The organism is Vagococcus lutrae (assembly GCF_023299185.1).
In the GTDB taxonomy this organism is placed as follows: Bacteria; Bacillota; Bacilli; order Lactobacillales; family Vagococcaceae; genus Vagococcus_A; species Vagococcus_A lutrae.
This window is the reverse complement of the sequence record NZ_CP097017.1, coordinates 230,686-288,356: the sequence shown is the minus strand read 5'-3', so window position 1 is coordinate 288,356 and position 57,671 is coordinate 230,686. Positions and strand designations below refer to the sequence as shown.

Annotated in this window: 47 protein-coding genes, 2 pseudogenes and 2 riboswitches (2 of these 51 only partly in view); of the genes and pseudogenes, 10 read left to right on the top strand and 39 right to left on the bottom strand. The window is 37.2% G+C overall.

Annotated elements, in window-relative coordinates; genetic code table 11:
• From ribF to mgtA, 18 genes and pseudogenes are all read right to left on the bottom strand, one after another.
• On the bottom strand, nucleotides 1–58 hold the 5' portion of the coding sequence (ribF, locus tag M2919_RS01380) for a riboflavin biosynthesis protein RibF (protein WP_248848997.1). The gene continues 890 nt to the left of window position 1, outside the view; only the first 58 of its 948 coding nucleotides appear in the window; its start codon is at nucleotides 56–58; its stop codon lies off the left edge, out of view.
• A 12-nt stretch (nucleotides 59–70) separates the two neighbouring features.
• The gene (gene truB / locus M2919_RS01375) at nucleotides 71–988 is read right to left on the bottom strand and encodes a tRNA pseudouridine(55) synthase TruB (RefSeq protein WP_248848996.1); all 918 of its coding nucleotides are present in this window, start codon (nucleotides 986–988) and stop codon (nucleotides 71–73) included.
• A gap of 127 nt (nucleotides 989–1,115) precedes the next feature.
• Nucleotides 1,116–1,949: a class C sortase gene (locus M2919_RS01370; RefSeq protein WP_248848995.1), complete on the bottom strand. Its 834-nt coding sequence runs from the start codon at nucleotides 1,947–1,949 to the stop codon at nucleotides 1,116–1,118.
• Between the two features lie 62 nt (nucleotides 1,950–2,011).
• Entirely contained in the window at nucleotides 2,012–3,586 is a 1,575-nt protein-coding gene (locus M2919_RS01365) for a SpaH/EbpB family LPXTG-anchored major pilin (RefSeq protein WP_248848994.1), read from the bottom strand.
• A 35-nt stretch (nucleotides 3,587–3,621) separates the two neighbouring features.
• Nucleotides 3,622–6,402: a SpaA isopeptide-forming pilin-related protein gene (locus tag M2919_RS01360; RefSeq protein ID WP_248848993.1), complete on the bottom strand. Its 2,781-nt coding sequence runs from the start codon at nucleotides 6,400–6,402 to the stop codon at nucleotides 3,622–3,624.
• Between the two features lie 244 nt (nucleotides 6,403–6,646).
• Nucleotides 6,647–6,997 (bottom strand): 30S ribosome-binding factor RbfA, encoded by a 351-nt coding sequence (rbfA, locus tag M2919_RS01355; protein ID WP_248848992.1) that lies wholly within the window; start codon nucleotides 6,995–6,997, stop codon nucleotides 6,647–6,649.
• Between the two features lie 27 nt (nucleotides 6,998–7,024).
• Nucleotides 7,025–8,881, bottom strand: a pseudogene (gene infB, locus M2919_RS01350) (translation initiation factor IF-2); the annotation flags it as partial.
• Nucleotides 8,882–9,228: 347 nt separating this feature from the next.
• Nucleotides 9,229–9,340, bottom strand: a pseudogene (locus M2919_RS10085) (translation initiation factor IF-2 N-terminal domain-containing protein); the annotation flags it as partial.
• Between the two features lie 12 nt (nucleotides 9,341–9,352).
• Complete coding sequence (locus M2919_RS01345) at nucleotides 9,353–9,655, bottom strand: YlxQ-related RNA-binding protein (protein ID WP_222319186.1); 303 nt, start codon at nucleotides 9,653–9,655, stop codon at nucleotides 9,353–9,355.
• Nucleotides 9,655–9,948: an RNase P modulator RnpM gene (rnpM, locus tag M2919_RS01340; protein WP_023606161.1), complete on the bottom strand. Its 294-nt coding sequence runs from the start codon at nucleotides 9,946–9,948 to the stop codon at nucleotides 9,655–9,657. Before rnpM ends, M2919_RS01345 begins: the two co-directional genes overlap by 1 nt.
• 17 nt (nucleotides 9,949–9,965) lie before the next feature.
• A complete protein-coding gene (gene nusA / locus M2919_RS01335) occupies nucleotides 9,966–11,153 on the bottom strand; it encodes a transcription termination factor NusA (RefSeq protein WP_248848991.1) in 1,188 nt (395 codons plus the stop codon).
• A 24-nt stretch (nucleotides 11,154–11,177) separates the two neighbouring features.
• Nucleotides 11,178–11,651 carry a ribosome maturation factor RimP gene (gene rimP / locus M2919_RS01330; protein WP_126761697.1) on the bottom strand — a complete coding sequence of 158 codons (474 nt, stop codon included), beginning with the start codon at nucleotides 11,649–11,651 and terminating at the stop codon, nucleotides 11,178–11,180.
• Between the two features lie 147 nt (nucleotides 11,652–11,798).
• On the bottom strand, nucleotides 11,799–12,791 hold the full coding sequence (locus tag M2919_RS01325; protein WP_248848990.1) for a nucleoid-associated protein: 993 nt from the start codon (nucleotides 12,789–12,791) through the stop codon (nucleotides 11,799–11,801).
• Nucleotides 12,792–12,904: 113 nt separating this feature from the next.
• Nucleotides 12,905–13,825: a cysteine synthase A gene (gene cysK / locus M2919_RS01320; protein ID WP_248848989.1), complete on the bottom strand. Its 921-nt coding sequence runs from the start codon at nucleotides 13,823–13,825 to the stop codon at nucleotides 12,905–12,907.
• Nucleotides 13,826–13,905: 80 nt separating this feature from the next.
• Complete coding sequence (locus M2919_RS01315) at nucleotides 13,906–14,547, bottom strand: L-fuculose-phosphate aldolase (protein WP_248848988.1); 642 nt, start codon at nucleotides 14,545–14,547, stop codon at nucleotides 13,906–13,908.
• Between the two features lie 15 nt (nucleotides 14,548–14,562).
• Nucleotides 14,563–15,615, bottom strand: coding sequence for a s-methyl-5-thioribose-1-phosphate isomerase (locus M2919_RS01310; protein WP_248848987.1), 1,053 nt, complete (start codon nucleotides 15,613–15,615; stop codon nucleotides 14,563–14,565).
• Nucleotides 15,596–16,801 carry an S-methyl-5-thioribose kinase gene (gene mtnK / locus M2919_RS01305; RefSeq protein ID WP_248848986.1) on the bottom strand — a complete coding sequence of 402 codons (1,206 nt, stop codon included), beginning with the start codon at nucleotides 16,799–16,801 and terminating at the stop codon, nucleotides 15,596–15,598. Before mtnK ends, M2919_RS01310 begins: the two co-directional genes overlap by 20 nt.
• A 131-nt stretch (nucleotides 16,802–16,932) precedes the next feature.
• A complete protein-coding gene (mgtA, locus tag M2919_RS01300; RefSeq protein ID WP_248848985.1) occupies nucleotides 16,933–19,623 on the bottom strand; it encodes a magnesium-translocating P-type ATPase in 2,691 nt (896 codons plus the stop codon).
• Nucleotides 19,624–19,739: 116 nt separating this feature from the next.
• Nucleotides 19,740–19,917, bottom strand: a riboswitch (M-box (ykoK) riboswitch).
• A 164-nt stretch (nucleotides 19,918–20,081) separates the two neighbouring features.
• Nucleotides 20,082–20,254: riboswitch (M-box (ykoK) riboswitch) on the bottom strand.
• A 136-nt stretch (nucleotides 20,255–20,390) separates the two neighbouring features.
• Between mgtA and M2919_RS01295 the strand changes: the two genes are divergently transcribed.
• From M2919_RS01295 to M2919_RS01260, 8 genes are all read left to right on the top strand, one after another.
• On the top strand, nucleotides 20,391–20,564 hold the full coding sequence (locus M2919_RS01295; RefSeq protein WP_023606153.1) for a hypothetical protein: 174 nt from the start codon (nucleotides 20,391–20,393) through the stop codon (nucleotides 20,562–20,564).
• Nucleotides 20,565–20,882: 318 nt separating this feature from the next.
• Nucleotides 20,883–21,161 carry an amphi-Trp domain-containing protein gene (locus tag M2919_RS01290; protein ID WP_126761682.1) on the top strand — a complete coding sequence of 93 codons (279 nt, stop codon included), beginning with the start codon at nucleotides 20,883–20,885 and terminating at the stop codon, nucleotides 21,159–21,161.
• 172 nt (nucleotides 21,162–21,333) lie between these two features.
• Nucleotides 21,334–22,602, top strand: coding sequence for a YeeE/YedE family protein (locus M2919_RS01285; RefSeq protein ID WP_248848984.1), 1,269 nt, complete (start codon nucleotides 21,334–21,336; stop codon nucleotides 22,600–22,602).
• A 305-nt stretch (nucleotides 22,603–22,907) separates the two neighbouring features.
• A complete protein-coding gene (locus M2919_RS01280; RefSeq protein WP_248848983.1) occupies nucleotides 22,908–24,071 on the top strand; it encodes an SAP domain-containing protein in 1,164 nt (387 codons plus the stop codon).
• A gap of 146 nt (nucleotides 24,072–24,217) precedes the next feature.
• Nucleotides 24,218–24,469 carry a hypothetical protein gene (locus M2919_RS01275; RefSeq protein WP_248848982.1) on the top strand — a complete coding sequence of 84 codons (252 nt, stop codon included), beginning with the start codon at nucleotides 24,218–24,220 and terminating at the stop codon, nucleotides 24,467–24,469.
• Nucleotides 24,438–25,211 carry a hypothetical protein gene (locus M2919_RS01270; protein WP_248848981.1) on the top strand — a complete coding sequence of 258 codons (774 nt, stop codon included), beginning with the start codon at nucleotides 24,438–24,440 and terminating at the stop codon, nucleotides 25,209–25,211. The genes M2919_RS01275 and M2919_RS01270 overlap by 32 nt, the downstream gene beginning before the upstream one ends.
• A gap of 75 nt (nucleotides 25,212–25,286) precedes the next feature.
• Entirely contained in the window at nucleotides 25,287–26,405 is a 1,119-nt protein-coding gene (locus M2919_RS01265) for a hypothetical protein (RefSeq protein WP_248848980.1), read from the top strand.
• A gap of 339 nt (nucleotides 26,406–26,744) precedes the next feature.
• Nucleotides 26,745–27,887: a tyrosine-type recombinase/integrase gene (locus tag M2919_RS01260; RefSeq protein WP_248848979.1), complete on the top strand. Its 1,143-nt coding sequence runs from the start codon at nucleotides 26,745–26,747 to the stop codon at nucleotides 27,885–27,887.
• A 102-nt stretch (nucleotides 27,888–27,989) separates the two neighbouring features.
• On the opposite strand, the gene lepA is transcribed toward M2919_RS01260, so the two are convergent.
• The gene (gene lepA, locus M2919_RS01255; protein WP_126761656.1) at nucleotides 27,990–29,816 is read right to left on the bottom strand and encodes a translation elongation factor 4; all 1,827 of its coding nucleotides are present in this window, start codon (nucleotides 29,814–29,816) and stop codon (nucleotides 27,990–27,992) included.
• 177 nt (nucleotides 29,817–29,993) lie between these two features.
• On the opposite strand from lepA, the gene M2919_RS01250 reads away from it, so the two are divergent.
• Nucleotides 29,994–31,214: a GNAT family N-acetyltransferase gene (locus M2919_RS01250; RefSeq protein ID WP_126761654.1), complete on the top strand. Its 1,221-nt coding sequence runs from the start codon at nucleotides 29,994–29,996 to the stop codon at nucleotides 31,212–31,214.
• 41 nt (nucleotides 31,215–31,255) lie between these two features.
• On the opposite strand, the gene clpB is transcribed toward M2919_RS01250, so the two are convergent.
• From clpB to rlmN, 19 genes are all read right to left on the bottom strand, one after another.
• Nucleotides 31,256–33,847, bottom strand: a complete 2,592-nt coding sequence (gene clpB / locus M2919_RS01245) for an ATP-dependent chaperone ClpB (protein ID WP_248848978.1) — start codon at nucleotides 33,845–33,847, stop codon at nucleotides 31,256–31,258.
• Between the two features lie 115 nt (nucleotides 33,848–33,962).
• Nucleotides 33,963–34,427, bottom strand: coding sequence for a hypothetical protein (locus M2919_RS01240; RefSeq protein ID WP_168413522.1), 465 nt, complete (start codon nucleotides 34,425–34,427; stop codon nucleotides 33,963–33,965).
• Between the two features lie 19 nt (nucleotides 34,428–34,446).
• A complete protein-coding gene (locus M2919_RS01235) occupies nucleotides 34,447–34,728 on the bottom strand; it encodes a DUF1294 domain-containing protein (RefSeq protein ID WP_023606146.1) in 282 nt (93 codons plus the stop codon).
• Nucleotides 34,728–35,966: a peptidase T gene (pepT, locus tag M2919_RS01230; RefSeq protein ID WP_222317971.1), complete on the bottom strand. Its 1,239-nt coding sequence runs from the start codon at nucleotides 35,964–35,966 to the stop codon at nucleotides 34,728–34,730. Before pepT ends, M2919_RS01235 begins: the two co-directional genes overlap by 1 nt.
• A 13-nt stretch (nucleotides 35,967–35,979) precedes the next feature.
• Nucleotides 35,980–36,783, bottom strand: coding sequence for a Nif3-like dinuclear metal center hexameric protein (locus M2919_RS01225; RefSeq protein ID WP_248848977.1), 804 nt, complete (start codon nucleotides 36,781–36,783; stop codon nucleotides 35,980–35,982).
• Nucleotides 36,773–37,489, bottom strand: coding sequence for a tRNA (adenine(22)-N(1))-methyltransferase (locus tag M2919_RS01220; RefSeq protein ID WP_168413526.1), 717 nt, complete (start codon nucleotides 37,487–37,489; stop codon nucleotides 36,773–36,775). The genes M2919_RS01225 and M2919_RS01220 overlap by 11 nt, the downstream gene beginning before the upstream one ends.
• Nucleotides 37,490–37,519: 30 nt before the next feature.
• The gene (locus M2919_RS01215) at nucleotides 37,520–37,945 is read right to left on the bottom strand and encodes a hypothetical protein (RefSeq protein WP_248848976.1); all 426 of its coding nucleotides are present in this window, start codon (nucleotides 37,943–37,945) and stop codon (nucleotides 37,520–37,522) included.
• A 122-nt stretch (nucleotides 37,946–38,067) separates the two neighbouring features.
• Nucleotides 38,068–41,355: a Cna B-type domain-containing protein gene (locus M2919_RS01210; RefSeq protein ID WP_248848975.1), complete on the bottom strand. Its 3,288-nt coding sequence runs from the start codon at nucleotides 41,353–41,355 to the stop codon at nucleotides 38,068–38,070.
• Nucleotides 41,356–41,804: 449 nt separating this feature from the next.
• Nucleotides 41,805–42,917 carry an RNA polymerase sigma factor RpoD gene (gene rpoD / locus M2919_RS01205; RefSeq protein WP_023605817.1) on the bottom strand — a complete coding sequence of 371 codons (1,113 nt, stop codon included), beginning with the start codon at nucleotides 42,915–42,917 and terminating at the stop codon, nucleotides 41,805–41,807.
• A gap of 20 nt (nucleotides 42,918–42,937) precedes the next feature.
• A complete protein-coding gene (gene dnaG / locus M2919_RS01200; RefSeq protein ID WP_248848974.1) occupies nucleotides 42,938–44,794 on the bottom strand; it encodes a DNA primase in 1,857 nt (618 codons plus the stop codon).
• Nucleotides 44,795–44,905: 111 nt separating this feature from the next.
• On the bottom strand, nucleotides 44,906–46,990 hold the full coding sequence (gene glyS / locus M2919_RS01195) for a glycine--tRNA ligase subunit beta (RefSeq protein WP_248848973.1): 2,085 nt from the start codon (nucleotides 46,988–46,990) through the stop codon (nucleotides 44,906–44,908).
• The gene (gene glyQ / locus M2919_RS01190; RefSeq protein WP_126761633.1) at nucleotides 46,990–47,892 is read right to left on the bottom strand and encodes a glycine--tRNA ligase subunit alpha; all 903 of its coding nucleotides are present in this window, start codon (nucleotides 47,890–47,892) and stop codon (nucleotides 46,990–46,992) included. The genes glyS and glyQ overlap by 1 nt, the downstream gene beginning before the upstream one ends.
• 273 nt (nucleotides 47,893–48,165) lie before the next feature.
• Nucleotides 48,166–48,954 (bottom strand): DNA repair protein RecO, encoded by a 789-nt coding sequence (gene recO / locus M2919_RS01185; protein WP_222317985.1) that lies wholly within the window; start codon nucleotides 48,952–48,954, stop codon nucleotides 48,166–48,168.
• A gap of 40 nt (nucleotides 48,955–48,994) precedes the next feature.
• Nucleotides 48,995–49,897: a GTPase Era gene (era, locus tag M2919_RS01180; protein WP_248848972.1), complete on the bottom strand. Its 903-nt coding sequence runs from the start codon at nucleotides 49,895–49,897 to the stop codon at nucleotides 48,995–48,997.
• Between the two features lie 21 nt (nucleotides 49,898–49,918).
• Entirely contained in the window at nucleotides 49,919–50,314 is a 396-nt protein-coding gene (locus M2919_RS01175) for a diacylglycerol kinase (RefSeq protein ID WP_248848971.1), read from the bottom strand.
• On the bottom strand, nucleotides 50,295–50,762 hold the full coding sequence (gene ybeY / locus M2919_RS01170) for an rRNA maturation RNase YbeY (RefSeq protein WP_126761627.1): 468 nt from the start codon (nucleotides 50,760–50,762) through the stop codon (nucleotides 50,295–50,297). Before ybeY ends, M2919_RS01175 begins: the two co-directional genes overlap by 20 nt.
• Nucleotides 50,762–52,936 carry an HD family phosphohydrolase gene (locus M2919_RS01165; protein WP_023605809.1) on the bottom strand — a complete coding sequence of 725 codons (2,175 nt, stop codon included), beginning with the start codon at nucleotides 52,934–52,936 and terminating at the stop codon, nucleotides 50,762–50,764. The genes ybeY and M2919_RS01165 overlap by 1 nt, the downstream gene beginning before the upstream one ends.
• 5 nt (nucleotides 52,937–52,941) lie before the next feature.
• Entirely contained in the window at nucleotides 52,942–53,910 is a 969-nt protein-coding gene (locus M2919_RS01160; RefSeq protein WP_023605808.1) for a PhoH family protein, read from the bottom strand.
• Between the two features lie 69 nt (nucleotides 53,911–53,979).
• Nucleotides 53,980–55,053: a dual-specificity RNA methyltransferase RlmN gene (rlmN, locus tag M2919_RS01155; RefSeq protein WP_248848970.1), complete on the bottom strand. Its 1,074-nt coding sequence runs from the start codon at nucleotides 55,051–55,053 to the stop codon at nucleotides 53,980–53,982.
• A 121-nt stretch (nucleotides 55,054–55,174) separates the two neighbouring features.
• Here rlmN and M2919_RS01150 point away from each other — a divergent pair, with 121 nt between their 5' ends.
• A complete protein-coding gene (locus M2919_RS01150; RefSeq protein ID WP_248848969.1) occupies nucleotides 55,175–57,268 on the top strand; it encodes a cation:proton antiporter in 2,094 nt (697 codons plus the stop codon).
• Between the two features lie 59 nt (nucleotides 57,269–57,327).
• Here M2919_RS01150 and M2919_RS01145 read toward each other — a convergent pair whose 3' ends face one another.
• On the bottom strand, nucleotides 57,328–57,671 hold the 3' portion of the coding sequence (locus M2919_RS01145; RefSeq protein ID WP_023605805.1) for a P-II family nitrogen regulator. It continues 313 nt past the right edge of the window; the window shows 344 of its 657 coding nt (coding positions 314–657); the start codon falls outside the window, past its right edge; it ends in the stop codon at nucleotides 57,328–57,330.

The window sequence follows — 57,671 nt, the reverse complement described above, 5'->3', positions numbered from 1 at the left end:
CCGGTTCTTCAGGTATTTGCCTTTTCTCATATGGATGATGTAATTCTATAACTTTCATAATAAGACTCCCTTATTCATTGATTCTTAACACTTTCACCGGCTTAAGCCAAGCAGGTTTAGTTGGATGTTGTTGATAAATAGCTACTATTCGTTCATGATAATAACAAGCCACCACTGCGTCTAACGAGATAGAGGGGTATTCTGAGACTGCTAGAAAACGACCGTTGCGAACATCTTCATAGCGCTCACTTGTTAAGTCAAGACGTTGAAATTGCTCAAAGGCCAATTCTATTGGTAGTAAAAAAGTGCTGTCATTTTGCTCCATCATCGCTTGAATATCTTGTAAACGATAACTTTTATCAGCTGTCAAGCCACCACTTGCCAATCGGGTTAAATCTGACATATGAGCAGCTACTCCTAACGCTTTTCCCGTATCAACGGCGAGCGTGCGCACATACGTCCCTTTACTACACGTGACGTTAAAGCGCCAAGAAACTGTTTGTTTTTCTTCATTATAAGAAAGTGGTGTAATTCGCTCAAAACAAGAAATCGTCGTTTGACGTTGGGGTCGTTCGACTGATAAACCCTCACGAGCATACTCGTAAAGACGTTTACCGTTCACACGTACTGCCGAATACATCGGTGGAACTTGCGTAATCGTTCCAATAAATGACGCCATAACACTATCGACTTCTTCTTCCGAAATAGGTGCTAAAATCGGTGTGATATCAACTACATCTCCGCTGATATCTTCTGTCGTTGTACTATATCCTAATGTTATTTCACCTGTATATTGTTTATCATGTGTTTGCAAATATTCAATAGTTTTCGTGCCTTTCCCAACCGCAATCGGTAAAACACCGTCAACATCTGGGTCTAACGTCCCGCCATGTCCGATTTTTTTTGTCTGCAAAATTTTTCTTAATTTGAAGACGCAATCATGACTCGTCATGCCGCGTTCTTTCCATAACGCTATAATTCCATCCATTTTCGCACCTCTTTATCTGAAATAACTAGTTTAGTATAGCATAAATCTCAAATGTTCGTTAACCTTTACGCCAAAAAACTGCTCCCGATTCATCAGGAGCAGTCTCTCTGGCTGGTGCATACTACCATTATTTTTTTGCTCGTTGCTTATGTAACCTGATAGCGACTACGAGGATCACAAGTAATACGACGATACTCGTCACTAACATTGCTGTAAACAGCCTTTTATCGGCCGAACTAATCGCTTTCACTGGTTGAATCTTTTGAATATCTTGTTCCTTATAAGGTGTCCGAACGCCTCTTACCAATAAACGATGCGAATTGACACCAAATGGCGTACAAGTTAATAACGTCACCATATCAAGCTGATCAAACAGTTTAATCTTTTCTAATTCATTTGGTAACACGACCGAAATTTGGTCCACCTGATAGGCTAATTTTTGATCCAGTACGGAAATAATAAAGAGATCCCCTTTAACCAGTTCTGTGAGATTGGTAAACATTTCTGAATGAGCTAAACCAGTATGTCCCGTAATGACACTGTGAGAGTTTTTCCCTCCGATAGGAAGAGAGGTTCCTTCCATATGACCGATACCTTTTTGTAAAACAGACTCACTTGTACCATGATATATAGGTAAAGCTAGAGAGAGCTTAGGTATCTCGACTGTAGCCATCACATGATCAGGAAAATTCAGTACGGCTTCGTAATTATCAGGAAGAGCACGACCACTCCCTTCAACAAAGGGGTCATGAACAGGATTCCCTTGCAGGGTTTCATTATACGTGATTGCTTTTTTCCATTCTGCCTTTATACTTTTTTTTGCTAAAGTCGATACTGTTTTTTCATGGTTCTGAATTTGACTTTCCATCTTATTATTATAGAGATTCTGGCTAATTTTAGGATAGATAAGCATCACGCAACCAATCAAGATGATCAATCCACTCAAAAAATGACGTTTCACAACATGACCTCCTCTCAATGGCACTGACGCCAACTAATACATGAGACAATGAACGTGGTCTGTTAGTCACTCTCTACTTTTTTATTATTGACCATCAAATGAATGACGCCCCCACCAATGATCATAATACCCACAATTGAAAGTAATAAACTCGTCACACTGCCTGTTTTTGGTAGTAACCCTTTTTTGCTATTTTTTATGGTTATTTCAAGTATGTTATCAATTACGTCCTTATCAAACGTTACTTGTACCGGAGCATCTAAAAGATGGTACCCTTCAGGAGCTTCGACCTCCACTAACCAATAAGACAAGTATGTTTTGTCACTCTCTACACCATTCGTAACAGTTGCCGTATATTCTTTTAATCCTTTGAATGTTGCCACTCCGTTTGCTTCATTCGTTGTTTCTTTCCAAACAGACGCAGTGTCATAGCCTGTTTCATCAGCATCAATAATTTCTCCATCTTTTCCTTTTTTCAAAAAGTGTCCATTTTTCGCATTTTCTTCAGAAGAGGCAATCTGGAACACTGCTCCGTTCAAAGCTGAGCTATCACGTGCACTTATTTTGTTTATCTTAATATTTCCAGTATGAACAATTACTGGTTCCGTTTCTTTCTCTAACTCTTGACCGTTTTTATTCGTAAACTCGACATTCGCTTTATTTCCAACTTGCGTGATCTCTTTATTTAATAAGTTCTCATTCACAACCGCATCAAAGGTAATCACTATGAATTTTTTCTCAGAGATTTTCCGACGCCCTTCAGCTGTAAAAATCACCTTAAAATCTGGGTTCCTCTCTACTGTATAATCAGTGTTTTCAACCAAAGCTTCTAAAGTGGTCACATCTCCATTTTTTGTATCGGTACGATAGACTTTAAGTGTCTCTTCATTAAATGTTAACGCAGCATCTAATTCATCGACAATCGCATAACTAATTTTTTTGTTAATATCGGTATCTTCGTTATAAACACCAGCTGGCACCTTATTATTAATTCGGTAAGAGACAGTATCTCCGATGTTGACCGATAATTCAGACTCTGTAATTTTTTCTAATACTAAACCTTCATTTTTAGGATAAACATGAACATCAGTTAACCAACCATTTCCATCAGGATTTGTCATAGGAACATGTACGATAAAAGGTTTATGGGGATCAACATCTATCTCCTCACCTTCAACGTTAATAGGCTCACTAGGCATTTCTTTCACAACATAAACACCTTGTTCTAAATTTTTTGCTGAAGCTATACCATCCTCATTGGTAGTAACACTTGAAGTATTTGCTACTGCAATTTTATATTCTACACCTTCATCTGTTAAAGTCTTGTTAGCAGAATCAACCGTCATATTGATTCCTTCTGGGTAGCGACCTTTATTGGGCTCAACTTTAAATAATTTAAATTCAATTCCAGGTAGTGCTTTCGCACCCTCCGGAAGGTCGTTTTCCTCGATAACATTACCGTCATTCGGATCACCTGCCAACTCTAAATCTTCTAAGTAATATTTATGAATATACAAATTCCCTTGTTTTGGTGGTACTGATGCCACTGTTTCTTTCGCTTGAACTGGCTGACATCCGCTACTTATTAACAAACTACCGAAAACGACTCCCATAAGTGTACATAATAGTTTTTTCATTGTCTTAGCTCCTTTTCATTATTTTTATTTTAAAGTTATTTAGCTTGTTCAGTTCCTTTGCTAAATAGACTCCAAATTCTTAACATGATACCCGTACCGATCAAACAAATCCCCAATGTAATCTGTATCAGTAGCCGATTAGAACCGGCTGCTGGTAAAACAGGGATGACATAATTAGGCAAGCGTAGTAGCTCATCCTCATCGCCTGCTTTAAACGCTGGTGGCAACACGGCACCATAACCTGTTATACTCATTTCTTCCATTTTATTATCTGCCGCAGGCGTCAAATCAATTTCCCAAAAACCAACCGGTAGGAGATACCCAGTTTTTGTTTTTCTTTCTACTAAATAATACGTTCCTTTCGTGACAGCTTCAAAACGTACCTCACCTTGCTCTTGACTTGTAGCATGCCTAATCAACTGCCAACAATCCAACACAGCTTCTTTTTCAAACTCGGCATGTTGATGATCCGACTCACTGTTAGAGCAGCCATATAAGTCAAATTCAACACCTTCTAATGATTCATCTCGCTCGTTCACTTTAATGAATATAAGCTCGCTCTTTAAGCGTTCATTTTTCAGGCTATACTCGATAAGATTGTTTGTTTCATCTTCCTTTAACTCTATTTCTAATGGTTGATCATCAAGAGTAACGTCGCCATTAGATTTAATCGTTAGTGTCAGCGGTTTTGACAATTTAGTATACCCATTAGGTGCTTCAACTTCTTCTAGTTGATAACTTCCTGGTAATAAATTTTTAAAATAAAAGGTTGCTGTTGGAGAGTCTTTATCTGACGGTATCAACTGCTCAGCACCACTCTCATCATTTTTCAACCGAAATTGTGCGCCTTTTAACGCTGCTCCGTTTTCATCTTGTTTGTTTAGCTTAAAATCAAACATTTTCAATTGATTTTTTATACTATCTGGAAACTTAAACGTATTAAGGTCTTCTTCTTCGTTTAAAGTACCTTCAAATTTTTCCTCATTAATGGTAATACTGCCATTTTCTAGTATCTTAATTTTATATGGCTCTTTCAATTTTTGATAGCCTGTTGGTGCGCTCTTTTCAATTAACTCATACTCTCCTGGAGGCACTGATGGAAATTCAAAACACGCTAGGGCTTCTTCTGGATGATTTTTAGGTAAAGTTACGTTATAGTCGCCTTCTGAGCTATCCTTTTTTTTCAGTTGAAACACCGCACCTTTTAACGCGTTTCCTTCTGAATCTTCTTTACAAAACGTCAGCGTATAAGGTTTCAGATGATTGTCAATAGAGGCCTGAATCTTATTCACTTCATTCTTTTCACCCAATTCCACCGTAAACTCTTTCACACCCATCTCTACTGTACCATCGGGATGAATCGTCATATTAATGGGGATATCATTCTTCTCATACCCTTTAGGTGCTTTGAGTTCTTCTAATAAATATGTTCCAATCTTTAACTCTTCAAACGTAAAAATAGCCGTTTCTTCCTCTGGATTCTCTGGTAATTCTTTTTCATACGTTCCATCTTCAGAAGTCAATTTAAATTGTGCACCGGCTAAAGCCTCTCCTTCTGCTGTTTCTTTCTTTAAAATCAATTCATATGGACTTAATTCGTTAACAATTTCGAGGACACAGACACCATTAGCTAACATGATCTCTTCATCATCTATTTTACAATTTCCGCCTTCATCTACTTCTAGCTTCCATTTTTTATCAGACAATTTGTAGCCATCTGGCGGTCTCGTCTCAATCAATGTGTATCTTCCAATTGGCAAATCAACGGTTATTTCGCCATTAGCATCTGTAGTTAGGCCTTCGTGTATCACATTTTGGTCATTATCTTTAATATCAAAGATCGCACCGGGCAATGCAATACCCGCACTGTTTACTTTTTTAATCTGAAACTGACGATCACCAAAAAAAACATCTTCAAAAACTACTCCCTGAGACACTCCACCAAATGCTGAAGTAGGAGAGGTACTCGCTGTCAGCCCCCAATAAACATTTTGACAATCTTCTAGATCTATTCGTATATTGTGATTGATTTCAACAGGCGCTTCATTATCAAGTTTAAAGGTAATCACGCCACTCCCGTTATTTCCTTTGGGATCCCAGCAATAGAATATTTTACGCCATGTACCATTCGCAATAGGATTATTAGCTGCCCCCTCTTTTAAGACTACGTGTTTGCTCAATCTACAGTCTGTACCACTGGTTCTAAACGCAATGTGTCCCACATGATTTTTGTTATCTTGTGTTCGAAAATTTGTAAGATCAGCATCGTGATCCCCTACACCACTGTGATGATTACCAATTGTATTATAATATGTATCAAACTCTAGAGTATGGGCCTTCCCTAAACGATCTGTCTGCCACGTTCCTTGTTTGCCACCATCACCGTACACACCCATACCTGCTCCCCGATAGCCTGCATGTCTCTCCCCACCATTTCTAAAGGTAAGAGCTAAGCCATCAGCAACTGTACCCGGTTTCTTTGTATCACCAAAGTAACCATAAAACTCTAGAATGAACGGTTCACTCAAATCAATCTGTGTCTTACTCCACACCTGACAAGAGAATCGTCCATCAGGGAAACCCTCCTCTTCTGGTCCCGTTAAATCGATCAAATAATTTAATCCATCTATGTTGGTATGATAAATACTATTTGGACAAAAATTGAAAAGATGTCCAATATCTAACGGTTTTAAATTTTCTGGGTAGCGAGGATACTGACTGGTATCCACAGACTGGATAACTAACGGTTGAAAAATAAACATAAAAACCATAGAAACTATCAAAATAAGCACTTGTTTTAGACTATTTTTTTCCATCGGCTTCCTCCTTGTCTTCGTTATTTAAACCGCTTACAACAACTGTTATGAACGTTTCTTATAAAATAATTATAACGAAAAATATCCGAAACGATTATGATGTTTTGTCCTGAAATGGACAAAACATCATAATGACTTTTAATCAAATATCACCTAAAAACCTGCTAACCTGAAACATAAAAAGCCCCCAATTTTCGTCTCAAACGAAAATTGGGGGCTTAACAGATTATTAAAAAGTCTTTATCTAGCGTTTGTTTTTCATTTCACGCAAAAGTTCATCAATACGATTACCATACGCTACTGATTCGTCACGTTGAAAGAATAGTTCTGGTGTTTTATAAATACTTAAACGATGACCTAATTCTTTTCTAATTAAACCACTAGCTTTTTCAAATCCTTTTTGGACTTCATCAAATGTTTCAGGATTGTCAGCCAGTGTGCTGTAATAAATCGTAGCTTGTTGTAAATCACCCGTAACGTCGACTTCAGTAATAGTCGCCCCTTCAACACGGGGATCTCGCACTTTTTTGTGCAAGATATCATTCACTTCTTTTAATATTTCTTGAGCGACTCGACGGTCTCGATATTTTACCATAACTCTGTCACGCTCCTTAGTTTAACTTTATTTTACTTTGATTTCTTCCATAACAAATCCTTCAATGACATCGTCCACACGCAAGTCATTGTAGTTTTCAATCATGGCACCACATTCATAACCTAGTTTGACTTCTTTTACGTCATCTTTAAAACGTTTCAAGCTAGCTAGATTTCCTTCAAATATAACGATGTTATCACGAATCACACGTACGCCACTATCACGTTTGATAGAGCCTTCTGTTACGTAACAACCTGCAATCGTTCCCACTTTTGAAACTTTATATGTTTCACGTACGACCATTTGACCTGTGATTTTTTCTTCGAATTCAGGGTCAAGCATCCCTTTCATCGCTGTTTCAATCTCTTCTAATGCTTTATAAATAACACGATGTAAACGAATGTCTACTTTTTCTGTATCTGCTTGTGCTTTAGCTTGAGGTGTCGCACGAACGTTAAAGCCGATAATAATCGCATTACTTGCGGCTGCTAGCGTAATATCACTTTCATTAATCGCGCCAACTGCTGAGTGAACGATTTTCACGCGTACGCCTTCTACATCAATTTTGTTTAAACTTGCTGCTAGAGCTTCTGCTGAACCTTGTACGTCCGCTTTAATAATAACATTTACTTCTTTTAACTGACCTTCTTTTAAGCTTTCAAAAAGGTTATCCAATGTTACCAAGCTCGTCGCTGCACGTTGTTCCAATTGAGCTCTTTTCGCTCTTTCTTCACCTGCTTGACGTGCTGTTTTTTCATCAGCAAATGTCACAAAACGGTCTCCCGCTTGAGGAACTTCATTTAATCCGGTAATCTCAACCGGTGTTGCTGGTCCAACTTCCTTCTCACGTCGACCAATGTCATTTGTCATAACACGAACACGACCAAAAGTATTTCCTACCACAATTGGGTCTCCTACATGAAGTGTTCCTTGTTGGACAAGTAATGTCGCCACTACCCCTTTACCTTTATCTAAACGTGCTTCAATCACACTACCAATAGCTTGTTGTGTTGGGTCAGCTTTAAGCTCTTGAACCTCTGCTACAAGTAGAACCATTTCTAATAAATCTTCAATGTTTTCTCCAAACTTAGCAGAAATAGGTACAAAGATTGTATCGCCGCCCCAGTCTTCAGGAATTAAGCCATGTTCACTTAGTTCTTGCATGACACGGTCAGGGTTAGCTGTTGGTTTATCAATCTTGTTTACCGCTACAATAATCGGCACATCCGCTGCTTTCGCATGGTTAATAGCTTCAATTGTTTGTGGCATCACACCGTCATCCGCTGCAACAACTAAAATAGTAATATCTGTAATACTTGCTCCACGCGCACGCATAGACGTAAACGCCGCATGCCCTGGTGTATCTAAGAAAGTAATAGGCTTGCCGTCAACATCGATTTGATACGCACCGATATGCTGCGTAATCCCACCTGCTTCACCTAAAGAGACTTTCGTATGACGTAAAGTATCTAGTAACGTTGTTTTACCGTGGTCAACGTGCCCCATAATCGTTACAACTGGAGGACGTGTCACTAATTTATCTTCGTTCAATGCTTCTGGTTCGAAGAATTTATCAATATCAGCTACGTCTACTTCTACTTTTTCTTCAGCATCCATACCATAGTCCGCTGCAAGTAACTCAATCGTATCTTTATCTAAAGCTTGGTTTTGATTTGCCATAACTCCTAGCATTAACAGCTTTTTAATAATCTCAGCTGCATCACGATGAATCTTTTTAGAAATATCGGCAACCGACATTCCTTCCGTGTAAACTAACACTTCAGGTAACTCTCTAAATTTACGTGGTGGAACAGCTGGCTTGTTAGATGTTTGTTGACGTTTGCCTTTTTTCCCACGCTTGTTAAATTTATTGCGGTTTTGGTTACCACCAAAGTTGTTTTGACGTTGACGATTTCCTTGTTGTGGTCCTTTTGAGCCTTTAAATCCTTGAGAGGAATTATCTGCTTTCTTCGTATCGTTTTGTTTAGTCATATGATTCCCCTGTGCTGGTTTATTTTTTGCTTTATTTTGATTGGTCGTTTGTTTTCCTTGACTTTGATTTTGACGTGCTGCTTGTGAAGGATGATTTCCTTTTTTCGAAGCATCCCCTTTTTGTGATGCTGGTCGCGAATTCTGCTGGGCCTGTTTTTTGGGTTGGGGTGATCCTGATTGCTTATCGTTTTTCTTAGTTGAAAAAGCTGCTTTAATCTTATTCGCTTGATCATGATCGACAGAGCCCATATGATTTTTAACCTCGATACCAAGTGATTTAGCTTTTTCTACAACCGCCTTACTTGATTGTTCGATTTCTTTGGCTATTTCATAAATTCTCTTTTTACCCATACAATCACCTTCCTAACTTTGTATTAACTCCTGTAATTTTGTCGCAAAGCCAGCATCTTGTATGGCACAACTTTTACGGTCCTTTCCAATCGCATGACTGAGTTCACCGTGCGTAAATTGTGTGATACAAGGTACTTGATAATATGCACACTTATCAAGGAGTTTTTTGCGTGTATTGTCACTCGCGTCAGTTGAGATAATCACGAGTTTGGCTTTTTTTGAACGCACACTTTGTAAAACGAGTTCCTCGCCAGAAATCATTTTACCTGCCCGCGTTGCCAAGCCTAATAAATTTAATGCTTTTTCATTGTTCATCATTTGCCGAAAAGTTCCTGTCTTGCTTTTTGATGCTTGACATAATCTAATAACTCTTGATAAAAATCATCCGTCAAACTCACTTTTAACGTTTTAGACAACGTGTCTTGCTCCCATCCTTTTTCAACAACAGCTGGGTCAATCGAGACATAGGCGCCACGACCGGGCTTTTTGCCTGAAGGGTCAATTGAGACTTCCCCTTCTTTAGAACGAACTACGCGAATCATCTCTTTTTTTGGTTTCATTTCGTTTGATACGACACATCTTCTTAGAGGTATTTTACGTGTTTTCATAACGTTGGCCTCCTTAATTATTCTTCGACATCTTCTGCAGCAACTTCTAAACTTTCATCCACTGTCAAAATATCAGACGTTTGGTCGATTTCAGGCACTTCTAATTCTGCTGGCACATCTGTGTCTTCGAGAATTTCAACTGTCTCTTCTTGTGCCTGTTGTTCTAGAAGTTCAGCCATATCGCTTTCTGATTTGATATCAATCTTATAATTCGTTAGTTTAGCCGCTAGACGTGCATTTTGACCACGTTTACCAATCGCTAATGACAATTGATAATCTGGTACAACTACCGTACATGAGCGATCATTTTCTGAGAAAATAACATCAATAACTTGAGCAGGATTTAAGGCGTTAGCAATAAATACAGCGGGATCTTCATTCCACTCCACAATATCCATATTTTCGCCTTTCAACTCATTTACAATCGCTTGTACACGTTGGCCTTTAGGTCCTACACACGTGCCAACTGGGTCAATGTTACTATCTTGAGAACGTACGGCAACTTTTGAACGGTCACCTGCTTCACGAGAAATGCTGACAATCTCTACTACTCCATCATACACTTCTGGTATCTCTTGTTCAAATAGTCGCTTTAATAAGTCTGGATGACTACGACTAACAAAGACTTGAGGTCCTTTTGATGTATTTTCAACTTTTGACACATACACTTTAATACGGTCATGCGGTTGATACACTTCATTTGGTATTTGGTCTTGTCGTGATAATACTGCTTCGATTTTCCCAAGATTTACATAAATATAACGATGATCTTGTCGCTCGACAATTCCTTGCATAATCTCATTTTCATAGGCGCTGAACTCTTCATAAATAATCGTTCTTTCCGCTTCTCTTACACGCTGTAAGATGACTTGTTTAGCTGTCTGAGCAGCAATACGACCGAAATCTTTTGGTGTGACTTCAAAACGTATTGTGTCTCCTAACTCGTAAGCAGGATTAATTGCTAGCGCATCCGTCAAAGCAACTTCTAATTGTGAGTCCATGACTTCTTCTGTTACTTCTTTTACAGAATAAACATGGATGTTCCCTTTTTTGTTATCAAATTCTACTTCCACATTTTGAGCTTGACCATAGTGACGCTTATAAGCAGAAACAAGTGCTGCTTCTAACGCATCAATGACAATTTCTTTAGAAATGCCTTTTTCCATTTCAAGCGCTTCTAATGCATTTAACATGTCTTTACTCATGATTCTTTTTCCTCCGTCATTGTCTTAAAACTCGATCGCTAATCGTGCTTTGGCAATATTTTTTCGTAAAAATGTCATTTCTTTTCTTCTTGTTTTAATCTTGACTGTTAAAACAAGCTCATCGTCTGTTAAGGATGTTAAGTATCCCTCATATTGTTTATTGCCCTCAACCATTGAATACAATGATAGGTGAATATATTGATTCATTGCCGCTTCATAGTCTGCTTCTTTTTTCAATGGACGTTCTGCTCCGGGAGATGATACCTCTAGGAAGTATGCTTGCGGGATTGGATCTGGATCTAACGCATCCATTGCCTCGCTTAACTGCTCACTGACAAGGGCACATTCTTCAATATCAATCCCATTTTCTTTATCAATAAACACTCTAAGAAACCAATTCTTACCCTCTTTTACAAACTCAATATCGACGAGTTCAAAGCCTTCACGATCTAATATCGGTGTTACCACACCAGTGACGGTATCTACTACTGCACTCACTGTCAAACCTCCTTCATATCAGTAATTTAGCCATTAAAAAGAGTGAGCGTTCGGCACGCTCACTCTTTCTTCCGGTATCATTCTTCTACTATAATAGCACGTTTTCATTTCCTTTTCAACCAAAAGGCGATTTTACACTGTTTTTGATTATGAAAACTTGTTTTTTATTTCATCAATATTTTTTATCATAACAGAAATCGTGCCGTCTGGATTATTAATAAATTCAACAAACTCTTTATTTTGATAAACATCCATTGGAATAGCTAGTTCAATCCCATTCGCTAACTTGAACTTTTGCATGCGATATTTTTTCTCATATTTTGGTACATTCACTGGAATATCCTCTGTAAAAGCCGTGCGTGTGACTTGTTCTAGATACTCTTCTTTGGCACTAAAGTTATCTTTAAAAACATGTTCGGCTATACGTTGGTTATCAATTTTCCCTTCTTCTTCGATACTTTCATAAATAGCTTGCTGAACATTCGCAAAACTTTCATGCAACTCTTCGTTGTACCGCGTAGAAACATCTTTAACAGCTTTTTTTACAATTTTTATATTATCGGCCATCGACGGCGTTGGCTCAATTTGAAAAAGAATCTGACTCATATACGCAGTTTTTTTACCGTCAAATTTATAAGACTTACCAACCATTGAAAGGGTTTGATTAGTCAAATTCATCACGATTCCCTCATCTACCTTGCTCGTACTACTTGGTAAGACAGCACGGTTAAGAATGATGTTATTTACCATCTCATTTTCAATATAATCAATATAATGCGTATGTACCTTTTTAAAATTCAATTTAAAAGCCCCTACTAAATGGTCTTCCTCATCATTCATCGCTTCAAATATGAGTAAATCACCACTTGGCACATCCTCACCTTTCACTAAACAATCATAAAACCCTTGAGCAATCGCATGACTTCCTTCGATAAAGTTATCAGATAGCGAGCTAAACGGTAAATCTGTCGTTGTCTCTTCTAGCTTACCGGTCTGATAATCATTTTCAAAAAACTTTTTTAATAATGATTCTGAATAATCACGAACGGTTAACTCACTAAGATCCATAGGTTTCTCTGATAAGATAAGTTGCGGTGATTCTAAATCAATCACATGCAAAATAGCTTGCGTTACTTTCATCTAAACACTTCCTTTAAATTCATCTTAATCAGTATATCGAAAGTTAGCACAGATGACCATAGAAAAAGGCCTCCATTCTTTTTTCAAGAAAGGAAGCCGATTGCTATCATCTTTTATGCATCAAAAATACCCGTTGAAAGATAACGTTCCCCGTTATCAGGTGCTAAAACGACTACTTGATGACCTTTGCCTAATTCTTTCGCAACGTCTAATGCCGCTGCAATGGCTGCGCCAGAAGAGATTCCAAGTAGCAATCCTTCTTTTCTCGCAACTTGTTTTGTCATTTCTATAGCGCGTTCACTTGAAATAGGTAACACTTTGTCATAAGAATCTGTATCTAATACTTTTGGTACAAAGCCAGCTCCAATCCCTTGTATCTTATGCGGTTGGTGAGCACCACCCCTTAAAATTTCGGACTCTGCTGGTTCTACAGCATACACTGCCATCTCACTATTTTCTTGTTTTAGGATATGACTAACTCCTGTTATCGTGCCACCCGTTCCAACACCGGCAACAAAGGCATCAATCTCTTTTGCAGGCATCGCTTCTAAAATTTCATGCGCCGTCGTGCGTTCGTGAATGGACGGATTCGCTAAATTATCAAACTGTAATGGCATGAAATGATTTTCTTGAGCGGCAATTTCTTCCGCCTTAGCAATCGAACCTTTCATCCCTTCAGCTCCAGGTGTTAAAATTAACTCTGCACCGTATGCTTTCATTAATTGTTGACGTTCTTTACTCATTGTATCAGGCATCACGATAACAATTTTATAGCCTTTTGCTGCCGCGACCATTGATAAACCAATCCCCGTATTTCCACTTGTTGGTTCTACAATCGTATAGCCCGGCTTTAATAAACCTCTACGTTCTGCTTCTTCAACCATCGCCAAAGCAATTCGATCTTTGACACTACCGCCCGGGTTAAAAAACTCTAATTTAACAAAAACATCAGCCGAATCATCACCAACCACACGATTCAACTTCACTATCGGTGTATGACCAATTAACTCTGTTACAGATGTTACTTTTTTCATAGGTTACTCTCTCCTTTGACGACCTTTTATGCTTACTATACTATAGTAACTCTTTTTTCAAAAAATAACTAGCAATACGATTATCCCTGTCCGTACGTGCCAAATTTTTTCATCGTTTCTTCGATTTCTGTGGTAGAAAGCATGACTGGCTTTCCAATCGCGCGTGCTCGATAGTAAAGTTTAGCTACAAACTCTATGTCTTTTGCGACTGAAAAGGCTTCTGATAGTGATTCGCCAACAGTTAAAACACCATGATTGGCTAGTAAAATCCCCGTATCCTTTTGCATCGTGCGATAAGCCTCTTTAGCTAACGCTTCCGTGCCGTATGTTTCATAGCCACTACAACGAATTTCTTCTCCTACTGAAGCGATAATGTAATGAAGCGGTTGAATCGATTCTCGCAGACAAGCAAAGGTCGTCGCATATTCGGAATGGGTGTGCACGACCGCTCGAACTGCTGGGTTATTTTGATAAAAAATTTGATGCATGGCGATCTCACTTGACGGTTTGCGCTTTCCGTCGATGACTTTTCCTTCTAAATCAACAACCACTATATCCTCTAATTCCGTTTCATGATAAGGAACACCGCTTGGACTGATTAAAAAACACTCATCCTCTGGAATAAATAAACTTAGATTTCCACCCGTCCCAGTTGTCAAACGCTCTTCCATCATTTTCTTCCCAAATGTCACCATTTCTTGTCGTTCGTCTCTATACTTCATCTTTTCTCTCACTTTCTAATAAAACTGTTGCACCGCAGTATCAAAATAAGTCGCTACCTCAGTGGCTTGATAAATGCCTTTATCCGTGACAATCCCCGCAATTAAATTGGGAGAAGTGATATCAAATGACGGATATAAAGCTTTAGCTCCATTAAGGGTATGCGGTATCCCTTGAAACGTTAATACCTGTTGGGGGTCACGCATTTCAATGACAATGTCGTGATGGCTTTTTTTATGCTCATCAGGTATGCCCGTGACATAATATGGCACGTCATAATGTTGCGCTAATAATGCGATTTGTTTTGTTCCAATCTTATTCGCTATATAGCCGTCCAATGCAATCGTATCGGCGGCTGAAGTAAACAAATCAATTCCTTCATACTCCATTACATAACCGACCATATTATCAGTAATCACCGTAGTATCAAACCCCATGTCAACACCACAACTAGCCGTTAAACGAGCTCCCTGTAAATAAGGTCGCGTTTCAGCAGTATAAAGTTTAAACACTTTTTGCTGCTCAATCGCTCCGCGAAGCATCATGCCCACGATTGTCTCGCCAAAACACTGGGTCAATACATGGTCATTTGCATTTATCTTTGTTAACAAATAATCCCCCACACGTGACATTGTCGCATAGCGACGATTAAGTGATTTAAGTGTTTCGTTAAAAATTGCTTCTTCAGCTGATGCGCCACGTTCAAAGGCCAACTCAGCGGCTTGCAAAGCATGATGAGTGATTTGTAACATGCGATTAGCCGTTGTCGGTCTAGCATGACCAATCGTAGCGGCTGCCTCTTTTAAGAAAATACGTTGTTTTACTACACTTTCATCTCTTACTTGATACGCAGCTAGAGCCATACCCATCCCTGCTGCTGTATAAGGTCCGGCACTTTGTGTCACCATATCTGTAATCGCTTGGGCCACTTCTTGATAAGTCGTACAAGTGACAAAGCGAACTTCTGTAGGATAAATACGACGATCTAAAATACGGACTTTCCCATCTTCATACCAAGCAACATTCTCATAACGCAGCATAAAAGGTAGGTTATAATCTTCTCGTTTCATACTTATCTATCTCCTTTTGTAAATGCTGATTTAACCAATCTGATGTCATCGTGTGACGGTCTAAAATCAGCTTTTCCGATAACGTTATAACCGCACGCTCAAAATCTAGACGTCGTTCCCTGTCTTCAATCGTAGTGACTTCAGCTACTTTTGTATCTCCAACCACTCTTCTTATCATTTCCGTTCCCGTATAGCCATAAGTGTTGCAAATAATCCCTTTTAGCCACTCTTGCTTAAAGCGAGAGGTTCGATAGAGAGACAAGGTCACTTCTTTTTCATAATAGTCACTCATCTTATTCTCTGTTTCAACCAAAATACAGATGATCGTTTCCCGTAACCAACATAAATAAGTTAACGAAACTGAGTCTTGTGCTAATTGATGATAGAACGCCAGTAGTAAATGCGCCACCACATTTCCAATGTCATAGCCTGCTGGTCCATAAAATGCAAACTCTGGGTCAATAACCTTTAAACCATTTTGAGATACAAAAATGGAGCCAGAATGTAAATCACCATGTAACAGTGCCTGTCCGTGATTCATAAAATGATAACGAAGTGAGGCAACTTCCATGATTAATGCCTCATGCTCATACAAATGCTTTTGGACAAAGGCTTCATTTCCAGGAAAAATTTGATTACGTTGTTTTTGATTATTATACGGTTCAGTAAACACTAAATCTTCACTAATTTCACGCATCTCCACATTTGAATAAAAAGCTTGTTCTAGCTGTTTTCGGGATGCCTCCATCACTAAATCTGTCGAACTTACTAACGACACGGCTAAAAACTCACTCAAATCATTAGCTAACTGTGGGAGTTGCTGGCACTCACTCAAGACATGACGCAAGTTACGATACTCTGAAATATCTTCCATAATAATAATCGCCATTTCTTCATCTACAGCATAAATCTTAGGCGTATAATTAGGGACAACCTCATTTAACCGTTCTAAAGCACGCCCTTCTCGTACGGCTCGTTTAATATCTAATGGACGACCCGACGACCGTAGTAATTTGTCAGCTTGTTTGACAATTAGCCGCCGTTGATTATTTTTATCAGTCACTCGAAAAACATAGTTGATATTTCCGTCACCAATCTCTTCAACCGTGCAATTATCATTCGCAAAATCAGGAAGTGTCTTACTTAAATAAGGCAGAATTGTTTTATCTGTCAATAATTCATGCATGCTATCTCTCCTTCCATACATCTTTACTTAGTTTACCTTGTTCACGGATTAAAAGACAATCCTAAAACAAAAAAAGTTATGCCTTTGCCAATGAATATAGCACATTAGCAAAAGACATAACTTCAATAAAATTAAAGTAATTCTTGATAACGACGAATATAAAGATTTTTCACAACGGTTACCAGCGCGATATACGCGACAATTGTTAACAACAACCAGAAGAAATAACTCGCATTTAATGGCACTAAACCAACCGATTGCCCTATAGAAGTAAAAGGTAGTACCGTACCAATTAAAATACCTAGTGTTGTAATCGTCATGACGATAAAGGAAGCTCGACTTTGTAAGAATGGTATCTTAGGTGTTCGCAATGCATGAATTACTAATGTTTGTGACCACAATGATTCAACGAACAAGCCTGCATGGAAGAAAGCAACGAATAAGCCTGCATGGAAGAAAGCAACGAATAAGACCTGCTTTTCAGGTGATAGACTATGATAACTTCCCCCGAATACTTGTGGTCCGATTAGATAGAATAATAAGAAATAGGTCGTAATATCAAAAATCGAGCTAGTCGGTCCGAGCCATTTCATAAACGAACCAATTGATTTAGCATCCCAATGACGCGGTGATTTTAAATATTCATCATCCATATTATCCCAAGGAATTGAGATGCATGAGATGTCGTAAATCAAGTTAAGAACGAGTAGTTGCAGAGCTGTCATTGGCAGGAATGGTAAGAATATGCTAGCGACTAACACTGAAAAAACATTCCCAAAATTTGAACTGACCGTCATTTTAATATACTTAATAATATTTCCAAAAACCGCACGACCAGATAAAATTCCTTTTTCTAAAATCATTAAATCCTTTTCAAGTAAAATAATGTCTGCCGACTCTTTCGCAATATCAACTGCCGTATCTACTGAAATGCCAACATCCGATGCTTTCATCGCCGGCGCATCATTTATCCCGTCACCTAAAAATCCTACCGTATGTCCATTCTCTTTTAATCCTTTGACGATATCTGTTTTTTGGGCTGGTGAAAGTTTCACAAAAACCGAATGATTCTCTATCGTTTCAAGAAATTTATCAGCAGACATCTCTTGTAAATCACGTCCACTAATAATCGTTTCATTTTCCAATCCTACTTGTTGACAGACTGCTCGTGTCACTCGCTCATTATCACCCGTTAAAACTTTAACGCCGACTTGATGCTCTTTTAATGCCATTAACGCCTGTTTCGTCGTTTCCTTTGGTGGATCTAGGAAAGCAAGATAGCCAATTAACACCATTTCTGATTCATCTGCTATCGAAAACTCTCCGATTGGACGCGGATTAGTCTTTTGTGCCACAGCCACCACACGCAAGCCATCTTCGTTTAATGTATCGACTGTTCGTAAAACTTCTTCTTTAATCGCTGATGAAAGTGGTTTAACTTCACCATTGACTTCAACAAAAGATGAAATCTCTAACATCTCCTCTACCGCGCCTTTAGTAATCATTTGAACTTTATTCTGATTATCTTTCACAACGACACTCATACGTCGACGCTCAAAGTCAAATGGAATCTCATCTACCTTTTCATGATTTAAAGACGAAATGTTTAATTCTTTCGATGCGGCATCGATAATCGCAATATCCATTAAATTCTTTAATCCTGTTTGATGATAACTGTTTAGGTATGCATGTCGCAAAACACGGGCGTCTTCTTGTCCATTAATATCTAAGTGATATTCTAATACAATTTTATCTTGTGTTAACGTCCCAGTTTTGTCCGTACAAAGGACATCCATAGCACCGAAGTTTTGAATGGCATTTAAATCTTTAATAACTGTTCCTTCTTTCGCCATACTTGTAGCACCTTTGACTAAACTTGTCGTCACAATCATTGGTAACATCTCTGGTGTCAATCCGACAGCAATAGACAATCCGAAAAAGAGCGCCTCTACCCAATCCCCTTTTGTTAGACCGTTAATTAAAATAACTGTCGGAGCCATTATTAACATAAAACGAATTAAAAGCCAGGAAACTTCACTAATGCCAACATCAAAACTTGTCAATTCATCTGTTTTAGCAACATCCCGAGCAATTCCACCAAAAATAGTATCATCGCCAACAGCAACCACAATACCTGTCGCCGTACCACTGACAACGTTACTGCCCATATACACCATATTTTGATAATCAGTTTGACTCTCTCTCGCTGAAATATCTACAGGAGCTGTCTTTTCTACCGGATGACTTTCTCCCGTCATAGCCGACTGACTAACAAACAAATCTTTTGCCGCTATAATCCGTATATCCGCTGGAATCATATCTCCCGCAGACAAGTGAACGCGGTCACCTACAACAATTTCTTCAGTAGGGACTTCTATTCTCTCTTGTCCTTTACGTGTGACCGTCGCCGTAACTCTAACTAACGATAAAAGACTCTCCGCTGCTTTTGATGATCTAACTGACTGAAACAATGTCAAACTACCGCTGATTGTTACCATCGTACTGATAATAATAACAGCCGTTAGATCTTTTTCAGCCCCACTTGCCAACCAATAATCAGTCACAAACGAGATAATCGCAAGCACCATTAATATAATCGTAAACGGGGTAAAAAAAGCTTTTCTCACTTTTGTTCCCCAAGATTCTTTTTCGTATTCGGACAAAATATTCGCCCCATATTTACGACGACTATTTTCCACCTCATCTTGTGCCAATCCATTTTGACCGCCTCCTAATTTTCTAGTAAGGCGCGCTACTTCACTTCTTGCTGCAAACTCATAACGCTTATCCATAACTGACAGCGTATTGTTTAATTCTTTCATTCTCATTTTTTTCCCTCGCTCTCCATAAATATAACCGGTCGCACTTTTCTCCATTCATGAACAAAAGGACGCCGAACATTTTGAAGGCGCTAGAAATTATCATCTAATTACCATTTAACTCATCTAACTCGTTGAGTTTTAGCACTATATAACGTAAAAGAATAGCTATTTCTATTCTTTAGCTACTTTGGGAAAAGCCTTACTCGACCATTCCTGTCCTACCCATTGGCGTCTCTGGACGTTTTTGAGCAGTAGCCTGTGTTTATATAGGAGCCTCACCTAACGAAAAGTCCTAGACTTTCTATCGGGTGCTGGATCATCAGTGTCCATTCCTAAACACCTACACGAACAATCTGAATTTTCCATAACATCACCCCTTGTATGCTTTATTTAAAATAAAGACAAAAAAATCTCTTACGTCAAAACCAACGTAAGAGATAAATAGGCATGTTAAAAAAACACGGATCACTTCGTTGAGTTTTGACACTATACAACGTAAAAGAATGTCCATTCTTTAGCTACCTTGGGAAAAGCCTTAAGTCGACTAGTCCTGTCCTACTCATTGGCGTCTCTGGACGTTTTTGAGCAGCAGCCTGTGTTTGTATAGGAGCCTCACCTAACAAATCTTTATTTTATTAACTATAAGCCTACCATTGATGTGATATTTCGTCAACTCTTCATTTTTTTACCACATTTTCAAAGTCTTTTTAATTACAATCTTTAATAATTGAGTGTATAATAAACATATCATACAGGAGGTGTTCAGAATGAAAACAGAAAAAGAAATTAACATGCTGATTGTCGAAGCAAAAAAAGAAGTTGACCGTCTTGAAGAACAACGTCACAAAGATTTAGGTAACTCGATGAACTTCATTCACAATGAAATAGAACTCCAACGCACACTCGCTCAAATCGAAGCTTACGAAGAAACACTTAACTAAACGCTTAGATTATGATTCGAAACAAAACTATGATATACTGTGTAAGATATGAAAAATGTTTAAATACATTATTTTAATTTGTTTTGAAGAAATTTATTCGCACTGGCGTAGTTAAAGAGCTACAAGGATGTCATAGAGGTTAGGGATGACATTGTTTAAACGAGAAAAAGTCAAAATATTGTAACAGTTATTTTAAATATTGATTAGTGAGATAGCCCGCTTCTAAGTGAAGTGGGCTATCGTTCATTTTATCATATTTCTTTAAAAACACCCCTTACTTCCTTTATAATAAAGATAAAGAATAAAGGAGGGATTTTTATGGAAAATAATAAGAAGCCCGTCACTCAAGTCATTATTGATCGTGAAGAGCATCAGCGTTTACATGAGTTTGCAACGACACTTGAAACGATTGCTAAGAAACTTAAAGAAGAAGGGACATTTCACTTTACTGAAGGAAACCACACAACCCCCATTACCCCGTCAGACAATTTAAAAGTGGAATACTCCTATGAAATCAAAGGAGACAAACATTCTTTTGAAATTGAATTTGATTGGTATACAGGTCAAAAAGAACAAGCTGCATTTAAAATTGAATAAGAAAAAAAGAGATGAAATAGTCTTCCCTTATTATTTCATCTCTTTTTCTGTTCTTTAACCCGCGTTAATCAGTAAACTTTCATAAAAATTGTGAAATCCCCTTAAAAAATAACACTTTATGGTATATAATAAGGTTGTTCGTGAAAACACAAACTTAAAAAGGAGAATGATGATGAACAAGAAAGAAAATGTTGTTGGCTTTATATTATTAATTGTCTTATTAATTGCTGGTAAAACAATGCTGGCATCCAATGTATTATTTATTCGTTTGTTATTCGGTTTAGGTCTAGGATATACGTTATCTCGTGCCTATACTGGTTTTGCAGGGAGTGTGAACCGTGCTTATAACACAGGATCAACTAAACTCATGCGAACTCTAATGCTATTATTCTTTTTAACGGCTCTTGCTTCTACAGGTTACTTTTTCTTAGCCGATGCTTCACAATTTGACTTATGGGTCAATCCTATCAACACTGGTCTTATTTTAGGTGGTATTTTATTTGGATTTGGGATGGCTTTCTCTTCTTGTTGTGCATCAGGCGTGTTAACAGACTTAGTAACGGCACTACCTCGAGCAGGCGTCACTTTTATTTTCTTTTGTATGGGCGTCTTTTTAGGATACCCCGTACAAAATTCACAGAGTTGGATTATTAACTCATGGTTTACATCTGAAACTGGAAAAGCACTCGGTACTAACGGTGTCTTCTTACCAGATTTATTTAAAAATGATGGAACAAACGGTTATCTCGGCGCACTTATCCTAACAGGGATTTTTGCCTTAATCGTTGTTGCCCTTTCATTTCTATATGAAAAGAAACGTCGCAACGCCAACACTTACTACGGTGTCTTATCCGAAAGAATGCAAGACGAAGCTCCAAAACTTGATGTTAAAAACTTCAATGTTGCTAATCAAGACACTTACTATCAATTATTCGTTGCACCTTGGTCACTTAAACAAGGCGCTGTCATCCTAACCTTGATTTTCACCGTCATGATGGGCGTGACAAAAACTGGTTGGGGCGCTTCTACTCCTTATGGAATGTGGTTCGGTAAATTCTTAATGTTATTCGGCGTTTCTGCTGACTCATTAGCAGAATTCACCAAAATGGCACCTGAATTTTACTCCAATCCCCTATTGGAAAATGGTGTTAGCGTGCAAAACTTCGGTATTCTTTTTGGTACAATTATCTTTTTATTAACCTCTGGACAATTCAAACGCACATTCATGTCTGAAATGAACCTGACAGGTAAAGAAGCATTATTATATGCTTTAGGTGGTATTTGTATGGGATTCGGAACACGTCTATCTAATGGTTGTAACGTAGGTGCTTTATATACACCTATCGCTAACTTCTCATTATCTGGTTGGATTTTCCTTATTCCGCTTGTTATAGGAGCAATATTAGGAAACAAATTCTCAGACAAATGGTATGGAAAATAATTAACTAATTAAATAGCTATTCTCATCTTTTTCACGAACAATCCCCCCTACGTTGGACATAATGCCCATCGTAGGGGGGATTTTGATATGTGAGATGAAACGAAACTAGCCCCCGATATTCTTATTACTTTTTTGTTTTTATTTGGTATAATTAGTTATATATATTATGCAAAAAATATTTACACATGAACTTAAAATGATAATTTTTTTCTTTGAATAACAAAATGGTAAATATTAAGGAGCTTTATTTTTATAAAGCAATCAATCATCAAAAGGCATAATTTTTCGATTGGGGGAATCACTTCATGAAGTGGATTGTATTGTTATTTTTATTAGCATTTGTTTTACACTACCCATTGCAAACACTAACTATTGTTGCTTTCATTGTTTCTATAAACTTATTCCTACATAAACGAGAAGAAAAAAACTCTTTAAAAACTGAGATAAATGAAACTCATACAAATACAGATAATTCAAATACAAATGATTTAATGATTTACAATTCAGCCCAAAATGAAACTGTTAATTATCATGGTTCCAAATCAATTAATAGTTTTGATGGATTAGAAATAGGAGAAATCATATTAATGGATTGGTTAGAAAACAAAAAACAAACCGATCTTCCTCCTGATTACTTTTCTATTTTTTACGAAATTAATTATAATATGAGTATTAATAAACTTGCTTCAAACAACTATATAAGAACATCAACCCCATCTGAAAGTCTGTATTCTCTTAAAATCAAAGATTTAAAAGAAATATTAAAAAATAACTCTTTAAAAGTATCTGGAAAAAAAGCCGAGCTAATAAAAAGAATTCAAGATAATGTTGAAGAATATTTATATGCAAATACAGTACCTAAATGTTGGTCTTTAACAAATCAGGGGGAAAAAATAATAGAAAAATATCATTTATTAATTTGGGCTCATAAAAATAGATCCCATGATACTTGTGTCACTCCTTATTCAGTCGTTCCTTACTTAGATTCCAATCTAGGTCCTGAAGAAATTGCTTACAATATCTCTAAAAAATCATTTATCAAAAACTTAAAAGATTTTAAATATGGTATGGCAACAAATGATTTAATGTACCAACATAGACTATTACTCAGTGAAAGTAAATTAGAGGAAGCTCTTTATTGTGTTATGTTTGCCCTTATTCTTCAATTAACGGGAATAGGTAACTCAGATAAAGATTATATCTATGTTCATAAATATAATGTTTATACATCACATTTAAAAGCTGAGATAATTAAACTACAATCTATGTTAAGTTTATCAAATAGCGAACTAGAAGAATATCTGATGCAGGCTTATAAAAAAATAGAACAAGATCTTTCTTCAATTAGGCTTTTTCACAACGAGGAAGAGTTATTAACCTGTTTTCGTACGCTCATGTACCTTTCCAAAGAAGAGTATTACTCGATAATAGAATCTTGGATTCAAAGAATGCCTGATAAATATCGATAGTAATTTATTATGAAAGTTATTTTACTATGATATCTAAATCTAAGATTGAAAACCACCAATAAAGTGTGTTGAAGGAACCAAAATGTTAATTACAGATTAATTACTGAATTTCATAGACAAGAAAAGAAAGATATATTGCTTCTATTATGACATTTAGTTTAAATGGTTTAATCACACTTTCAGAAAATAGTCTTGTTTATGAGTGGAAATGTGCTGAATTTTTGGAAGTAACGTTATCAGCTTTTCAGGAAGCGATTAAATTATACCAAGAGAAGCTTGGAATGACTTTTGACTATAAGGACTATCACTTCTCTTTTGAAACTGCTGGAACGTTGGATATAAAAAAGAATAATTTGGAGGAAGAAAATGAAGAAGATGGCGTTAGTTGTTCTTGCTAGTCTCAGCTTATTTCTTGTTGGATGCAGTAAAGAAAATGTAAAAGCTGACTATTCAACCGAAAAAGCTGAGGAACTTTTGAATAAAGGAGAAGATTTAGAAGGGAAAACAGTAGAGTTTAAAGTTGACAAATTAGCTCCTGCCAGTGCTTTTGGTTATAATCTACAAACAGGAGAACATTTAAACTTTGTATCTGCTGAAAATCCGAAAGTAAAAGAAGGTCAAACTGTAATCGCTAAAATAAAAAGCGTTAAAAGTGTTATGGGTTCATTTATTATTGAATATGATTTGGTTAAGAATTGTAAAAAAACAAGTGATTCTACTAAAACTGAAACTAGCATTACTAAAGAAGCTACTATTGAAGATTTGTTTGATAGCTATGTATCAACAATTGATAAGATAAATGTCGATAATTACAACGAAGATGAGTATGGATATTATAAATATAGCGATTTATTAAGATATACAGAAGGAAATCTTGGGCTTAAAGTTAAAATAATTAACTTTGAAGTTATACAGGTTATCGAAAATGATAAATATACACAATTGTTAGGTTCAATGCCTAATGGTGATATTTACATGGGGTTAATAGAAACTGAACGTTTAGAGACAAAAATACTAGCTGATGATGTTTTATTTTTTAATAGTCAATACTTAAATAACTATAAATATATAAATAATGCAGATGTTGAAAAAGAAGTTCCTTTACTTTATATAAATGGATATAACTTAACTACAAAATAAGCCTTTCGAGGCCCTCCCCTTCGCTGGGGATGCGGGTAATATATAATGATAAAAAACACATTTGGAGGTGCATTTATGAGTGAATTTGTTTCAAAATACCCGATTTTAGAGATCCCTACAGATACTAATTATTGGTTTGTTAGGGCTCAAAGTGGATTGTATTATGATGATTTTTTAGAAAATGAGTTTATCGCAATAGGTGATAATGACATCAACATTGATTTTTTAAAACAATATTCTAAAGCTTCACCAGTTGAATCGCTGTTCTCCTTAGAGGATACAAAACTAATATATAAGCAACACTATCCTAATTATAATTCTCAACAAAATACATTATATTCAAAACGATTATTTAATTTTTTCTATGAAATGAAGTTAAATGATATTGTACTTGTACCATCAAAAACATCTAAAAGGTTTTTGATAGGTGTTATTACATCTGAAGCGTATGATTACGATCTAGAAAAAAATCATATGAAAGAAAATTATTTTAACCGAAGAGTTTGCCCCTTTAAAAAGAGAAGAAATGTAACTTGGATTAAAGAAATAAATAGAAAAGACTTGCCTGATTCTATGTATTGGCTTCTATCTGCACATCAAACTTTTTTCAACTTAAAAAAAGAGGAGTCTAAAATCGATCAATTAATTAGTCCAATCTATAAAAAAGGCGACAGGTTGTATTCAACATTCCATGTAGCATCAGAAGATTCCTTGTCATTTGACAATTGGCTTGCTTTACAAAATTTATTATCAAAATCATCTAAGGATAAATCAAGTTATTTTGTCTTAAAGGCTGATATTAATTCACCTGGTGAATTCAAAATTTCAACTGGAATAGAACATCTAGATACGTTTCTATATGTGTGTAGCAATATATTATATTTCGCAAAAGAGAATCCTATACTATTTACATCGATTACTTCTACTGTATTTCTTTCTATTTTTGGTGGCCCAAACGTAAATGGCAAACAATTTTTCGGTATAATCCCCTACTTCTTTGGAGAAGGTAAAATTTCAAGAGAGAAATCTCGTTTAGAAAATAAAGGTATCGATTTAGATAATCAAATAAAAAGAGAAGTTTTGATTGCTAAGCAAATTAAGAATAAAAAAGACATCAAAGACATGGAAATTAGCGCTTACGACCCGGGTAAAGTAATTCCAATGAAAAATAAAAAGGACCCTTTTGAGAAATAGGTTTTATTTTAAGAAATAAAAATATAATTGTTATAGAAATTAGAGAACGGAATAATTCATTTAAATTTAAGAAATAAAAAAACATAGAAATTAAAATGAATATTATAGAAAATACTGAAATGTAACCATATATAACTTGAAAATTTCCTTTCATCGCTCTCACTCTCCTGCTTAATATTATATCAACAATAAAGATTTAAGCCTAGATGGCTTTTCTTTATCATATCAAAAGAACTGGTGTTCGTAAATAAGATAATTAAATACAATAAATTAACTTATTTATTTACTAATGCTATGTTTTGTCACTAGATTTCGAATAATAAAGGAGGAAATACGATAATGAGAGGATATTTAAGGAAGCGAGGAAACAACTGGTATTATACGATAGATTTAGCAAAAGTTAACGGAAAGCGAAACAAAGTAGAAAGATACGCAGGTAAAACTAAAACTGAAGCGCAAGAAACTTTAAACAAAGTTATTAACGAATACCAAACTACAGGTACTATTCCAATAAATAGCAGCATTTCAACACACGATTACCTTGAGCATTGGTTTGAAAATTATGTGATGGTTGAATTAAAATTAAACACTCAAAAAAATTATAGAGGGATGTTAGATAAGCACATTCACCCAGCAATTGGAAATTATCATTTGAAAGATATCAAACCAGCCACTCTTCAAGAGCTATTAAATCAAAAAAAAGAAGATGGCTACGCTAAACAAACCTTAGCCATTATGAAAGGTATCTTTAATAAAGCTTTTTCAATGGCTGTATATCCCTATGAGTTTCTTAAGACTGATCCATCACAGTTTGTTAAAGTACCTAAATATGACCAAAAAGAGTGGAAAGATAAAGGGGATTTAAAAATTATTAGCTTAGATGACTTTAAAAAGCTTCAAGATACAGTTCCTAGCCATTCACCTTACTACATGGCAATGATGATTAGTTTTCAAACTGGATTAAGACGTGCTGAAGTATGCGGCCTACAGTGGAAAGATATCAACTTTGAAGAGGAAACTCTAACCGTCGTACAAATAATGATACAAGATGGTAAAAAATGGTTCCTTGGCACACCAAAAACGCAATCATCCTATAGAACAATTCACATTGGTCCTTCTCTTCTGTCGTTACTAAAAAAAGCTCAAATAAGGCAAAAAGAAAACAAATTGTTTTATGGCGATTACTATAACGAAACAGAGTTTGTTTGTACCAAAGAAAACGGTAAGCCCGTTACTTTAAACTCAATTAAGTGGTATACAGAAAAATATCGGAAAGAAAGTGGTGTAGACTATAACTTTCATTCTTTTAGACACACTCACGCTACGATGCTGCTTGAGAATGGAGCAAAACCAAAAGACATACAAGTAAGACTTGGCCACGCTCGTCTATCAACGACTATGGATACATACGCTCACGTGACTAAAAAGATGAAAAAGGAAACGGTTGATATATTTGAATCTATTCTGACTAAGGAAGCATAAAAATATCCGACATTCTACTAACATTTGAAAAAAATGTCGGAAGAATGTCGGAAAATACTATTATTCAATTGAATTCAAAGTGTGTAAACCTTGCTATATCAACTATTCATCCTCGTCCATTCTCAAGACGGCCATGAACGCTTCTTGCGGTACTTCTACGGATCCTATTGACTTCATCCGCTTTTTACCTTCTTTTTGTTTTTCAAGAAGTTTACGTTTACGGGAAACGTCACCACCATAACACTTGGCTAAAACGTTTTTCCTTAAGGCTTTGATATTAGAACGTGACACAATTTTTTGTCCGATCGCAGCTTGAACGGGCACTTCAAATTGTTGACGCGGAATAAGTTTTTTCAACTTCTCAACAATCGCGCGACCACGTTCGTAAGAGAAATCGCGATGAACGATGAAGCTTAGTGCATCGACTTTTTCATTATTTAATAAAATATCCATCTTAACAAGACGAGATTCTTTATAACCTATAATCTCGTAATCTAAAGAAGCATACCCTTTTGTATGTGATTTCAGTGTATCAAAGAAATCAAATACAATTTCAGATAGTGGCAATTCATAGACAACATTGACGCGATAGTCATCTAAGTAGTCCATTGTGACAAAGTCGCCACGTTTGCGTTGTGACAGCTCCATAACAGCACCAACATAGTCATTCGGAACCATGATACTAGCTTTTACATAGGGTTCTTCTACTGACTCAATCACACCCGGTTCAGGAAACTCAGCTGGGTTATCCACGATTACCTGTGTGCCATCCGTTTTATTGACATGATAAATAACAGATGGTGCAGTCGTAATAAGTTCTAAATTAAACTCACGTTCTAAACGTTCTTGAATCACATCCATATGGAGCAATCCTAAGAAGCCACAACGGAAACCGAAACCAAGAGCTTGTGAAGTTTCTGCTTCATAATCTAAGGCCGAGTCATTTAATTGTAATTTTTCAAGTGCTTCACGTAAATCATTGTATCGAGAATTATCAATTGGATACAAGCCACAGTACACCATCGGGTTCATTTTACGATAACCAGATAACGCTTCTGTTGCTGGATTATCTGCTAAGGTAACAGTATCCCCTACCTGTGTATCCTGTACGGTTTTAATACTTGCAGTAATGTAACCAACATCTCCCACTGATAAAACATCGCGAGCAATAGCTTTCGGTGAAAAGACGCCGACTTCCGTCACTTCAAACTTCTTACCGTTTTGCATTAGCATAATTTCATCACCAGGCTTGACCATACCGTCTACGATACGCACACTCAGTACAACACCACGGTAGCTATCATAAACCGAGTCAAAGATTAACGCTTTTAGCGGTGCTTCAATATCGCCATCCGGAGCTGGAACATTTTCAACAATTTGTTCTAAAATATCTTCAATTCCAATGCCTGATTTAGCACTTGCTAAAACAGCTTCTGATGCGTCAATTCCTACAACATTTTCTATTTCTGCACGGACTTTTTCAGGGTCAGCTGCAGGCAAGTCGATTTTATTGATGACTGGTAAAATTTCCAAGTCGTTATCAACTGCTAAATAAACGTTAGCTAAGGTTTGAGCTTCAATTCCCTGTGCTGCGTCAACAACTAATAATGCCCCTTCACAAGCCGCTAAGCTTCGTGACACTTCATACGTAAAGTCGACGTGACCTGGTGTGTCTATCAAATGAAAAATATATTCTTCGCCGTCTTTAGCTGTATACGTTAATTCGACAGCATTTAGTTTGATAGTAATCCCACGTTCACGTTCTAAATCCATTGAATCTAATAATTGATTTTGCATTTCACGTTCGGACACCGTTTCTGTTTGTTGTAAGATACGGTCAGCCAAGGTAGATTTACCATGGTCTATATGGGCAATAATCGAAAAATTCCTGATTTTCTCTTGTCTTTTTCTCATTTCTTCTAAATTCATTATCTATTCCTACTTTCTACTCAATCACCCTATGATTATAGCAATCTTAAGGCCGATTGTAAAAGTCTTTTGCTATCCCCCTTAAATTTTATCATGTTTTTTAGACAGATGGCATTTATTTCCCTATCTTTTTATTAATTTGGTATACTAAGGCTACCAACAAAGTGAGGGAATAACATGAATCGAGAGCAGATTAAACAAAAATTACAATTAAAAACCGTTGATATATCTCATTTAAGCCAATTTAACGAGTTACTTCGCTACGTTTTTCAAGTGACAGATGCTGATATTGAAGAAGGAGGTTACGAAGACGAGCAAGAAATTGCCCGTGCAAAACGTCCTGTTTTAGCAACGTCGGATGTGATTGGCTGGTTTGATGGAGATGATTTAATTTCACAAATCGCCGTCTATCCGTGTGAAGTTAATATCCACGGTACCCCATTTAACATGGGGGGTGTCACGGGGGTGGGAACTTACCCCGAGTATTCTAATTTAGGCTTGATGAAAGAGCTTATTGAAGTCGCTCTGACTAATATGCGCGAGCGTAATCAATGGATTTCGTACCTATATCCTTATAATATTCCCTATTACAGACGCAAAGGATGGGAAATCATCTCTGATAAAATGACGTTTTCAATAAAGGACTCTCAGCTACCCGCAGTTGTTCCTGTTCCCGGCTATATCGAACGGCTCGACCACGACCATCCTGACGTAAAAAAAGCGTATGATTCCTTTGCAAAACAAACACATGGTGCGATGATTCGCTCAGAACTCAATTGGGATGAATATTGGCGTTGGGAGAACGAAGAAGAACGCATTGCAGCTGTCTATTATGATAGTGAAGACAATCCTACTGGCTTTTGTTTTTATTGGTTAGCTGAAGATACGTTTCATATTAAGGAAATGATTTATTTAAACCAAGAAGCCCGTACTGGTCTTTGGAATTTTATTACCGCTCATTTCTCTATGATTGACCAAGTCGTCGGTAATACATATAAAAATGAGCCGATAGCCTTCACGCTTGATGATAGTGATATCACTGAAACCATTCAGCCATTCTTTATGGCACGAATTGTAGATGTCGAACAGTTTCTCGCTCACTATCCGTTTGAAAATGAAGCAGAGCCGTTTCATTTTGAGATCTTCGACCCCATTGCAAAGTGGAATAACGGGATTTTTTCGGTTAGCTGGACTGAAGAAGGTAATATTCAAGTGACGAATGAACCGATTGGAACCAAAGTCAGTCTTGATATCCAGACGCTCACGACAATGCTGATGAGCTATAAACGTCCACGCTATCTGTATCATTTAGGTCGTATTCAAACAGAAGCAATCGTGATTAAACAACTAGAAAAAATCATTCCAAATCAAACGGCATACTTTAGTGATTATTTTTAAGCAAAAACACCGTGCACCTCTAATGGGTACACGGTGTTTTTCTATTTTTCTGTTGATTCAAAGCGCAATTCATTATTTTCCACGGTAATAGTCACGACCGTATTCGGCATTAAATGACCGGCGATAATCTCTTTTGCTAAAGGTGTTTCGACGTGACGTGTTAAGAAACGTTTAATAGGTCTTGCTCCGTAGATTGGATCATAAGCATTTTCAGCAATCCAGTCTTGAGCAGCTTCAGAAATTTCTAATGTAATTTCTTGTTTTTCTAAACGTTCAGCCAATTGTCGTGTCATTTTCACGATAATGCCTTTAATATCGTTCATACTTAGTGGTGTAAATAGAATCGTGTCATCTACTCGATTTAAAAATTCTGGTCTAAAGTGACTTTGCAGCAATTGCATGACACTCTCTTGAGTACTTTCCGTGATTTTACCGTTTTCGACCCCTTCTAATAGAAGTTGTGAACCAATGTTACTTGTCATAATTAAGACGGTATTTTTAAAATCGACCACGCGTCCTTTAGAATCTGTTAAACGACCGTCATCCAATACTTGTAGTAGTATATTAAAGACATCCGGATGCGCTTTTTCAATCTCATCAAAAAGAATAACGGAATACGGTTGACGACGTATCGTTTCAGTTAACTGACCGCCTTCTTCATGTCCTACATAGCCTGGAGGAGCACCGATTAAACGAGAAACACTGTGTTTTTCCATGTACTCACTCATATCAATGCGCATCATATGTTCTTCTGAATCAAATAGATTCTCTGCTAACGCTTTGGCTAATTCTGTTTTACCTACCCCCGTTGGTCCTAAGAAGATAAATGAGCCTAATGGTCGGTTCGGATCATGCAAGCCTGCTCTTGAACGTATGACAGCATCTGCCACGGCGTCTACTGCTTCGTCCTGACCGATAACACGTTGATGTAACGTTTCATTTAAGCGCAGTAATTTATCACGTTCACCTTCGACTAAGCGTGACACTGGGATACCAGTTAATCGTTCTACTACAACGGATATTTCTTCGTCTGTTACTGATTCTTGTACGAGGCGACTATCATTTGCAGCATTTTTTTCTTCTAGTTCTTTTAACTCTTTTTCAAGTTGTGGAATCGTGCCATGACGTAAAACAGCGGCTTTTTCTAAGTCATAGTCATTTTCGGCATCTTCCAACTGACGTCGAGCTTGTTCGAGTTCACCACGTTTTTGGCTAACTTTATTGACTTCTTCTTTCTCTGTTTCCCATTTCATCTTGAGATTATTCGTTTCTTCTCTCAATTCTGCCAGTTCTTCTTGTAAAATAGCTAGGCGTTTCTTACTTGCATCATCATGTTCTTTTTTCAAAGCTGCTTCTTCAATTTCAAGCTGCATTAGACGACGTGTTACTTGGTCTAACTCAGTTGGCATAGAGTTCATTTCCACGCGAATGGTCGCACATGCTTCGTCGACTAAATCAATCGCTTTATCTGGTAAAAAGCGGTCGGTTAAATAGCGGTTGGATAAGGTTGCCGCAGCAACTAACGCATTATCATTAATATTGACACCATGATGCACTTCAAAACGCTCTTTTAATCCTCTCAGAATACTAATCGTATCCTCAACAGTTGGCTCGGGTACTAATACACGTTGGAAACGTCGTTCTAACGCTTTGTCTTTTTCCATATATTCACGATACTCGTCAAGCGTTGTCGCTCCAATACAATGTAGCTCTCCACGTGCTAACATCGGTTTTAATAAGTTACCAGCGTCCATACTGCCTTCTGTTTTACCAGCTCCGACAATATTATGTATCTCATCAATAAAGAGAATAATCTGCCCGTCACTCTTTTTGACTTCTTTAAGAACTGCTTTTAATCGTTCTTCAAACTCACCGCGGTACTTAGCTCCCGCGATTAATGCACCCATATCGAGCGAGAAGATTGTTTTATCTTTTAAATTTTCAGGGACATCTTTGCGCACGATTCGCTGTGCTAATCCTTCTACAATAGCGGTTTTACCAACACCTGGCTCCCCTAGTAATACAGGATTATTTTTTGTCTTTCGTGACAAGATACGAATCACATCACGGATTTCATCATCACGTCCGATAATTGGGTCTTGTTTTCCTTCACGTACTTGTTTAACTAAATCAATACCATACTTGTCTAAAGCATCGTACTGGTCTTCTTGGTTAGCGGAAGTGACACGTTCACCATTTCTCATCTCATCAATCCTTTCTTTTATTTTTCTATCATCGACATTATAAGTGTTTAAAAATTGACTTAGTGGATAGTGCTTCATCTTGGCTAAAGCCAAAAGTAAAACATCCGTTGAAAGATAATCATCGTTAAACGAAGCTTTTATCTCATTAGCGGATTGAAATAGATGACCAAGGTTTTGACTAAATGATTGGCCATACTGCACATTTTGACCTTCGATTACGGGTAATTCATCTAAGACAGTTTCAATCTTTTGTTGAAACTCTTCCATCGGAACACCTAAATCTTGATAAAAGTTATAAGAAAATTCACCCGGTTGTACGAATGATTTCCATAAGTGGGCCACATCGATTTCTTGATGATGTCGCATCATCGCTATTTGCTGAGCTTGTCCAAGTGCTTCTTGAACAGCCGTTGTCATTTGTTCTGCCATAGGGTTCCCTCCTTTAATCTTTTACAATTATTATTATATCTCTTTGGTCAATAAAGGTCAAAGAAAAACCATTAAAAAAAACTTACTTGAGAACACTTGCTCCCAAGTAAGTTTCTTATTGATAAAAGTGAAAACCTTCTTCTTTTAAATAACTCTCTGCTGCCTCTTTTGTTTTAAAGACCGCTTCGACACTTCCTGATGTCATAATCACAACCCATGCAAGGTTTTGATGTTGTAACTTCAATTCATCCGCGCGATCATCTCGCCACACTTCTGTGTAGCCCTCTTCAAAACCATTCGGTAATTTTTGTAAATAATCCATTGCCTCATTTACCAATAATCGAATCGTTTTTTCATCTTCATCAATCGCACTGATATAACCACTTTGCGTCTCAGATGCTGGTAAATACCCTGCATAAATCATCACATTATGACTTTTAGGATGAAGATTTTTCACGACCACCGTTTTGGCTACTTGACTATCTTCATAATGATAGTTTAAACGATTCATCGATATAGGCTGTACCGTTAATTCTGGGTAAGAGTCGAATATGGCTTTTTTCTCACTAAATGATAACATGCTTAATTCCTTTCAAATGCTATTTAATCCACCCAAGATAGGTGCCAAGTAATATCAATCCAATGATTGTCCCTAATTGGAAAATTATCACAAAACGTTTGCGTTCGCGTTTATGCTGAAACATGCTCATCGCAAGTAATCCCGCAACGCCACCACCTAATAATCCAGCAGTCAACATTTGCCATTCAGGAATTCGCCATCCATCTTTTTTTGCTTGTTGCCAATCTAAATACATAATAAAAAACAAGTAAAGATTTACAAATAGCAAGTAGGCTGGTATTGGGGATGAAGAAAAAAACATTACGCTTTTTCCTCATTCAATCGTACAATTTCAACAATGACATCCGTTGCTTTTTCCATGCTCTCAACCGCTACATATTCAAAGCGACCATGCATGTTTTCACCACCTGCAAAAATGTTAGGTGTCGGTAGTCCCATATAGGAAATCTTAGATCCATCTGTTCCCCCACGTACAGGTTCTGTATTAGGCTCAATACCTAATAATGTCATAGCTTCTTTTGCTAAATCGATAATACTCATATCTTTCTCAATAATTTCTTTCATATTGTAATATTGATCAGACATTTCAACTAAAACACGCTCTTCATCAAAGCGACTGTTAAGTTCTTTTTGAATATCTAAAATCATTTGTTTGCGTGCTTCAAATTTTTCGCGATCATGATCACGTATAATATAGCTCATCGTTGCTTCTTCTTCATTACCTGATAATTGCATCAAGTGGAAAAAGCCTTCGTATCCTTCTGTTTTTTCAGGCACTTCATCTGTCGGTAAAGCATTGTCAAAATCAATCGCCAATTTTAAGGCATTAATCATTGTATTTTTAGCAGTTCCAGGGTGGACATTTTTACCTTGAATAGTAATTTTCGCTTGAGCAGCACTAAATGTTTCATATTGCAACTCACCTACTGGTCCGCCGTCCATCGTAAAGGCAAAATCAACATCAAAATCTTCTACATCGAAGTGATTTGCACCAGTGCCGATTTCTTCATCTGGACCAAACGCCACTTTTACTTTTCCATGTTTAATCGTTGGCGAGTTCAATAAAATTTCCATTGCCGTCATAATTTCAGCAATACCCGCTTTATCATCCGCCCCTAAAAGAGTGCTGCCATCTGTAGTAATCAGCGTTTGGCCTTTATAGTTTTTAAGGTTAGGAAAATCTTTAACTGTTAGTTTATATTTACCTTCTTTATCTAAAGGAATATCAGATTTCCCGTCATAATTTTCTACAAATTGAGGGGAAACGCCGACTGCATTGAAATCTGCTGTATCCATGTGTGCAATAAACCCAATACTGCGGACATTTTCTTTGTCTGTATTACTTGGCAATTCTGCTGTAACAAAGCCATTTTTTTCATTATATTTGACATCAGATAAACCTAGTTCTTTTAATTCTTCTACTAGCGTTTTAGCAAATGCCACTTGCGATTCTGTAGAAGGTATTGTCGTGCTTTCTGGATTAGAACGTGTTTCTGTTTTGACGTATTTGATAAAACGTGGTACTAAATTGTCGTACATAGTATCTCTCCTCTTAATAAAATTTGAATGGATTTGTGTTTTCTTCAGAATAACAAATCTCTACATCCCAATTATACTCTTTTTTCCAATTTTGACACATATTTGCAATATGTTTCTTAGAATAGGCTTCAATATAGTGACCTGCATCGATAACCGTAAGACCGTCTGCTATCATATCGTGCCCCGTATGATAATAAACATCTCCAGTAATATATACGTCAGCCCCTTTTTTCAGCGCCTCTCGGTAAAACTTCTCACCGCTCCCCCCACATATTGCTACGCAACTCACTGGCTTATCTTCTACCGGACTAATGACACGCAAGCCATCAAGCTGAAAGGTCTCTTTCACATGCTGAATCATTTCTTGTAATGACATCGGCTCATCTAATTCCCCGATTCTACCAATCCCATAGCGATGCCCATCAATAAAGTGAGTTTCTTTAATATAACTTGTTCTCTTTATGCCTAACAATTCACAAAACCAGTCATTTAAACCATCCGGCACGATGTCCATATTAGTATGTGCTGCATAAACTGCAATATCGTGTTTTAAAAGATCGGCATACATTTTGGTTTGAGGACTATCTATGACTAAATCACGAACTGGTCGAAAAATAGGCGGATGCTTCGCAAGAAGCAAATCAATGTTCTTTTCAATGGCTTCCACTACTACTTCCGGTCGCACATCTAAAGTAATCATGACACGCTCTATTTCCTTATCTAAGGTTCCTATCTGTAAACCAACTGGATCGCCCTCTTCTGCTAGGTGCAAAGGAAAATGTCGCTCAAACTGTTGAATAAATACCTCAGCATTCATCCACTTTTATCTCCTCTCTAATCCAATGTAATTCTTGTTCAATAAATTTTATACGCTCGTGTTGCGACACTGTTGCTTTTTTAAGTTGCTCTAAAACATAACATCTTTTTTGATACTCGTCGCACCATTTCTTAACAAAGACAGATGATTTTTCTTTTAATAAATAAGGCCCGAAAAACAACTCTTTATCAGTTAATACGGTGTTGTCATTATCGCGCTCTGCAACAATAACTTCATAACGTTTACCATCTTCTTCAATTAACTCTTCCGCCAATATCTCGTAGCGATTGACTTGTAACCAAACCCTTAACGATTTTTCAGCAACATTGGGTTGTAAAATCAATCGTTCTTTTCCCGTTAACTTTTTATTTCGTTTACCTCGTTCTAGTATATCGCGAATTAAAACACCGCCCATACCAGCAATGGTAATGACACTAATCTCATCTTGTTCTGGTTGAATAACATCTAAACCATCCCCAAGACGAACAGAAATTACCTGTTCTAAATCGTTCTTTTGTACGACTTTCTTTGCTGACTGATAAGGCCCCTTTACGACCTCTCCAGCCAACCCAAAATCTAAACGACCATTCAAATATAACCAAGTTGGCAAATAACCATGGTCTGAGCCAATATCTGCTAAACGGCTCCTTCTAGGTACGTAATTTGCCACAGTTTGTAATCTCTTTGATAAATGTGCTTCATTCATAGTTAGTATCCATCCATTTCAATCTTCGTTCTATTTATTAACCTTTGAAACTGCCACGACAGAGTTCCCAGGTATTTGAGGGGGCAAAGAATTCGTCATGATAGGTGTTTCAGATAGTGTCACACTGACTGATTCTCCCTTTTTCAACTCGTCGACTGTTAAGCCGCCTTTTAATTGGTCTTCAGAAATATTTAACTGTACACCTTGCTCGCCTACCATTTTAAAAATCTCTTCAGAATCTTGTATCGGGTCAATTTGTTCAATCATCACCATAATGGTTTCTTGACTTTTCGTTGCATCTTCTTTCACAGTAGCATGCCACACTGTTTCAGAAGATGTTTGTGTTTCTACTATTGATTCTTCTGTTGCTTCACTCACATCTTCTGTTTTATTTTGACACGCAACTAAAAACAATGTTCCCAAAAGTAACGTTGTGCCAATCATTATTTTTTTCAAATCGCTCACCCCTTAGTTTTTTTCTTAGTACTCATTGTAACAGTTTTACCTCTCTTTAACTACCTATAACAAACACTTCTACAAAAAAAACTTCTTAGAATATTTTCTAAGAAGTTTATTTATTATTCTTTCATTTGTTTCGCATAGCCATAAATTAAACTCATCGCTACCATGACTAAACCTAACATCGTCAGTAGTACTGATTGACTTTCGTTTAGCTGTGGTAGGTGATTCGTAGATTTTTCTTCCTTTTTATCACTATCACTTACTGACTCTATTGGTTTTGATGGGTTTGAACTTTTCGGATCTGTTGGTTCCGTTGGTTCTGTTGGCTCTGTTGGCTCTGTTGGTTCCGTTGGCTCCGTTGGTTCTGTTGGTTCTGTTGGCTCTGTTGGTTCCGTTGGTTCTGTTGGTTTTGTTGGTTCTGTTGGTTCTGTTGGTTCTGTTGGCTCTGTTGGCTCTGTCGGTTCCGTTGGTTCCGTTGGTTCTGTTGGTTCTGTTGGTTCTGTTGGTTCTGTTGGCTCTGTTGGCTCTGTCGGTTCCGTTGGTTCTGTCGGTTCCGTTGGTTCTGTTGGTTCCGTTGGTTCCGTTGGCTCCGTTGGTTCTGTTGGTTCTGTTGGCTCTGTCGGTTCCGTTGGCTCTGTTGGTTCCGTCGGTTCTGTTGGTTCTGTTGGTTCTGTTGGCTCTGTTGGCTCTGTCGGTTCCGTTGGTTCTGTCGGTTCCGTTGGTTCTGTTGGTTCCGTTGGTTCCGTTGGCTCCGTTGGTTCTGTTGGTTCTGTTGGCTCTGTCGGTTCCGTTGGCTCTGTTGGTTCCGTCGGTTCCGTTGGCTCTGTTGGTTCCGTTGGCTCTGTTGGTTCTGTTGGCTCCTCTGGTTCTTCTGGTTCTTCTGGTAAAACAATTGGATCTTCTGGATCATACGTATTCGTAATTGTCATTCCGTTTACAGTAGAAATATAATCATTTGGAACATAAATCTCCGCGACTGTATAGTTATAACGATTTCCTAAATGATCAGTTTCCGGTAAATCTTTCCATGTATACTTTGTCTCTCCATCCATTAGTTTGATAACTTCACCATAGGCATTTCCATTTTGATAAAGCTGAACTTCGATAGTTGGTTTAACAATGGAACCACCTACCCAAACTTTTTCCATCGTAATATCTGTTTTAGGAACAACATATGTATTAGTAATAACAAAATCATCGATTGAAACATTGTAGTCACTTGGTACGTTAACTTCTGAAACAGAATAAGTGAAGTCATTTCCGTTTGAGTCAGTTAAGGGTAGATTATCCCATGTATATTCTGTCTCTCCGTTTTCTAAAGTAATAGCTTCACCATAGTTTTGACCATTTTGTTTAAGTTGAATTTGTATCGCTGGTTTTTCAGCTGGTCCATCAACCCAAACTTTCTTAACAGTTTTAGATGTCTCTGGGCTAACATAAGTATTAGTGATGATATTCCCTTCAATTGAAGCTTCATAATTTTCTGGTACGTTTACTTCTTTTACAGTGTACTGATAGTCTTCTCCATGCTCATCTGTTTCATCTAAATCAGTCCATGTATAAGTCGTTTTACCATCTTCCAATACTACTGTCTCACCAAATGCTTCATCATTTTGATAAAGTTGTAATTCGATAGTTGGTTTAACTTCTGGTCCACCTACCCAAACTTTTTCAGCAGTATAAGATACTTTATCTTTCTTGGCATTCACTACTACCACTTTGCCATCTTCATAAGTATAAGTTGGCTCTTTAAATTTTTTCGAAACTTTTTTATCAATAATCGTTTCTTTTACAGTGTATTCAATTTCTTGATCGGTATCTTTACCATTTTCATCTAAAACATATTTTGGTAATTGTTTAAATGTAAATGACTCTCTACCATTTTTAAAGATAGCTGTTCTTACAGGTTCTTTATTTCCTTTTTCAAATAATTCCACCAATATTTCGGGCTTTTCTTCATCATCCGCTAACCCAATCCATTGCTTTTCTACTGTTATTTGAGTCAGTTCTGGCGTTTCTTCTGGTAATTTATCATTTTCAATAACTATTTCATACGATTGAATTTCATCGTCAAATTTTACAAGTACCCATTTATCTTCTTCTAGTTTTTGATAACCTGAAGGAGCTTTTATTTCAGTTACTTTATACTTACCTTCTAATACTTTATCGCCATACATACCGCCTTCAACTTTTGCTACGCCATTTTCATCCGTCGTAACAGTGAATGCTTGATCAGGGTATGTACCATGGACTAAGCGGAATTCAGCTCCTGATAATCCTTCACCTGTGTCACTATCAATTTTTTTCAATGTTAGATAGCCTTGTGCATTTGTCGCACTTCCCCATCCAGATGCAAAGTACTCAGCACTTGCTTCTGACTCTCGCTCATGATCGCCTGCTTTTCCGTATATCGTGTTATTTAACATCACATATTGTTCGTCCGATGTACCATCATACTGTGTTTTATATTCTAGTTCGTAATATGATCTGACCATTTTTCCATTTGAATCCAGTCCTATGTCACGCGTATGAACCGTCACATCAAATCCCTTATCATGAGTTGTTAAAAGTAAGGAGTCTGTTACATCTGTTTTGTCTTCGCCATCTGGACCTGTAATAGCTGGATACACGTTTGTTCCATTTGTAAAACGTTCATATACGCGAACACTATCTTTTATTAAAACATGGTGATCGCCAATCTTATCTTGAACGTTTATCTCTCCAACGTGTTTACCATCATAGTTAACACGTAGATACCAAGTCACGATTCCCGTTGAATAATCAACTGCACCCATAGCTCCTTTTTGAACTAAATCTTCAGTTATCGGATCGCCATTAGGAATATATTGGTCTTCGATTCCAACTTCAGACCCTTGACCTACGTTAATCGTACCAAGATTAATTGTATGTTGATTATCCGATTCAAAAACAAGTGGTACATCCGTAGCTGTGTCATTGTCATGTTCGTCGACTGTAAATCCAAGCATGAAACCGCCTTTACGGTTTTTCATTCCTTCTATTTCATCTGTAAACGTAAAAACAAACCCTTGTTTACTCGCATCATAGCGACCAGTTCCATAAATAATTCCCGTTTTAGGATCTTTCAATTCAATCGGCATATCTTTAGGTGTCAACCCTGCGGGAATTTTTAACTCAAACGTATCGCCTGCTTCCCACATCTTCTCAGCGTTATCTTCAGGCAATTCCCAATCAGCACTTATCATAATGGAATTTCCTGGTTTATATGATTCTTGCTTCTTCGGAATGATTGTGAGATTTTTTATCACGCTGTCATTTTCTGAAGCTTTGAAAAGCGTCATAGTAGGTGATAATAATGAGAACACCATTGAGAAAACTATGATTAACGCCACACTTGATTGTTTAGATAGTTTAAATTTATGCATTTCCTTCATCCTTTTCTTTTTAGTTCAGATAAAGATTACCGTGTTTATTTAATCCGGCTTTCTTTTTCATCTGCCATCTAAGATACCAACAAAGGAATTTTATTCCAATTCACTTTTTGCGGATTCATGTGCAAAAAATGAATTGATTGTGATTTTATAATTACATATTTATTCCATGTATATCAATAAGTAAAGCTATTTACTAATATTGAACATCACAATGTTATTTTATTTACCCATCACGATATTTTTAAGTATATATTATTAAGCGGTTACAACATTGATAAGATAATTATTTTATAAAATAATATTTCAATCTTTTGTTTAGTGATAAACAGCACATACCTTATTTTTCTCATTGATATCACTTAAATTTTTATACAAAAAAACAACGTCTAAATGAATAAACGTTGTTTTCAGTATTAATTATTTAATTAGAATCATTCTCATTATTCTAAGAAATCTTTTAATTGTTTAGAACGTGAAGGGTGACGTAGTTTTCTTAAAGCCTTCGCTTCGATTTGTCGAATACGTTCACGCGTAACACCAAAGACTTTTCCAACTTCTTCTAAAGTTCGTGTACGTCCATCATCCAGACCAAAACGCAAGCGCAATACATTTTCTTCGCGATCGGTTAGTTGGTCTAAGACGCTTTCTAGTTGTTCTTTTAACATTTCATAAGCCGCATGATCAGCTGGACTGGTGGCATCTTGGTCTTCAATAAAGTCTCCTAGATGAGAATCATCTTCTTCACCAATCGGTGTTTCTAACGATACAGGCTCTTGAGATATTTTTAAGATTTCGCGTACTTTTTCAGTTGGTAAATCCATCTCAGCACCGATTTCTTCAGGTGTTGGTTCGCGTCCTAAATCTTGTAGTAATTGACGTTGAATACGAATTAGTTTATTAATAGTTTCCACCATATGCACAGGAATACGAATTGTACGAGCTTGGTCAGCAATTGCACGGGTAATCGCTTGACGAATCCACCATGTGGCATAGGTAGAGAATTTAAACCCTTTTGTATGGTCAAATTTTTCTACCGCTTTCATTAATCCCATATTACCTTCTTGAATTAAATCTAAGAATTGCATACCACGACCCACGTAGCGTTTGGCAATACTTACAACTAAACGCAAGTTAGCTTCTGCTAATTTTTGTTTCGCTTCTTGGTCACCATCTACAATACGTAAAGCAAGCTCTACTTCTTCTTCCGCTGTTAAAAGGTCAACACGACCGATTTCTTTAAGATACATTCTGACTGGGTCATTGATTTTAACGCCTGCTGGTGCCGACATATCTTCTAGTTCTTTTTTATCTATTTCTTCTTCAGAGGCTAAGCTTTGTTTTGCTGGCTCGCCATCTTCATCAACGACACTAATCCCTTGATCTTCGATACGTTGAATTAAATTGTCCATACCTTTGGCACCTAATTCATAAGGGGTTGCAATACGATCTGTTAATTCATCATATTGTACCGATCCTTTTGGCTTATACTCTTTAATTAAAGACGTTACCGCTTGATCGTACGTCAATTTTGTTTTTTTCTCTTGTTGTCCCACAGTATGGCCTCCTCTAATGTTTAAATCACATCTAATTGTCTTTTTTTATCAATCAACGATAAACTAATGGTCAATTGTTTATCTATATCCCCATTCTTTTGTACTTCTACAAGCTCTTTTTCCAATTTTGTTATTTCTCGAAGTAAACGATATCGTTTAAAGACACGTTCATAGTCGACTATTTCTTGTTCATTACTTTCTTCTGACATTTCTAAATACATAATCGTGACAATCAATTTCTTAAGATAGTCCTCTTTTACATAATCTAAAAAACCACCTATATCAGCTCCCGAATAAGAACTTTTAAAATCGATTAAATGATTGAATATTTCTTGATATTGGACATCTAAAAAAGAAAAATCTTCTCTCATTTGAAAACGTCGCAAGATATCTTCTTCCGTCATCATTCGATATAATAACATTCGTTGAGTCTTCTCTAATAATGATACCTTATTTTGTGGGGTACTGACAACTTGGTTTTCAATTATGACATCTCGCGTTCGATTTTCTCGTCGTTCTTTAGCCTTTGCGGACGCTCGATTCGACGAAATATACTGAGATAAATCTGAACGAATCGCGTCTTCTGTCAATTCGTAATCTTTCGCAATTTGTTGAATATATAAATCACGTTCGACTACCGACGAAACCTTGGATAATTCTTGCAGCACCTTTTGAATAAAATCTAATTTACCTTGTTCTGTTTGCAGATTGTACTGCGTGTCATAATAACCTGTTTTAAAAGAAAAGGGAGTTTGTCGTTGATTTTTTATAAAATTCTGAAAACGCTCAGCGCCCTCTCGCTTAATAAATTCATCCGGGTCCCACTCATTGGGCAATTTCATCACATTAACATCAAAATGTCGTTGCGCTTCTAACACTTCCAATGCTCTCATACTAGCATTAAGTCCCGCACTGTCACCGTCATAACAAATTAACAGTTTACTGCAAGATTTTTTTAACATTTGAATTTGTTCATTCGTCAAACTCGTTCCCATTGAAGCGACACCATTTTGGACATCGGCTCCCCATGCAGCAATCACATCCATAAATCCTTCAAACAAAATAATTTCGCCTGTTTTTCGCGCTATTTTTTTTGCCTCACGGTGATTATAAAGAACATTTCTTTTATTAAATAGGCTGGTTTCAGGACTATTAAGATACTTAGGACTTTTACGGTCTGATTCTCCTTGTTCTTCGAATAATCTTCCAGAAAATGCAATCACTTGATCGTGATCGTTATGGATTGGAAACATAATCCTGCCGAAGAATCGATCGAGCAAACGACCATCATCAGTTTCAGAAAATAAACCACTCGCTTTCAATTCTTCTGAATTAAAACCTTCTTGCACTAGTATTTTTTCTAAAAACTCACGTTGATTAGGTGCAAGTCCAACTTGAAAATGCGTTAGCTGGTCGTGTGTCATGCCACGACTCTCTAAATAATCTAAAGCGGCTTCCCCCATCTGAGTGTTCATTAACAAATGATGATAGACATCTGCTACCCGCTGATGAATCGCTACTAGGCGTTGATTAAGGCGTCTTTCAGGACTCACTTCTCTGTCTTCTTGTCGGTCAAACTGATACTCTACCGTCAAGTGCGACATTTCCGCAACTTTCTCGACTGCTTGTGGAAATGAATAGCCTTCAATTTCTTCGATAAAACGAAAAACATTGCCGCCCTTCCCGCATCCAAAACAATGAAATATTTGTTTATCTTCTACCACTGAAAAAGAAGGAGATTTTTCCTCATGAAAAGGGCACAAACCAAAATAATTTTTTCCTGACTTTTTAAGTTGGACATACTGACCGACAACGTCTACAATATTCGTACTTTCGCGAATATCTTGCAACACTTCTTCAGGAATTCGATTAGACATGCTCTCTCTTCCTTTCCATATAGTCATCAAAAGTCGCACAAACAAATTGTATGTGCGACTTTAGCTACTCTTATTATTATACCACACTATGTTGTTTCGAGAAATATTTTGTTATTTCGTCAAGAGTAAGTCAATACTGGCAATCGTTAAAATCATATCGGATATCTTAGCTAACTGACGTAAGCGGTTATTACGTACGGCTTCATCATCAGACATGACCATAGTTTCTGCGAAATATTGTTCAATAATTGGTGCCAGTTCACGTAGAGCAGTCATACGTTCAGCCATATCCGACTGTTCTAAATCTGACATTTCTTCGACCGCTTTATATAAAGAGGCTTCATGTTCATTTTCAAATAAAGCTGGATCAACTTTTTCATTTAATGTTTCCGCAATCATCTCTTGACCTTTCCGTGCTAAATTCATCACACGTGTCAATGCTTCAATCGTTGGTTTGAAGTCTTCACGATGTTGACTGTCTTTTAATAAACGCGCAGCTTCAATCATTTTCAACAAGTCTTCTTGTTCACCATTTACAACGGCTTCAATAATATCATGACGAATTTCTTGTGACGCTAAGAATTGCTTCAAGCGCCCTTTCACGAAGTCAACTAGCTTATCGTCTCCATCTTCAAGAGAAACACCGTAGTAACTACTGTCTTCATTAATGATTTTGGCAATTTCACGGTGCAAGTGAAGTAGAGGATAACCCCATTGTTTATTTTCTATGATTCGGATAATACCGTAAGATTGTCTTCTAAGTGCGTAAGGGTCATTACTACCCGTTGGAAATAGTCCTGCTTTGAAGAACGTCATCACAGTATCTAACTTATCCGCAATTGCTAAAACCGCACCAATATCTGTTTGTGGTAAGTCACCATCGCTAGAAGTAGGAAGATAATGTTCACGAATGGCCGTCGCAACAGCTGGGCTTTCACCTTGAATCAAGGCATATTTTTCTCCCATAATCCCTTGCAACTCTGGGAACTCTCCAACCATATTTGTCATTAAGTCAAATTTATAAATCTGACTAGCACGTCTTAAATCTTCTTGTTCTGCTTCACTTAAACCAACTTCTTTGGCAATTAATTGAGCAATCGCTTCAACGCGATGCCCTTTTTCTTCCATCGTTCCTATTTTTTCATGGAACGTAACATGTTTTAACTTTTTAACTTGCGTTTCAATGGCAATGGCTTGGTCTTCTTTGAAGAAGAAGTCTGCGTCTTCAAGTCTTGCCTTCAACACTTTTTCATTTCCTGCAATCACATTGTCAATATGCTCATCGTTCCCATTACGGACACCAATGAAGTAAGGCTGTAATGCTCCATTTTGGTCACGGACGTCAAAATAACGTTGATGTTCACGCATGCTTGTGACTAAGACGATATCGGGAATCTCTAAATATGCCGGTTTAAATTGCCCGACAAAAACAGTAGGGTATTCGACTAGATTTGTAACTTCTTCTAATAACCCTTTATCTTGTTCTATTTGCCACTGATGTTTTTTAGCCAGTGCTTGTATGTCTTCTCGTATCATAGCCATACGTTCTTCACTATCTACAATCACATATTCCTTTTTTAATGCTTCCACATAGTCGGTAGCTGAGGCAATTGACACCTCTCCACCTAAGAAACGATGTCCACGTGATATGCGACCTGCTTTCACATCTAAAAATGACATGTTGACCACTTCATGATCCAACAAAGCTACTAACCAATGAACCGGACGAATATATTCAAAATCATGACTTCCCCAGTGCATCGTTACAGGAAAATGAAGTTTTTTAACGACCGTCATGATGTCCGGCAAGATCTCACGTGCTGCCTTACCTTCGATAAACTTATCGACAAAGACATACTCTTCTCCTTTTACCACTTCAATATATAAATCATCTGGTGTGACACCTTGTCCTCTAGCAAATCCTTGTGCGGCTTTCGTCCAATTCCCCTCTGCATCTTGCGCAATTTTCTTAGAAGGTCCTTTTGCTTTTTCAGAAATATCTGTTTGCTTATCAGCTAAATTAACAATCTCAAACGCGAGACGTCTTGGTGTTGCGTACATTTTTATCATGTCATATGTGAGACGTTCTTCTTCTAAAAATGTTGCTACTTTTTCTTTTAACTGTTTAACGGTTGGAAACACAACTCGAGCAGGCATTTCCTCTAAACCAATTTCAAGTAAAAATGTGTGCGTCATTATGCTTCCTCCTTTTCTTCTACTTCTTTTAATAATGGAAAACCTAGTTTTTCACGTTCCGCGACGAATTTCTTAGCTAATTGACGGGCCATATTACGTATACGCGATAAATAGCCTGCTCGTTCGGTTACTGAAACCGCTCCACGAGCATCTAACAAGTTAAACGTATGACTGCATTTTAAAACATAGTCGTAAGCTGGATGAACCAAATTTTCATCAATGCAGCGTTGTGCTTCTCTTTGATACATTTCAAATAATGTTAAAAGCATTTCTTGATTGCTTGTATCAAATGAATAGGTTGAATGTTCAAATTCAGGTTGTCCGAAGATTTCTCCGTATTTAATCCCTTCCGTCCATTCTAAGTCATAAACACTTTCTACTTCTTGAATGTATGAAGCTAATCTCTCAATCCCGTATGTTAGTTCGACAGTCACAGGATGACAGGCTAAACCACCTGCTTGTTGAAAGTATGTAAATTGAGTGATTTCCATCCCATTTAACCAAACTTCCCAACCTAGACCAGCACATCCCATAGAAGGATTCTCCCAGTTATCTTCAACAAAGCGAATATCGTGTTCTAATGGGTCAATTCCAAGTAGTTTTAAACTTTCTAAATATAATTCTTGAATATTATCTGGTGAGGGTTTCATTACAACTTGAAACTGATGATGTTGATATAAACGGTTTGGATTTTCACCATAACGACCGTCATCAGGACGACGTGAAGGTTCTACATATGCCGCTGCCCATGGCTCTGGTCCAATCGCACGTAGAAAAGTATACGGACTCATAGTACCTGCCCCTTTTTCTGTATCATAGGCTTGTAGTAACAAGCAGCCTTGTTCTGACCAAAACTTTTGTAAAGTTAAAATCATTTCTTGAACGGTTAATTTCTTTTTCATGACGTAGCTCCTTTTTGTATTTTAGACAATAAAAAAACCTATGTCTAACAACGTTGTTAAACATAGGGACGATTTATCGCGGTTCCACCCTACTTCCAGTTTCCTGGCAGCTTTTTTAAAATTACTCAGAAGTGCCTACATAAAACGATTACTAGTTGACTTTCAGCCTCGATCAACTTCTCTTTTCAAGTAAAAACTGTTTTATTTTTTCTCCCTCAACGTAATGATTCATTTACCTTATCATAGCCTCTTAACCCTTGCTTTGTCAATAGTTTAGTCATGACTTTCAGTGTCGGAAGGTTTTAATAATCCTTCCCACTCTTTCATTTGGTCGATAAACCGTTTGCTTTTCGGTTTGACACCAACAAAATCATGATAAAGCTGGTCAATTGCTTCACGCAAGTGATTCTTTGTCACTTGCTTAACGTGAATTTGATTTAATTGTTCCAAACTTACGTTGGCCAATAGCCTTAATACATGCACCGCTTTAGGATCAAAATGATAACGGTGTGGGTCACAATCAAAGTGATTCGCACAAAGCAACCCGTGATACTGGCTTGAAAAATCAAAAACACCTTGATGCGTCCCACATACTTGACATGCTCGCCAATCAAAGTTGACACCAAATCGTTCTAACAACTGAATTTCATATAAGTTAGTTAAGATTTCTGGATCTTTTCCTTCATCGATTAAACGTAATACATCTCGTGTAAAGCCATATAAGGCAGGGTCATAGTGATTATCTTCAATTGCCAAATCAGCTAGATTTAAAATATATGTACCGTAAGCATTTAAAAAGATGTCATGTTGAAGTTGACTAAAATATCGGATGTCTTTCGCATCATTTAAAAAAGATAGCCCTTCTTGTTTCAACGTCCCGATATAATTAGCTTCGGTAAAAGCTAATAATGCCGGACGTAACGGATGGTTTTTCCGTGTCACGTTTTTTACAAAGAACATTTTCTTCCCATATTTTTCAGTAAATAACTTGACGAGCATATCTTTCTCACGATGTTTACGTGTAAAAAGAAGCAATGCTTTGGTCTCTTCCATATAGTTCATCGGAACGCCTTCTTTCTAAAAAAAGGATTACTAGCAACTGCTAATAATCCATTTCACGATAACCAAAACTTTGAAGCTGGCGTTGTTTATCACGCCAGTTTTTTTCTACTTTAACCCATAATTCCAAATAGACATGGTCACCAAGAAGATTTTCAATATCTTTACGTGCTTTAATACCGATGTTTTTCAACATCTTTCCACCTTTACCAATGATAATCCCTTTTTGGCTCGTTTGTTCGACAATAATATTCGCTCGGACATGAATCTTATCATATTCATCTCGCGACATGTCTTCGACCACAACTGCCACGGAATGAGGCACTTCTTCATGAGTTAAATGTAAAACTTTTTCTCGAATCAATTCACTCACAACAAAATACTCTGGGTGGTCGGTTACTTGGTCAGCTGGGTAATATTGAGGTCCTTCTTCTAAGTAAGTTTCCAATGTTTCTAATAATTTAGGAACGTTATTTCCTTCCGTAGCAGAAATCGGCATGATTTCCGCAAAAGGCATGAGGGCTTGATAATCCTCTATAATCTCAAATAGTGCATCAGGATGAATCGTATCAATTTTATTGATAATTAAAAACACAGGTGCTTCTACATTTTTAAGTCGTTCGATAATAAAATTGTCACCAGGTCCTCTTTTTTGATCAGCACTGACTAAAAATAAAACAGCATCTACTTCACGTAAAGCACTGTATGCTGCTTCAACCATAAAGTCTCCCAACTTATGTTTAGGTTTATGAATACCCGGTGTGTCAATAAACACAATTTGACTGTCGTCAGTTGTGTACACTCCTTGGATTTTATTACGCGTCGTTTGTGCTTTGTCACTCATAATCGCGATTTTTTGACCAATAATTCGATTTAATAACGTCGATTTCCCTACATTTGGGCGACCAATTATCGCTACAAAACCTGAACGAAAGCTATCTGTCATTTCATATCCTCTTTTCCATTTTTAGTAAAACGCCATTATCTTTGGAACTAAGATAATAAGAGCGACGACTACTGCTAAACAAGCTGTTAGTAAGACAATGCCTGCTGCTAAGTCTTTAATTTTTTTGGCTAATGGATGATACTCATGCTCGGTAATAAAATCAACAATGTTTTCAATCACCGTATTGAGTAACTCCATCAATAACACGAGAAAAATCATCGCTATCATCCAAAGCCATTCTTGTTGAGTTAGTTGAAAGAAAAATCCCACTACAACCGCCACACCGCCAAGTGCGATATGCGTACGAAAATTACGTTCTTCTTTCAACGCCCATTTCAACCCATCAAAAGCATGCATAAACGCTTGAGAAAAGCGTTTGTTTTTTTCAAGTTGCGGTTTACGATCTTGATAAGCCATAACTATCTAAAATCTTTCTTTGTAAGCCAAACATTTCCGCTTCATCTTCTGGCGTCATATGGTCGTAGCCATTTAGATGTAAAAAGCCATGAAGCGCGAGAAAACCAAGTTCTCGCTCTTCACTATGCCCATACTCTAATGCCTGTTCTTTTGCTTTTTCAGTCGAGATTAAAATATCTCCGAGATTTCGAGGTATGCCAAGTTCTGACATCATCTCAAGTCCTTCTACATCATCTTCGATGGCAAAGCTGATAACGTCAGTTGCGACATCCTTACCACGATAATCACGATTATACACTTGAATCGCTCGGTTATCCATGAATGTAAGAGACAGTTCTGCCTCTGACTCAATATCAAGATAGTTTGCTGCATGCTCTAATAGAGATAAAATTTGTTCGATATCTTTTGTACTTAAAGATTCTGTTTGATCTATTACGCTTACTTCCATTATTTCTCGCTCTCCTTCAACTCTTTTTTCATTTTCGGATATTCAATTCGCGAATGGAAAGTACTACATAAACCATTAATTAACGATTTTTCGACAATACGAATTTCAGCTAAAGTTAAGCCTGATTCATCTAACTGTCCATCTAATATTCTTCGTTCAACTAAATCATATACGAATTCTGCAATTTTTTCATTCGTCGGTTCTTTCATCGCTCGTATTGCAGCTTCACACGTATCCGCTAAACTAACAACCGCTGCTTCACGTGTTTGTGGACGTGGTCCCGGATAACGAAAATCTGCTTCTGTCACATCTGGATTGCGTTCTTTAGCTTTCGCATAAAAGAAACTCATCAAGGTAGTCCCGTGATGCTGTTGACAAATATCTATGACTAATTGTGGCATTTTTTCTTTCTTTAGTATTTTTACCCCTTCCGAAACATGAGAAAAAATGATTTCTTTGCTATCTTCAGGGAGTAAAAAGTTATGTGGATTATCTGCTCCTGCAGGTAAGTTTTCAACGAAGAAATTGACGTGCTTAATTTTACCGATATCGTGATAATAACAAGCAACTCGTGTCAATAACGAACGTCCGCCTATTTCTGCAACCGCATTGGCACTAAGACTAGCAACCATCATACTATGATGATATGTACCTGGCGCTTCCTCTAAAAGTTGTTTTAATAAAGGATGGTTAGGATTACTTAATTCATTTAACACTAGGACACTATCGTCATTTAATAATAATTCAATATATGGATGCAAACCAATGGACATCAGATAACTGAATAAACTGCCAATAAACGCGCTTAACAAACTAGCAATCATATAATCATCGCCTAAATTCATTCCTTGATAAATCGTCATAATAAAGACAAATATAACTGGGAATAAAATCAGCCAAATTACTGCCGGCGCGATTTGACGGCCTATGCGTTCACGTTGAATTAATGTAGCCATTAATCCAGTAAATAGATAGGTCATCGTAATCATTACCATCGTACTCGTACCGCCTAAGTCATAAAAAACAAAGGACGCAAACGCTACTTGGAATAGTGCGCCAAGAACACTGGCTCGTCGACTTATAAAAAGATTTAATATTAATGGCACAAAGCCCGCTGGGAAAATCATCGGCACAAATGAAAGGTTCTCAGTCAAGAAAACGGCTACTGCCTTCATTAATAAGACACTGATTAACATCATAAACACATAAAAATTGATAAAACGGAATTGCTGTTTTTCATGCGTTGTCGTTCTAACCAACCACAGTAAGAGAGCGATTTGAAGCACGATTAATAATACAAGCGCTACTACTGGAAACATCGATGGTGTTTGATTTGTTAATCCCAGTAATTTGAGTTTTTGATAAGCGCGGCTATCAATTTGTACGCCTTCTCTAACAATCACTTCACCGTAATAAATCATCACAGGACTGACATTCGCTCGTGCTGCTTCTTTCATCTCTTCTGTTTTCTTTTCATCGAGTACTTCATTTACCACAATCGCATTATCTGTAATATAGCGAACTAATTGTTGTTCACTATTATCTAATTCTGATAAACGAATTTGGTCGTAAGCGTTCTGTTTGATACTCGCAATATTATCCGAGCGAATATGCTCTTTCATTGTTTCTTCAATAATATTGACACTGGTATCGCGTACTAGTGCTAATTTCTCATCATCTAACTGGAAAACAGATTCATAAAAAACGTTCGGAATGGTTTGATAATAAGCTAACGCTTCAGCACTCACTTTTTCAAACTTGCTTTTTAAAAGGGCTACGTGCTCCTCAACAGTCGGATATTTCACGACTTCATCTTTTTTAGCTTTCGCAACTTTTGCATCATAACGTTCTTTTAACTCACGACGTGTTTCATTAATATCTTCGTATAGTTGAATTGTCGCTTCAACACGCAAATGCCCGATACTTTCATCAAAGTTATACTTGGGCGTGACGGCCTCTTCGGCTAACCGTTTCTTTTCTTCTGTCTCCGCCTTATTTTCAATACTCTTGTTCGCACGAATCGTCTCACTTGCTAGATGACCTTCACGAATATCCAAGTCTTTAGGGCGTACATTACTGTATAGAAACAAGAATAGTAATATCCCAAAAATAACCGAGATAATTAAGATATATCGTTTTCCAAATCGTTCCTTTAGCCCTTCAAATTTATACATGTTGTCTACTCCTTATCCTTTTCACCGTAAGCATTAATGATTTCCGATACAACGGGATGACGGACGACATCACTTGAATCAAAATGAACAAATCCTACCCGTTGGATACGGTTGAGTTTTTGTTCAGCATGGACGAGTCCACTCATGACGCCTTTAGGCAAGTCGATTTGTGAAACATCTCCATTTACAATCATTTTAGATTGAAACCCTAGACGCGTTAAAAACATTTTCATCTGGGCGATTGTTGTATTTTGAGCCTCGTCAAGAATCACAAATGCTTCCTCAAGCGTGCGTCCTCTCATATACGCTAACGGGGCAATTTCAATCACACCACGGTCCATTAAACGCGTAGTATGTTCAACGCCGAATACGGCATAAAGAGCGTCGTAAATCGGTCGTAAATACGGATCGACTTTCTCTTTTAAATCTCCCGGTAGAAACCCTAGATTTTCACCTGCTTCTACAGCAGGGCGTGTTAAAACAATTTTTTGGACTTCACCTTTTTTTAAAGCAGATACGGCCATGACAACGGCTAAAAATGTCTTACCCGTTCCAGCTGGGCCAATCCCAAAGGTGACATCTTTCTTTTTAATCGTTTCAACATATTTTTTTTGACCATATGTTTTAACTCGAATGGCTCTGCCGTTTTTATCTTTTAAGATTTCTGTTTCATATAAATCTGTGAAATAAGCAAGTGTCCCTTTATTGGCCATTTTTAATGCCGTCACGACATCTGCTGTATTTACAGGTATGCCACGTAATGTGAGTAGCTGTAATTTTTTTAAAACATCATGAATAATTTGAGCATCTTCAGGAGCTCCTGTTATCTGAATTGTTTCGCCTCGAGCATTAATCGTTACGTGTCGGTTTTCTTCTAAAAGCGTAACATGTTTATCTTGCGGCCCTAATAACTGGCTCGCCTCTTCTTGACTTGTCACACTTATTTCTAAAGTTACAGGTGTATTTTCTGTCAACAGTTGTCGCTCCTTTTTCTTCCTATATCTCTTAAATAATACCACACTTCTAGCGACTTAAAAAGAATCTTACTGTTTTACTTGTGACTCTTGCTTTTTCAATTGCTTACTTCTTAACTGACCGCACGCTGCATCAATGTCTGTTCCCTGTTCTTTACGGATGACACAGTTAATGCCACGTTTTTTTAAGACATCATAAAAAGCAAGAACCGCTTCTTTTGAACTTCGTTGGTACTGGTCGTGTTCACTCACTGGATTATAAGGAATTAAATTGACATACGCTAGTTTACGCTTATCTGCTAACAAATCTGCTAACTGTTTAGCATGTTCTGGTTGGTCATTGACATTAGCCAGCATGATATATTCAAACGTAATACGACGATTTGTTTTCGCTAAGTATTCATCAACTGCAGGCATTAATTTTTCAAGCGGATGACTGCGATTGATTCGCATAATAGATGTACGCAACTCATTGTTAGGCGCGTGTAAGGATATCGCTAGATTGACTTGCAATGGTTCATCGGCAAATTCTTTAATCTTATGTGTCAAACCACTTGTCGAAACCGTCATATGACGCGCACCGATTGCTAGCCCTTTGGCATCGTTGACAATAGTTAAAAACGTCATGACATTATCATAGTTGTCGAAAGGCTCGCCAATTCCCATTACCACAACGTGACTAATGCGTTCTCCTTTGTTTTGAGAATCAAGGAAACGTTGAACAGTCACAAGCTGAGCGACAATTTCCCCTGCATTTAAATCGCGTTTTTTCTTCAACAAGCCACTCGCGCAAAAACTACATCCGATATTACAACCAATTTGTGTCGTCACACAAATAGACAGACCATAATGGTGACGCATTAACACCGTCTCCACCATATGTTTGTCTTGTAATTCAAATAAAAATTTTGTCGTACCGTCTGCAGATTGTTGCTCGACGACCGTTTGTAACGGTGTCATTATAAAGCCCGCTGATAATTTTTCAATCAAATCATGAGAGAGATTGCTCATCTCTTCAAAGCTCGTGACACGTTTAACATATAACCAATCCCAAATTTGTGTAGCTCTAAATTTCTTTTCTCCGTTGGTAAGTAGCCATTCTGTCAAAGCATCATACGTTAAATCAAAAATTGATGGTTTCATTAAAAAACTCCTCTTTTGTGTTTATTTGTTCACTATATTACAAAAATTACAGAATTGCAATTTCAAAAAAAGATTTCACAAGCTACGTTTTTTGTTATAATAAAAAAAAGGAGTGAAAACTATGACCATACTTGTTTCTAGTATTATGATTATTGGATTGGTTGTTATTTCCAATATATTAAGTCATTATATTTTATTTTTACCTACTGCCTTAATCGAAATTATCATAGGACTAAGCATTGCCCTTATTTTTGATGTTAAAATCACCTTACAGTCGGACTGGTTCATGTTATTATTTGTTGCACCATTACTTTTCAATGATGCTAAGCACTACCCGAAAGATAAATTATGGGAACTACGCGCGCCAATCTTTGGATATGCTATCGTGCTTGTTTTTTTTACAACCGTTCTTGGCGGTTGGTTTGTTCACTGGCTGATTCCCTCAGTCCCCTTACCTCTTGCCATGGCACTAATAGCTGTTCTATCTCCCACAGACCCGGTTGCTGTTCAAGGCATTGCCGAGCAAGTCAAACTCCCGCCAAAGTTAATGAACTTAATCAGCGGTGAAAGTTTGATTAATGATGCTAGTGGATTGATTGCATTTAAGTACGCGTTAGCTGCTTTTATGACAGGCTATTTTTCACTCACTAAAGCGATTGGCAACTTTTTTTACATCTCACTCGTCGGTGCTCTTATTGGTATTCTATTAATGATCTTCATCCATTTCCTCAAACTTTTTCTGGCTCATCAAGGAATTCAAGATGTTGTCTTACATGCAATTATTCAATTACTGACTCCTTTTGTTATTTATATTACAGCAGAACATTTTCATGCGTCGGGTGTCATTGCCGTTGTGGCTGCCGGAATTATTGCGATTAATCAAACTACCGTCTTTAAAAGTCACTACTCTGAAACACGATTGGTCACGGAGAGAATGTGGGAAATACTTGTCTACATTTTAAATGGTGTTGTGTTTGTGATTCTCGGTGTGGAGCTTCCTGACGCAATGAGTGAAACTATTGCGAATCCTAATATTAATAACACCCTACTCATTATTTGGATTTTAGCAATCTGGTTTGTTCTTTTATCCGTGCGTGTCCTTTGGTCATACACCTATATGTGGTGGAATTTTTTTGATAAAAACCATCCGAAAGTGACACGTCCACTTTTTAAAGAAGCTCTTTTAACAGGAATTACCGGTGTGCGCGGAGCGGTCACAATGGCAACTATCATGTCAATGCCGTTCATCATGGACAATGGTCGCTTTTTTAAAGAACGCGCACTAATGATTGCTCTTGCTTGTGGTGTAGTTGTCATAAGTCTTCTTGTGGCTACGTTTACCCTTCCGATTATGACAAAGCGTAAAGGAAAGTTACTTTTAGTAGGAGATGAAGGTTATCGTGAAAATATCTTAGTAGACGCTTATCAAGACGCCGGCATGTTAACTGAATTAGAAGCACGAAAATTAATGACTCAAAATGCCATTAAATCGTTAAAAAATATTGAAACAGCTGAAAATGAACGTGTAACGAGTGACTTAATTCATGAGTTAAATCGACGTTTACAACATCTTCATAAAGAAAGTCACAGTAACGATACCCATCATTTATATGCCGACACCGAAAGGTTAATCCAACAAATTGCGATTAATGGTGAAAAAGAAGCCATCCATCGTCTAATCGAATCGGAAAAAGTCTCGCTGGCCACTGGAAAGGACTACTTATCATTTTTAAATTCTAAGGAATCTATTCTCTATTCAAATTGGCGTTACTTTTTTCACCGTATTTCCTATAATACTTTACAAAAACTAGAAAAAACATTCATGAAGCAACGTTGGCAAAGTCATCACGAAACATCGTGGTTAAACTTTGAATACGAAGCAACTAAGGGAGCGATACAAGCTTTAAAAACATATCAAATCCAACTAAATGCTGAAAAGGAACCTGATTTATTAAGAAAGCAAATCGCTCAGCAAAAACAGCATGAGTATTATTACAAATTACAACGGATTAAATTTTCACAGATGAAACCTTCTGAAGATTACGATGAACAATTGCTAGAGCTTTATAATATGACTGTTTATAGTGAACGAAAAACAATTCATGACTTGTATACCTCTGGTAAAATCACACTCGACACAGCTAATCGACTGCGTCAGTCTTTATTGTATTATGAAGGAACACTGCTGCAACGTGAGCTAGCTGAAAAAAATTAAAAACAGGAACGAACTGTAACACATGACAGTTCGTTCCTGTTTTTTATATTTGTCACTAATTAATCTTCCCGATAAATACCGATAGCGTCCATGATTGGCTGCACAAACAACACGCCAGAACCCGGTTTTTCTAAATCTAATGCTCGGTCAATTAACTGAATGACCTCTGCCGTATCGCTTTTCTTTGTAATTAACAATACGACGTCTTTTTCTGGCTCTATCGACATGGCGAATACTTTCGAACGCTCATGAATACCTGAACCACGCCCATGAATTACTGTGGCACCTTCGACACCTGCATCATTTGCTAAATCGATGACGTCATCTGCTTGACCACGTTCAACAATGACAGTGATTAATTCAAACATACTTTGTTCTCCTTTTGCCATAATGTCTCGATCAC

Coding starts and splice junctions, on each gene's coding strand:
- truB (WP_248848996.1), bottom strand. CDS start 988: ATGGATGGAATTATAGCGTTATGGAAAGAACGCGGCATGACGAGTCAT.
- M2919_RS01365 (WP_248848994.1), bottom strand. CDS start 3,586: ATGAAAAAACTATTATGTACACTTATGGGAGTCGTTTTCGGTAGTTTG.
- M2919_RS01360 (WP_248848993.1), bottom strand. CDS start 6,402: ATGGAAAAAAATAGTCTAAAACAAGTGCTTATTTTGATAGTTTCTATG.
- rbfA (WP_248848992.1), bottom strand. CDS start 6,997: ATGGTAAAATATCGAGACCGTCGAGTCGCTCAAGAAATATTAAAAGAA.
- M2919_RS01345 (WP_222319186.1), bottom strand. CDS start 9,655: ATGAACAATGAAAAAGCATTAAATTTATTAGGCTTGGCAACGCGGGCA.
- rnpM (WP_023606161.1), bottom strand. CDS start 9,948: ATGAAAACACGTAAAATACCTCTAAGAAGATGTGTCGTATCAAACGAA.
- nusA (WP_248848991.1), bottom strand. CDS start 11,153: ATGAGTAAAGACATGTTAAATGCATTAGAAGCGCTTGAAATGGAAAAA.
- M2919_RS01325 (WP_248848990.1), bottom strand. CDS start 12,791: ATGAAAGTAACGCAAGCTATTTTGCATGTGATTGATTTAGAATCACCG.
- cysK (WP_248848989.1), bottom strand. CDS start 13,825: ATGAAAAAAGTAACATCTGTAACAGAGTTAATTGGTCATACACCGATA.
- M2919_RS01315 (WP_248848988.1), bottom strand. CDS start 14,547: ATGAAGTATAGAGACGAACGACAAGAAATGGTGACATTTGGGAAGAAA.
- M2919_RS01310 (WP_248848987.1), bottom strand. CDS start 15,615: ATGAAACGAGAAGATTATAACCTACCTTTTATGCTGCGTTATGAGAAT.
- mtnK (WP_248848986.1), bottom strand. CDS start 16,801: ATGCATGAATTATTGACAGATAAAACAATTCTGCCTTATTTAAGTAAG.
- mgtA (WP_248848985.1), bottom strand. CDS start 19,623: ATGAAAGAATTAAACAATACGCTGTCAGTTATGGATAAGCGTTATGAG.
- M2919_RS01295 (WP_023606153.1), top strand. CDS start 20,391: ATGAAAACAGAAAAAGAAATTAACATGCTGATTGTCGAAGCAAAAAAA.
- M2919_RS01290 (WP_126761682.1), top strand. CDS start 20,883: ATGGAAAATAATAAGAAGCCCGTCACTCAAGTCATTATTGATCGTGAA.
- M2919_RS01285 (WP_248848984.1), top strand. CDS start 21,334: ATGAACAAGAAAGAAAATGTTGTTGGCTTTATATTATTAATTGTCTTA.
- M2919_RS01280 (WP_248848983.1), top strand. CDS start 22,908: ATGAAGTGGATTGTATTGTTATTTTTATTAGCATTTGTTTTACACTAC.
- M2919_RS01275 (WP_248848982.1), top strand. CDS start 24,218: ATGACATTTAGTTTAAATGGTTTAATCACACTTTCAGAAAATAGTCTT.
- M2919_RS01270 (WP_248848981.1), top strand. CDS start 24,438: ATGAAGAAGATGGCGTTAGTTGTTCTTGCTAGTCTCAGCTTATTTCTT.
- M2919_RS01265 (WP_248848980.1), top strand. CDS start 25,287: ATGAGTGAATTTGTTTCAAAATACCCGATTTTAGAGATCCCTACAGAT.
- M2919_RS01260 (WP_248848979.1), top strand. CDS start 26,745: ATGAGAGGATATTTAAGGAAGCGAGGAAACAACTGGTATTATACGATA.
- lepA (WP_126761656.1), bottom strand. CDS start 29,816: ATGAATTTAGAAGAAATGAGAAAAAGACAAGAGAAAATCAGGAATTTT.
- M2919_RS01250 (WP_126761654.1), top strand. CDS start 29,994: ATGAATCGAGAGCAGATTAAACAAAAATTACAATTAAAAACCGTTGAT.
- clpB (WP_248848978.1), bottom strand. CDS start 33,847: ATGGCAGAACAAATGACAACGGCTGTTCAAGAAGCACTTGGACAAGCT.
- M2919_RS01240 (WP_168413522.1), bottom strand. CDS start 34,427: ATGTTATCATTTAGTGAGAAAAAAGCCATATTCGACTCTTACCCAGAA.
- M2919_RS01235 (WP_023606146.1), bottom strand. CDS start 34,728: ATGTTTTTTTCTTCATCCCCAATACCAGCCTACTTGCTATTTGTAAAT.
- pepT (WP_222317971.1), bottom strand. CDS start 35,966: ATGTACGACAATTTAGTACCACGTTTTATCAAATACGTCAAAACAGAA.
- M2919_RS01225 (WP_248848977.1), bottom strand. CDS start 36,783: ATGAATGCTGAGGTATTTATTCAACAGTTTGAGCGACATTTTCCTTTG.
- M2919_RS01220 (WP_168413526.1), bottom strand. CDS start 37,489: ATGAATGAAGCACATTTATCAAAGAGATTACAAACTGTGGCAAATTAC.
- M2919_RS01210 (WP_248848975.1), bottom strand. CDS start 41,355: ATGCATAAATTTAAACTATCTAAACAATCAAGTGTGGCGTTAATCATA.
- dnaG (WP_248848974.1), bottom strand. CDS start 44,794: ATGTCTAATCGAATTCCTGAAGAAGTGTTGCAAGATATTCGCGAAAGT.
- glyS (WP_248848973.1), bottom strand. CDS start 46,990: ATGACGCACACATTTTTACTTGAAATTGGTTTAGAGGAAATGCCTGCT.
- glyQ (WP_126761633.1), bottom strand. CDS start 47,892: ATGAAAAAGAAATTAACCGTTCAAGAAATGATTTTAACTTTACAAAAG.
- recO (WP_222317985.1), bottom strand. CDS start 48,954: ATGAACTATATGGAAGAGACCAAAGCATTGCTTCTTTTTACACGTAAA.
- era (WP_248848972.1), bottom strand. CDS start 49,897: ATGACAGATAGCTTTCGTTCAGGTTTTGTAGCGATAATTGGTCGCCCA.
- M2919_RS01175 (WP_248848971.1), bottom strand. CDS start 50,314: ATGGCTTATCAAGATCGTAAACCGCAACTTGAAAAAAACAAACGCTTT.
- ybeY (WP_126761627.1), bottom strand. CDS start 50,762: ATGGAAGTAAGCGTAATAGATCAAACAGAATCTTTAAGTACAAAAGAT.
- M2919_RS01165 (WP_023605809.1), bottom strand. CDS start 52,936: ATGTATAAATTTGAAGGGCTAAAGGAACGATTTGGAAAACGATATATC.
- rlmN (WP_248848970.1), bottom strand. CDS start 55,053: ATGAAACCATCAATTTTTGATTTAACGTATGATGCTTTGACAGAATGG.
- M2919_RS01150 (WP_248848969.1), top strand. CDS start 55,175: ATGACCATACTTGTTTCTAGTATTATGATTATTGGATTGGTTGTTATT.